Here is a 57,671-nt window from a genome sequence, read left to right as displayed (position 1 = left end):
CGGGTCGGAGACCTCGGGGGCGATGTCCTCGAGGAACTGCGCGGCCTCGGCCTCGGAACCGTCGAGCTCCTCCAGCACAGCCTCCCGCACCTCGGCGTTCGCAGGAAGCCCCCGGTCGGTCAGGTTCGCCAGCCCGGACGTCTCGGAGTTCACGAAGAAGTCGATGAACTCCTGGACCTCCTCCGGATGGTCGGTCTCGGCGCTGCCGGAGAGGAACATCGAGGCGCGGTGCCACATGCCGTTGTCGGCGGCGCTGCCGGCGGGACTCGGATACCGCAGCAGCTCCAGATCGCCCGCAGCATGCTCGACGACGGTGGGGTACAGGTTCGACCAGCCGTAGATCAGGCCGACTCCGCCAGTCGCGATGAGCGACTGCTCCACCCCGGCGCTGCGGTCCTCCTCGATGACCGAGGCCTCCGGGAAGGTGCCGTCCTGCGCCAACTGATCGAGATGCTCGAAGTAGGAGACCAGATCATCGGAGCTCATCGCGAGAGCTCCGGCGTCGTCGGTGACCCCCGCACCGTGCTGCCGCAACCACACCTGGAGCCCGGCCACCGGTTCGAAGGGCGCCATCGACCCGTGCGCCTCATCGCCGGAACCGGCGACCTCCTGCGTCACCTGCGCATAATCGTCCCACGTCCAGGTCGTGTCGTCCGGAAGCTCGACGCCGGCCCGGTCGAAGACCGACGTGTTGGCGATCATCGCCACGGAGGCGAACCCGGTGGGAATGCCGTACTGCCCGCCGTCGGACCGCCCCTGCTCGAGCAGCATGTCTCCGATCTGCTCGGTCTCGACCTCGGTGATGTCCATCAGCGCCCCACGTTCGGCGTATTCGCGCAGGTAGGCCAGGTCCATCTGGATGATGTCCGCGGCGTCGCCGCCGGCGGTCTGGGTCGCGAGCTTGTCCCAGTAGCCCTGGAAGTCTCCATACTCGCCCTCGATGGTGATGTTCGGATGCTCCTCCTCGAAAGCGGCGATGACCTCTTCAGTGTTGGCGGTGCGCTGGTCGGAGCCCCACCAGGAGAACCGCAGCGTGACATCCCCGCCCTCTCCGGCGGCGTCTCCGCCTCCCCCGCAGGCAGTCAGCGCGATGCCGGCGACGGTCAGCAGTCCGGCGGTCCGAACTGCGACTCTATAGTGATTCCTCGTGCTCATTCCCATCATCCTCTCCGTCGAGCGGGTTCGAGTGAACGTTCACTTTCCGCCCTCCGGCGCGGTACCGGCTCGGAAACGTGATGCTTCCAGCGGGCGGCGAATCGTTTCACCTACAGCCTCATGTGCCCTGGGTCACATGTCAAGCGACGTGACTGACCGACTGGAGACGACGGGCGAACCTCCCCTGCCGAACCGCCCCGCCCGACGGCCGCGAGGCATGCAGCGGTGCGTCGTTGCCAATACTGTGTCTCACACACTACAGTGCGAGTCATGAGCCATGCCGACGTCACGTTCAGCGTGCACCTCCAGGAGCTCCGCCGCGGCACGATCGTGCTGGGCTGCCTGCGTCTGCTGGACAGACCCGACTACGGCTATCGCCTGCTGGAGCAGCTGCAGCAGCACGGCCTCGCCGTGGACGGCAACACCCTCTACCCCCTGCTGAGGCGCCTGGAGAAGCAGGGGTTCCTGACGAGCGAATGGCAGGCCGCCGACCCCAGGCCCCGGAAGTTCTACCGCACGAGCGAAGCCGGCGAGGAGCTCGCGGAGGCCCTCGAGGCCGACTGGCGACGACTCACCGCCGCCGTCGATTCACTGACCGAGGAGAGCTGACATGACCACCTGGACGAACCGCTATCTGGCCGCGGTCATGCGCGCAGTGCCCGAACAGACGCGCGACGACCTCGACGCCGAGCTCCGATCGACCATCGACGACGCCGTCGCGGCCCGCACGGACGGCGGTGAGCCGCAGGAGGACGCCGAGCGCGCAGTCCTGACCGAACTCGGCCATCCCGAGCGTCTGGCCGCCGCATCGGTCGACCGCCCGCTGCATCTTCTGGGGCCCTCGGTGTATCTCGACTGGCGCCGCGTGCTGCGCATGCTCCTGATGCTGGTGCTTCCCCTCGCCGCGATCGGCACCGCACTGGTGCGCATCCTCGCCGGAGCCTCCGCCGGAGAGGTCCTCGGCGGCACCCTCGCCACGACGATCACCCTCGGCATGCACCTGCTGGTCTGGACGACGCTGCTCTTCGTCGTCATCGAACGCACCGGCCGGGGACCGGACAGGTCCGACTGGTCGCTGGAGGCCCTTCCCGAACCCCGTCCGGACGGCGGCGGGCGGTCGGACCTCATCGCCACGCTGATCTTCCTGGCGACCGTGGTCGGCGCCGCCGTCTGGGACCGCTTCGTCGGCTTCGTCCAGATCGACGGCGCCCCTCTGCCGCTGCTCTCTCCGGAGCTGTGGCCGGTGTGGATCCTGCTGCCTCCAGCCGTCCTCGCCGCGGCGGCATTCGCCGTCGCCCTGCACCGGGCGCCCGGCTGGACCCGCTCCCTGGCGGCGGCGAACACGCTGCTGTCCGTGCTCGTCGCCGGCGCCGTCCTGGCGCTGCTCGCCGGCGGGTCGCTGCTCAACGCCGAAGCCTTCGAGCTCCTCGCCGAGGACGAGGACTCGGTGCGCACGACGGTCGTCGTCGGATCGGCGCTGGGAACGGTCGTGATCTCCGGCTGGAGCATCCTCGACGGATGGCGGAAGGCTCGGAGCCGCACCGGGCGATGACACCGGCACGACGTCGGCGCAGCTCCGAAGCAGGGACGGTCGCGGGGTGTGGCAGGCTGTCCCACGGGCCCATGACCACACCACCAGCGAAGGACAGGCACTGATGGACGAACTGCGCATCGCCCTCGGCTCCGACGTCTCCGGCCACCCCCTGAAGTCGAGCATCGTGGAGATGCTCCGGGAGCAGACGACGGCGGAGGTCACGGACGTCGGCGTCGACAGCCCGGAGGACGCGGGGATGGACCACGCCGACGCGGCGACCCGGGTCGCCCGGCTCGTCGCGGAGGGGACCGCCGATCGCGGCCTCCTCTTCTGCGGCAACGGACTCGGCGTGGCCATCGCCGCCAACTCTGTCGACGGCGTCTCCGCCGTCACCGCCCACGACGTCTTCTCCGTGCGCACCTCCCTCTCCCGGAATCGGGCGCAGGTGCTCTGCATGGGGGCCGAGGTGATCGGCGCCGGAGCCGCAGCCGAACTGGTGAGGGACTGGCTCGCCGAGCCGATGCCGGCACCGGCGGACTGAGTCCCGGCGGGTACGGCCGTCCGGCCCGCGCTCACCCCTGCAGCTCGCCCTCCATCTCGGCGTGCATCGCCTCGGCCGCCTCGGCCGGCGCCTGGCGCCCGAAGAGCACCTCGTCCTGGTAGCGGTAGAGGATCTCCTGGAAGGTCGAGCCGCCCATCGCCGGCACCGGCTCGGGCGGGCCGAGCTCGTCCTCGATGTCGGCGATGTACTCCGCCACGGCCTGCTGCGGCCCCTCGAGCTGCTCGGTGATCTGCTCCCGGATCTCGGTGTTCGGCGGGATGCCCCGCTCGGTCATCTCGATCTCCGCGGCCTCCTGCGAGTTCACGAAGAAGTCGATGAACTCCTGCGCCTCCTCGGGATGCTCGGTGTCCGCACTGGCCGAGAGGAACATCGAGGACTTGTACCAGGGTGCGGCCCCGTCCTCACCATCCTCCGGGCTCGGGAAGCGCAGCAGCCGCAGCTCGGTGCCGACCGCTTCGCTCAGCGCCACGGTCTGGTTGGACCACCAGGCGCGCATGGCGACGTCGCCGCTGGTGGTCAGCGAGTCGTCCGGCCCGACGCCGTGATCCTCGGCCAGCGCCGAGGCCGGCGGGGTCGCCCCGGCGTCCAGCATCTCCTGGATATAGGCGAAATATTCCTCGGCGTCGGCGGGCTCGTACCCGAGCTCGCCGTCCTCGGTGCTCAGATGCTTGCCGTGCTGGCGCAGCCAGGTCTGGAACCCGCCGGTCTCGTCGAAGCCGCCCGCGCCCCAGGAGCTGTCGAGATTCTCCGAGAGCTCGACGGCGACGTCCTGGTAGTCCTGCCAGGTCCAGCTGGTGTCATCGGGCATCTCGACGCCGGCCTCGGTGAAGTGATCCGGATTCGCCAGCATCACGAAGGCGTTGATGCCGATGGTGATGCCGTACTGGGCGCCGTCGGACTGCCCGTTCTGCACCACCGACTCGTCCATCTGCGAGACGTCGACGTCGGCCAGATCCAGCAGCGCGCCGCGGTCGGCGTATTCACGCAGGTACAGCTCGTCCATCTGCATGATGTCCGGAGCGTCACCTCCGGCGGTCTGCGTGGCGAGCTGGTCCCAGTAGCCGTCCCAGGGTCCATAGCGACCCTCGATCGTGATGTCCGGGTGCTCCTCCTCGAAGGCTTCGATGATGTCCTCGGTGTTCTGGTGGCGGGTGTCGGAGCCCCACCAGCCGAACTCCAGGGTGACGCCCTCGCCGTCGCCCCCGCCGCCGTCGTCGCCACCGCAGGCGGTGAGCAGCAGCGCCGTCGCCAATCCGGAGGCGGTGAGGATCCTGATGCGGCCGCGGCGGACCGTGCGGGCGGATTCCATGAGAGCTCCCCTCGTCGTGATGCGTGCTCTCATCATGATGTGATTCGTATCACACGTCAATGGAATCGAGAAGCCCGATGGAAACCGCTCTCTGCTCTCTGCGAGTCAGGGCTCATGCCCGATTCGAACCGGACGAGGCGCCCGTCGACGCTGCCGATGCCGCCGATGCCGCCGATGCCCCGCCCTGCACGGGCGAAGGCACTCCCCGGCGCTCGGCCCAGTTCTCCCCATGGAGTGTCAGCCGCCCAGCCCGACTGGACGGGGAATGACGGCGCCCAGTCCCGCCGACAGCCTCAGTCCCGCCGGGTGCTCTCGCGCAGCACCGGCGTGCCCTCGACGACGGTCCAGCGGTCGGCGTCGCCGTTGTGCAGCGTCATCGCCGCGGTCATCCGCCCGATCTCCTCCAGCGGCAGGCGCACCGTGGTGATCGTCGGGCTCTGGTCGGCCAGCGTGGGAATGTCGTCGAAGCCGGCCAGGGCGATGTCCTCGGGCACGCGCAACCCCGCTTCACGCACAGCGGCCAGCGCGCCCAGCGCCATGACGTCGGAGACGCAGAACAGACACAGCGGCCCCGCACCCGGCCCACCGACCGCTCCGGAGCGGATCAGCTCGCTCATCAGGAAGTAGCCGCCGTCGCGGCTGAACGCCCCGTGATGGACCGCCTCCGGCTTCACTCCGGCGGCACGCAGCTTGGAGGTGAACCCCGCAGTGCGCTGGGCGGCGGTGGTCAGCTGCTCCTCGCCGGCGAAGACGACGAACCGCCGATGCCCGAGCTTGAGCAGCTCGCCGGCCAGCGCCGCCGCGGACCCGTCGTTGTCGATGCGCACGCCCCCGGCGTTGCTCAGCGGCTGACCGATCATCGCCACTTTGCCGCCGTTGTCCTGGTAGGTCTCCAGCACCTTCTGCAGCGCGGCGTCGTCGGCCAGGCCGCGGGAGCCGGCCAACATGATCGCGTCGGTGCGATAGGACATGAAGGTGCGCACCGCCTCGACCTCGGCCTCGGCCTCGCGCTCGGTGGAGGCCAGCATCAGCTGGACCCCGGAGCCGGCCAGTCCGCGCTGGGCCCCGCGGGCGATCGAGGAGAAGTACGGGTCGGCGATGTCGTGGACGATCAGTCCGGTGAGCCCGGCGCTGGAACGGGCAAGCGCTTGCGCCTGCGCGTTCGGGAAGTAGCCGAGCTCGTCGGCGGCGGCGCGCACCCGCTCCGCGACGGCCGGATTCGGCCGGCGCGAGGACCCGTTGAGGACACGGGACGCCGTGGACTGCGAGACGCCGGCGGCCTTGGCGACGTCGGCCAGGCGGACTGCCATGGACCAGCTCCTACTGTGACTGTTGACACATACTTCACGGCGAGTCTACCCTGGAAAGCGCATTCCGGCATCATCGCCGCGACGACCGCATACAGATCCACCTGTCAGGAGTCCTGTCACATGTCTGAACCCCGCGTCCTCCGCATCGCCATGAACGGCATCACCGGCCGGATGGGCTATCGCCAGCACCTGCTGCGCTCGATCCTCCCCATCCGCGACCAGGGCGGCATCGAGCTGCCGGACGGCTCCAAGGTCACCGTCGAGCCGATCCTGGTCGGCCGCAACGAGGACAAGATCCGCGAGCTCGCCGCGAAGCACGACGTCGAGCACTTCACCACCGACCTCGACGGCATCATCCGGGACCCCAGCGTGGACATCGTCTTCGACGCCTCGATGACCTCGCTGCGCCACCAGACGCTGTCGGCGGCGATCGCGGCCGGCAAGCACCTGTTCACGGAGAAGCCCACCGCCGAGACCCTCGACGGCGCCGTCGACCTCGCGCAGAAGGCCTCGGCCGCCGGGGTCACCGCCGGAGTCGTCCACGACAAGCTCTACCTGCCGGGCCTGATCAAGCTGCGTCGACTGGTCGACGAAGGCTTCTTCGGCCGGATCCTCTCGCTGCGCGGCGAGTTCGGCTACTGGGTCTTCGAGGGCGAGCACCAGGAGGCCCAGCGGCCGTCGTGGAACTACCGTCTGGCCGACGGCGGCTCGATGACCACCGACATGTACTGCCACTGGAACTACGTGCTCGAGGGCATCGTCGGGAAGGTCAAGTCGGTCACCTCGCGCACCGCCACCCACATCCCGCAGCGCTGGGACGAGAAGGGCGAGCGCTACGACGCCGACGCCGACGACGCCGCCTACGGCATCTTCGACCTGGAGACCCCCGACGGCGACGACGTGGTCGGCCAGATCAACTCCTCCTGGGCGGTGCGCGTCTACCGCGACGAGCTCGTCGAGTTCCAGATCGACGGCACGCACGGCTCGGCGGTCGCCGGCCTGCAGAAGTGCGTCGCCCAGCAGCGCGCCCACACTCCCAAGCCGGTGTGGAACCCCGACCTGCCGGTGACCGAGTCCTTCCGCGACCAGTGGATGGAGGTCCCGGACAACGCCACCTTCGACAACGGCTTCAAGGCCCAGTGGGAGGAGTTCCTGGCCGACGTCGTCGCCGGCCGCGAGCACCGCTTCGGCCTGCTCTCCGCCGCCCGCGGCGTGCAGCTGGCCGAGCTGGGCCTGCAGTCCGCCGCCGAACGCCGCACCGTCGACATCCCGGAGATCACCCTGTGAGCACCACGAGCACCGACACCAGCACCACCACCAGCACCCGGCTGCCCACGCTGACCCTGCCGACGCCCGAGGGCGGCACGGTCGAACACACGATGACCGGCCAGACCGATCCGCGCGTCGGCGCATTCACCCGGCCGAGCGAGCCGCTGAGATCGCGGGTGGTCTACGCCGCCGCCCACGTGGTCCCGCGCATGGACGCCGAGAACGTCCCGGGCGCCCCGGCGGCGCCGGACTGGGAGGCCACGCTGGCCTACCGCCACGAGCTGTGGTCCTACGGCCTGGGCGTCGCCGACGCGATGGACACCGCCCAGCGCGGCATGGGCCTGGACTGGGCGGCGACGAAGGAGCTGATCCGCCGCTCGGCCGCCGAGGCCGCCCGCGTCGTCGAGTCCGGGGCATACCCGGCGCTCGCCGGCAGATCCGTGCGCGACCTGATCGCCTGCGGCGCCGGCACCGACCAGCTGGACCCCGCCGACGTCGAGCCCGGCGCGGCCGGCCTGGACGCCGTCCGGTCGGCCTACCGCGAGCAGCTGGAGGTCGTCCAGGGCTCCGGGGCCAAGACCATCCTGATGGCCTCGCGCGCCCTCGCGAAGGTCGCCTCCGGCCCGCAGGACTACCTCGCCGTCTACGGGGAGCTGCTCGCCGAGGCCGAGCAGCCGGTCATCCTGCACTGGCTCGGCCCGATGTTCGACCCGGCGCTGGCCGGCTACTGGGGCTCCGACGACGTCGCCGCGGCCACGGAGACGTTCCTCGAGCTGATCGAGTCGAACCCCGCGAAGGTCGACGGCGTGAAGGTCTCGCTGCTCGACGCCGAGCACGAGAAGCGGCTGCGCGCCCGGCTGCCGGAGGGCGTGCGCCTCTACACCGGCGACGACTTCAACTACCCGGAGCTCATCGACGGCGAGGAGCAGGGCGCCGACGGCTGGCAGCAGTCCGACGCGCTGCTGGGCATCTTCGCCGCGATCTACCCGGCGGCCTCCACCGCGATCCAGGCCTACGACGCCGGCGACGCCGCCCGCGGCCGAGCGATCCTGGACTCCACCCGGGAGCTGGGTCGGCACATCTTCGCCCACCCGACGATCTACTACAAGACCGGGGTGGCGTTCCTGTCCTGGCTCAACGGCCACCAGAGCGGCTTCCAGCTGGTCGGCGGGCTGCACGCCGGCCGCTCGCTGCCGCATCTGGCCCGGATCTTCGTCCTCGCCGACGCCGCCGGACTGCTCACCGACCCGCAGCTGGCCGCCGAGCGCATGCGCGCCGCGCTGATCGTCGGCGGCGTCGACCCCGACGGCGGATCGAGCGCCGGCGGCACCGGTGCGGAAGGAGGCGCCCGATGAGCTTCGAGCTCTCGCTGAACACCGGGACCACCCCGCGGCTCTCGCTGCGCGAGGCCGTCGAGGCCGTCGCCGCCGCCGGGCTGGAGCACATCGGCCCGTGGCGACACCTGCTGGCCGACGCCGGCGGGGCCGAGGCCTCGGCGAAGATCATCGCCGAGGCCGGGCTGAGCGCGACCACGCTCTGCCGCGGCGGCTTCCTCACCCCGTCCGAGCCCGCCCAGCGGGCCGAGGCGCTGGAGTCGAACCGTGCCGCGATCCGCGAGGCGGCGACGATCGGCGCGAACGAGCTGATCATGGTCGTCGGCGGACTGCCCTCGGCCGCACATCTGCTCGGCGGCTCCGGCGACCGGTCGGACAAGTCCGTCGTCGACGCCAGAGCCCGGATGGCCGAGGGCATCGCCGAGCTGGTCCCGTACGCCGCCGAACACGGAGTCCGGCTGGTGCTCGAACCGCTGCACCCGATGTACGCCGCCGACCGCGCGGTGCTCTCCACCCTCGGCGAGGCGCTGGACATCGCCGGCGAGCATCCGGCCGAGACGGTCGGCGTCGTCGTCGACACCTTCCACGTGTGGTGGGACCCGCAGCTGGGCGAGCAGATCGCCCGCGCCGGCCGCGAGGGGCGCATCGCCAGCTACCAGGTCTGCGACTTCAACCTGCCCATCGCCTCCGATGCGCTGAAGTCCCGCGGCATGATGGGCGACGGGCACGTCGACTTCGCCACGATCAGCCGCTGGGTCTCCGAAGCCGGCTACACCGGTCCGGTGGAGGTCGAGATCTTCAATGAGGAGATCAACGCCCAGGACGCGGCCGCCACGCTGGAGACCATGACGGCCCGCTACGGCGAGCTCGTGCTGCCGGCGCTGCGGGCCGCGGCGCCGACGCCGGCGTCCTGAGCCGCCCGCCGAAGCCCGCGAGACCGCCGAGAGCCCGCCCGCGGGCATCGAGTGGCCGCTCCTGACGACATTCTTCCGTCCCGCGCCCGCCGCAGGGCCGGAGATCTCGTCAGGAGCGGCCACTCGATCCATCCGCAGACCGATCCAGCCGCATTCCGAGGAGAGAGATGACCGACGACGCCCCCGACGACCCCCGCACCCCGACCTCCGTGCTGCTGGTGGGACTGGACGGCTTCGGCCGCCGCCACCTGGCGAACCTCGAGCGGCTGGCCGCGCTCGGCCGCGCCGAGCTCATCGCCGGCGCCAGCCTGACCGACCCGGGACCGGAGGTCCGCGGGGACATCCCCGTCCACGCCACGCTGACCGAGGCGCGCGAAGCCGGGCACCGCCCCGACGTCGTCATCATCTCCACCCCGATCAACACGCACTTCGACCTCGCCCGCGAGGCGATGGACATGGGCGCCGACGTGCTGCTGGAGAAGCCGCCGACGGCGACGCTCGCCCAGCACCGCGAGCTGCTGGCCCATGCCGAGGCCGCCGGCCGCCGGGTGCAGGTGGGCTTCCAGTCCATCGGCTCCCACGCGCTGGAGGCGATCGAGCAGCTGCTCGCCGCGCCCGAGTCCCCGGGCGGCATCGGTGAGCTGCGCGCCGTCTCGGCCACCGGGCTGTGGCTGCGCCGGCAGGCCTACTACGACCGCGCGCCGTGGGCCGGCCGACGGGTGCTCGACGGCGTCGAAGTCGTCGACGGCGTGGTCACCAATCCGCTGGCCCATGCCGTGCGCACCGCGCTGCACGTCGCCGGAGCGCGGCGGGCCTCCGACGTCGACGACGTCGCCGTCGAGCTGCACCACGCCCACCGGATCGAGGCCGACGACACCTCCATCGTGCGGCTGCGCACTGCCGCAGGGCTTCCGGTGACCGCCGCGCTGACGCTGTGCGCGCCGGAGGAGCAGGAGCAGTACCCCTGGGTGACCGTCCACGGCACCGAGGGGCAGGCGGTGCTCTACTACACCCGCGACGAGCTGGTCATCACGCCGAACCGCGAGGCGCCGCAGAACGCCGACGACGCCGGGGAACCGCGCACCGTCGTCCATGGCCGGACCGACCTGCTGGAGAACCTGCTCGACGTCCGCGACGGGACCGCCGGGGCGCTGCTCTCCCCGCTGGAGGACGCCGACGCGTTCATGCAGGTCCTCGAGGCGGTGCGCACCGCGGAGGCGCCGGCGGCCATCGGCGAGGAGCACCTTCAGCAGGTCGACTCCGGCCCGGAGCGTCATCCGGTCATCCCGCACATCGCCGACTACCTGGCCCGGGCGACGAAGGCGCCGTCGACGTTCTCCTCGCTGGGCGCCCCCTGGGCCGCGCCGCCGGCGACCGACGGCGAGCTGACGATCCGCGACGCCGGCGCCCGCCGGGCCGTGGCCGAGCTGCGCACCGGCGAGGATCTCTCCCCGACCGACTCGCCGCGGCCGTTCCTCGACCGCGTCCGCACCCGCGGCGGCGTCGTCGTCACCGACCAGCAGCCGCTGGACCACACGTGGCATCTGGGCGTCTCCGTGGCCCTGCAGGACGTCGACGGCACGAACTTCTGGGGCGGACGCACCTACACCCGCGACGCCGGCCGGTACATCTGGCGCGCGGACCACGGGCGGATCCGCCCCGCCGAGCAGCGGCTCACCCACGACGTCGCCGCGCTCGACGGCGGCTCCCGGCTGCACCAGCGGCTGGACTGGATCGATGACCGCGGCGCGGCGCTGCTGGTCGAGGAGCGGTCGGTCACAGCGGCCGGTCTCGGCTCCGCCGGCGCCGCCGGCCCCGACGTCCCCGACAGCTGGGCGCTGGACGTGTCCTTCGCGCTGACCCCTGCGGTCGACCGGACGGTGATGCTGGGCAGCCCGGGCTCCAACGGACGCGTCGGCGGCGGCTACGGAGGCTTCTTCTGGCGGCTGCCGGCCGTCGAGGACGCCGCCATCTGCACCGCCGAGGCCGAGGGCGAGGAGGGGGTGCACGGCAGCGTCACCGACTGGCTGATGTACTCGGGCCGCTTCGGCTCGGTGCACGGCGGCGGCGAGGCCACCCTCGTGCTGGCCTCGACCGACGCCGACCCGTGGTTCGTGCGCTGCTCGGGCTACCCCGGAGTCGGGATGTCGCTCGCCTGGGACGCGCCGGTGGCCGCCGAGCCCGGCCGGCAGGTCGCACGCCGGGTGCGCGTCGCCGTCGTCGACGGCCGACTGGACCGTGACCAGGCCGCCGCCCTCGGCGAGCGGCTGATCGACGAGCCGGCGACCGTGCCGGCGGAGGAGCGAGCATGACGCAGCAGCCCCCACAGATGTCCCCTACCGCGGAGCTGGCCGCCAAGCACCGCCGGCTGGCCGGCGTGCTCGACGAGATCGGCGCCGACGGACTGGTGCTCTCCTCCGAGGGCGCGCTCTCCTGGCTGCTGGTCGGCGCCCGAGTGCACATCAGTCTGGCCGGCGCGCCGATCCTGCGTGCCCTGGTGACTCGCGAGGGCGTGGAGATCGGAGTGTTCTCCAACGAGGCCGCCCGCATCCGCGAGGAGGAGCTGGCCCCGCTGGCCGACGCGCTGGACGACGGCACCGTCACCCTGCACCCGATCGCCTGGCACGCCGACGTCGACGCCGTCGCCTCCTGGTTCCCGGCCGCGGCGGACTGGACGCTGGTCGACGAGGGCTCCGCCGCCCTGCCGCTGCGCGCGGCCCGGGCGAGCCTGCTGGCCCCGGAGATCGAGCGCTACCGGACGCTCTGCCGCGAGTCCGCCGAGGTGCTCACCGACGTGCTGTCGACGGCGACGCCGCAGACCTCCGAGTTCGAACTCGCCGCCGAGCTGGGCGGTCGGCTGACCGCCCGCGGCGCCGAGCCGGTGGTGCTGCTGGCCCAGGGCGCCGACCGGGCCGTGCACCGGCATCCGCTGCCGACGTCGGGCCCACTGGGTCGCCGGGCCATGGCTGTGGTCTGCGCCCGGCGCGGCGGGCTGATCGCCGACGTCACCCGGTGGGTGGGCTTCGGCGACCCGGTCGAGGGCGAGGACGCGCTGGATGCCGCGATCCTCGACGTCGAGGCCGACATCTTCGCCGCGCTGCGCCCCGGCGTCGCGCTGGTCGACGTGCTGGAGACGATCCGCCGGGCCTATCCCGCTCGCGGCTTCGACCCCGAGGAGTGGACCCAGCACCACCAGGGCGGAGCCGCCGGCTACCAGGGCCGCGACCCGCGCGTCGCGCCCGGAGTGCCGGACGTGCTGCACCCCGACCAGGCCTTCGCCTTCAACCCGACCGGCTTCGACGCGCGGCGGGTTCTCGGCGCGAAGGTCGAGGACACAGTGCTGATGCGTCAGGATGGAGACGTCGAGGTCCTCAGCCTCGACCCGCGCTGGCCGAGCATCGAGGTCGCCGGACGCGACCGGCCGGCGACGCTGCGGCGCTGAGCGCCGCCGTCGGATCTCGATTAGGCTGAACGTGACAAGTACCACTCGACCAAGGAGAGTCCCCATGTCAGCACCGATCATCGTCGGCGTGGACGGCAGCGAGACCGCCCGAAAGGCGGCCGAGCAGGCGCTCGAGCTGGCCCGTGCGCTGGGCGCCGAGCTCAAGGTGATCTCGGCCTACAGCCAGGACCGCAGCGAGACCATCCAGAGCGGGTCCGACAAGTGGGTCGTCTCCGACGCCGACAACGCGCTGCACACCGCCGAGAAGGTCGTCGCCTCGCTGGACGCCGACGGCGTGACGGTCACCCCGGGCGCGGAGTTCGGCCGGCCGGCCGAGGCGCTGCTGGCCGCCGCGGAGAAGAACGACGCGCAGATGATAGTCGTCGGCAACCAGCGCATCCGCGGCATGGGCCGCGTGCTGGGCAGCATCGCCACCTCGGTGGCGCACAACGCCGACTGCGACGTGCACATCGCCAACACCTACACGGCCTGAGGCCGCGGGGCGGGCTCGACGTCGGCCCCCGCACTCCCCCGCTTCCCGACTCCCGGATGACTCCGCGGGACGGGTGGGAATGAGCGCTCATTCCCACCCGTCCCGCGGAGTCATCGTCGTGCGGGGCGGCGGTCGGTCGTCGGCCGCTCAGTCGTCGACGGGCACTGTCACGGCGACCGTCTCGGAGGCCGTCTCGCCGGCGTCGTTGCTCGCCACCACCTGGACCGCGTGCTCGCCGGGGCCGACGTCGCCGGCCTGGAGCTTCACGTCCTGGTCCTTCGGCGTGCGGTCCTCGACCTGCGCCGTCGCCCGCTGCTCGCCGTCGACGACGAGTGCGAACCGGGTGCCGTTGACCTCGCCCTCGGCGATGGTCGCCTCCACCCGCAGCTTGCCGACCTCGGCATCCTCGACGTCGATCGCGACCGGGCCCGGTGCGGGCTCGCCGGTGCCGGGGACCTCCTCGAACTCCGGAGCCTCGGCGGTGTAGTCCAGGGCGGGAGCCTCAGGCTGCTCCATGCCCTCGCCGAGGAAGTAGGAGGTGTGCGGCGGCTGGTTGTAGGCGGTGTTCTGCCAGGCGACCGACAGCCGGTACTGCGAGTCGGACATCGGCGTGCGCAGTCGATGCTCGGTGGGGATCACCGTGGTGGCGATGCGCAGCGCCGTCGAGTCCTCGGTGCGGGTGACGATCTCCTCGCGCCAGTCGCCCAACAGGTCGGCCTGCACCGCGACGTTGCCCTTGGTGCCGTTGTTGCTCAGCGTCCCCTCGGCCCGATAGAGCTCCTCCTCGGCCTCCTCCTCGTAGTTCCACGTCGAGATGGTCGGCACGCCCGTGCCGGACTCGGCGTCGTAGTCGTGGTCGGTGATCTCGCGCAGCAGATCACCGTCCCACCAGGTGAGGAAGTTCGCCGCGGGGATGGTCTCGGAGATCAGCTCGCCGGAGGCGGACATCAGCTGCCCGGTGCGCGAGTCCCAGGAGGCGTCGCCGCCGACGGCCCAGCCCTCGGCGCCGGGGTGGCGCGGGTCGATGTCGCCCATGGCCGCCCGACCGGTGTCGACCTCGGCCGGGATGTCCCAGAGGATCTCACCGGTGGCGGCGTCGCGCAGCGTCGCGCCGCGTCCTCCGGAGGCGCCGATGTCCTCGTGGGCGGAGAAGACCTCCTGGCCCGGTCGCGAGGGGTCGAAGTCGGAGACATGCTGGGCGTCGCCGTGACCGAGGCCGGTGTTGTACAGCGGCGTGCCGTCGTCGTCGAGGGTCATCGAGCCGTAGACGATCTCGTCCCTGCCGTCGCCGTCGACGTCGTTGACCGAGAGGCTGTGGTTGCCCTGGCCTTCATACTCGTCGCCGGCCTCGTCGCTGTCGAAGACCCAGCGCGAACTCAGCTCCTCGCCGTCGAAGTCCACCGCCCAGACCACGGCGCGGGTGTAGTAGCCGCGGGCGAAGACCGCGCTCGGCGACTGCCCGTCCAGATACGCGGTGCCGGCCAGGAAGCGGTCGACGCGGTTGCCGTAGGTGTCGCCCCAGTTCGCCAGGTCCCCGCGCGGCGGGACGTAGTCGACCGTGTCGACGGCCGCACCGGTCTCGCCGTCGAAGACCGTCAGGTACTCGGGCCCCTCCAAGATGCGGCCCTCGGAGTTGCGATGGTCGGCCTCCGGGTCGCCGATCACCTCGCCGGCGCCGTCGACGGTCCCGTCGGCGGTCTTGGTCATGACCTCGGAGCGGCCGTCGCCGTCATAGTCGAAGACCTGGAACTGCGTGTAGTGCGCGCCGGCGCGGATGTTCTTCCCCAGGTCGATGCGCCAGAGCTGCGTGCCGTCCTGCTCGTAGGCGTCGAGCATGACGCTGCCGGTGTGGCCGCTGTGCGCGTTGTCCTTGGCGTTGGTCGGGTACCACTTGACGATGTACTCATACTCGCCATCACCATCGACGTCGCCGACGGAGGTGTCGTTGGCGGTGTAGCTGTAGTCCACGCCGTCCGGCGTGGTGCCGCCCTGGGGCTTCTGCAGCGGAATGTCCTGCGTCTGGCCGTCCCAGGCGTCGAACCCCTCGGTGGCCCAGCGCTCGACGCCGTCGACGACGGTGCTCACCCGATAGGTCGCCCCGGCGGAGCCGTCGGGGTCCTGCAGGCTGGTCGTCCCGTCGAGCGGCTCCTCGGTGACCCGCTCGCCGTCGCGGTAGACATGGAAGGCCAGGTCCTGCGGGTCGTCGCCGAGCAGCCGCCAGCCGACGTGCACGCCGTCGCCGGAGGTCGCGGCGACCGGTGCCCGGTCGATCCGCTCGGCCTGACGGGCGAGACCGGAGGCCTCCGACGACGCCCCGCCGGCATCGCCGGAACCCTCCGGGGCGGCAGCCGCTCCCCCGGCGGCGCCGAGGAGCAGACTGCCGGCCGCCACGGCCGAGACTCCGGCCTTCAGCGGTGAACTGAAACGATTCACCATTGATCGTTCCTCTCCGAATATCGAGAACAGATACGAGTGAGCCGCCGCTCGACGACCCATGGAGAACGTAAGCTGAATCACATGTAACGATCAATAGTCTGAGCATGCCGTCTGAGCATCGCCGCCCGTGGATGACTCCGCGGCACGTGTGGGAAAGCGCGCATATTCCCACACGTGCCGCGGAGTCATCGCTGGTCGGGGCGTGCCCGCGAAAGGCCTCGAGGCTCAGTCCAGCCGGGTGATCTCCACCCCGTTGAGCCAGCCGTCGGCCTCGACCGTCAGCTGACCGTCCTGGACCTCCACCGGCTGCAGCACGCGGCTGCTCGTGGAGCCGCGGCCGGCGTTCGCCGCACCGAAGTCCTCGCCCTCCACGGCGACGTCGAGCCGGGCGGTGCCGATCATGTCACCCCAGATCACCCGCACGGCGTAGGTCCCGTCGGGGACATCGACGGCGAAGGGCGTCTCCACACTCGGCAGCAGGAAGTCCCGCGCCAGATCCGACGGCGCCGGGTCGAAGTCCGCGCCGCGGTCCCGGCCGTCGGGCTCGCCGGCGAGGAAGCCGTGGCCGCGCTCGGCGGTGTACGCCGTGGTCCCCTCCACCGGCGTGAAGCCGTCCATCGTCGGCCCGCCGGAGAGCTGGAGATCGAAGGAGTGCAGCGGCGCCCGCGTGGCGACGGTCAGCACCTCCGAGGCCTCCGAGGCGTCGCGGGCGTTCACAGCGACCACGCGCAGGTCGTAGGAGGCGTCCTGCTCCAGCCCGGAGACCTCCGCGCGCTGCTCGGTGGAAGTGGTGGCCAGCGACCAGGCGTCCTCGCCGGCAGAGGAGCGTTTCATCTGCACCCGATGGGTGTCGGCGTCGTCGCCGGAGGCCCAGTGCAGCGTCAGCCCGGAGGCCGAGACGCCCTCGGCCCGCAGGTCGCTCGGCGCCGCGGGCACCTCGGCCGGCGGCTCGACGTCGACGACGTGCTCGGCCAGCGGGACGTCCAGCGCCGCGGTGTCCTCGGCGACCAGCCGTGCCATCCGGATCGCACCGTACTCCTGGAAGTGGGTGTCGTCCTGCGTGCCGTCGGGACGGTTCGGATAGATCCCGGCCGGCACCCAGAGGAAGACGGACTTCGCCTCCTCAGGGCCGATCTCGTCCAGGTACGCGCGGCTGGAGGCCGCGAGGTCCACCAGCGGCGTGCCGGTCTCCTCGGCCAGCGCCGTCGCCTGCTCGACGTACTCGGGGAAGGAGACGTTGAACGCGCCGGTGGCGGGATCGAAGTCCCGCCGCGAGACGGGAGTGACCAGGATCGGCGTGGCCCCGCGCTGCCGAGCGCCCTCCACATAGGTGCGCAGATAGTTGCGGTAGTCGGCCGGGGCGGCGTACCGATCGTCGACGCCGTAGGTGTTGTCGTTATGGCCGAACTGCACGTAGAGCGTGTCACCGGGCCGGATCTGGCGCAGCACGGCGTCCAGCCGCCCCTGGCTGATGAAGTTCTTCGACGAGCGCCCGCCGATGGCGTGGTTGTCGACGACGACGCCGTCGTCGAGGAACCGGCCGAGCATCTGTCCCCAGCCGGCCTGGGGCGCATACGCGTCGGCATAGGTCTGCACGGTGGAGTCGCCGGTGATGTAGGCCGTCGGCGTCTCCGCGGCCTCGCGCTCGTGGTGGGCGGTGATCGTCACGGCCGAGATCGTCGCCGCCTCGCCGGAGAACTCCAGGTTCAGCTGGCCGTCGACGAGCGCGACGTCGAAGGAGAGCTCCCGCGTCTCGCCGGCGGCGAGCCGGGCCGGCTCGACCTTCTGCATCTGCTCGGCGGTGACCGCCAGATCCGTGGGCGCCTCCGGATCGCCGGCGGCGACTGTGACGGTGTAGTCGCCGGCGGGGATGTCGGCGACCAGCTCGGTGTCGCCGACGGTGATCAGATCTCCGTGCAGCGGGTCCTGGCCGCGATGGACGGGCGTCACCTCCTCGAGGTCGACGAAGCCGACGCGGTGCTGTGCGGTGTAGGGCGCCCCGGGGCGCAGGGCGACTGCACCCTCGGCGCCGCGGCCGGGTCCGAGGTCCAGGGTCAGGCTGCCGTCCTCCGGGAACGTCGGCTCCGGCACCGAGTCGCCGGCGAGCCGCCCGACGGCGGCCGCCGAGGGTCCCGAGAGCCCCTCGGCGCCGACGGCGCGCGCCCGGTAGTAGTGCACCGCCGTGGTGTCGACGTCGTCGTCGGTCGCGAAGACCTCGCGGGCTCCGGTGCGCGCGACCTCGACGTAGTCGCCGTCGGCGCTGTCGGCCCGCAGCAGCACGTAGCCCTGCGCACCGGAGACCTCGTCCCAGCGGATGTCCAGGCGCCCGGGCTCGGCGTGGGCGACGCGCACCGACTCCGGAGCGGCGAGCGCGCCCGTCGACTGGGATGCGGCCTCCGAGGCCGTGGCGGCCCCGCCTGAGCTCGTCGTGCCGGTCGCTGCTCCCCCGGCGGAGCCCAGCACGAGGCCGGCCGCCGCGAGCGTCGAGGCCCCGGCGATCACGGATGATCTGAAACGATCCACCATCGAACGTTCCCCTCCTGATGTCGTGATCATCGATGGACGGGTCGCCGAACGACGACCCATGGAGAACGTAAGGTGAATCACATGTAACGATCAACTCCCAGCGGCATGCTCTCTTCGCATCGCGCAAGACACGATGACTCCGTGGAACGTGCGGGAATGCGCGCACTTTCCCATACTTTCCACGGAGTCATCGCCCTGGGAGCATCGCCCCGGGCGAGTCATCGCCCCCGCGCCCGACCCTCAGTGCGCGAGCTCGGTGCGCCAGGAGCGCTTGGGCTCCCAGCCGAGCACGCGGCGGGCCTTCTCGATGGAGAACGCCGTCGCGTCTCCGGAGAGACCTCCGGCCAGATGCGCCAGGTCCGGGAAGTGCTCCGGGACCAGCTCGGCCAGCGGTCGGCGCGCCAGCGCATCGGCCGCCCCCACGAAGAACACCGAGCCGTTCTCCACGGCGTCGCTGCGCTCCAGGGCGGCGAGCAGGAAGTCGGTGACGTCGCGGGCGTCGACGTAGTTGAACAGCGCCACCGCGGAGAGCGCCGGGTCGTCCAGCCGCTCGCGGACGGTGTGGCCCTGCTGCGTGGGGGCGCCCTCCCACTCCTCGGGCGCGATCACGTAGCAGGGCCGGAAGCTCATGAACTTCACCGCGTCGGTCTGCTGGGCGAACATCGCCGCGACCTGCTCGGCGACGTGCTTGCTCAGCCCGTAGGCGTGCCACGGCTGCGGAGGCACGTCCTCGTCCAGCGGCAGCCGCGGCGGGACCCAGCCGACCGGCGAGCCGTAGCCCATGATCGACGGGCTCGAGGCGATGATCACGGTCTTCGCCCCGGAGCCGACCGCCGCGGCGGTGACGTTCTGCGCGATCCCCGCATTGGTCTTCAGGATCACGTCCTCCGGCGCGACGAACGGCACGGCGATGGCCGCCAGCGAGATCACCGCCGTCGGGGAGACCTCGGCGAAGAGCTCGGCGGTCGCCTCGGCGTCGAGCAGGTCGACGGCCCGGTGGTCGACGCCGTCGACCGGCTGCTCGGGCAGGTCGCGGTCGATGCTGATGATCTCGTGCTCCGTGGCGGCGAAGCCGGCGACGACGCTGCGTCCCAGTCGTCCGGAGCCTCCGGTGATGATGATGCGTTCAGCCAACAGATGCCTCCTGCAGTGGGCGGATCAGGGGTCATGGACGAGGGACCTGCGCCGAGCGGCCGACGACGGCGCGGCGGTCAGCTCGCGGCGGCCGCCGTCGCCGCGGCACCCAGCCCCAGCTCGACGTCGGCCACCTGCACCGGCGCGCCGGCGGCCAGCGAGGCGTTGCCGCAGACGCCGACGGCGATCGCCTCGATGCCGTCGCCCAGCCCGGCGGGGCGGTGGTACGGATCCTCGCCGGGTCCGGTGAAGATGTCGGCCAGCAGCAGCCGGTCGCCGCCGCCGTGGGCGCCTTCGCCCTGGACGATCTCGATCTCCTCGGCCTCGCCCCAGTGGCGCTGCAGCACCAGCCGCTCGCCCTTGGCGCGGACCGCGGAGGAGCGGCCGTCCTCGGCCACCGAGGGGTCCACCGGCGAGCCGCCGGAGGCCGGCAGCACCGCGGCCCGCTCGACGACCTCCAGCTCCAGCCGCCCCTCGGTGCCGTTGATCGCGACCCGATATCCCTCCCAGGGGCTGTGGGCGTTGAGCGAATAGTTCAGCACCGGGCCGCCGGCGTAGTCGACGATCAGCGCGAGGTTGTCCTCGATGGTGATGCCCCCGCCGAAGACGTCCTGGTCGCGCCGGTAGCCGTCGTGGTGCTCGTTCTCCAGGTAGAGCGCCCGCAGCGTCTCGTCGGTGCGCAGATCCAGGGCGAAGGGATCAGACGCCGAGTCCTCGCGGGTGCCGCGCTCGGCCGGGCTGATCCCGCGGGCGGCGGCGTTCTCCGCGCCGTAGAACTTCAGCCCGCCGGAGGCGTAGACCCTCTGCGGGGAGTCGTCGAGCCACCAGTTGACCAGGTCGAAGTGGTGGGAGGCCTTGTGGATCAGCAGCCCGCCGGAGTTCTCCTTCACCCGGTGCCAGCGACGGAAATAGTCGGCCCCGTGGACGGTGTCCAGCACCCACGTGAAGTCGATCGAGGTCACCGTGCCGATCCGCCCCTCCTGGACGGCGGCCTTCAGCGCGGTGTTCCGCGGCGAGTAGCGATAGTTGAAGGTCACGGTGACGTCCCGGCCGGTCTCATGGACGGTGCGGGCGATCCGCGCGCTGGACTCGGCGTCGATGGTCAGCGGCTTCTCCACCACGACGTCGGCGCCGGCGGTCAGCGATTCGACGATGTAGTCGGCGTGGGTGAAGTCGGGGCTGGTGATGATCACCCGGTCGATGCTCCGCGCCTGCACGACGGCGGTCAGCTCCCCCGGGTCGAAGGTCCCGACCTCGGCGCCGTGCTCGGCGGCGATCCGCCCCCGATGATGCTCGGCGCGGCCGGGGTTGGAGTCGGCGACGGCCACCAGCTCGGCGACGTCGGCGTGGGCGCCGAGGATGGCGTCGACGTACATCGCGCAGCGGCTGCCCGTGCCGACGATGACGTACCGGGTGCGGGTGTTCTGGTTGCTCACGGGTGAGCCAGCTCCTTCGGGATGCGGATGGGGGGGGGGGAAGACCGGGCCCGGCGAGGCCGCGGGCGCCGGGGCGGCCGCGGGATGGGGCGGAATGCAGGGTCCTCCCAGCAGTCTGCTCGTGACGACAGGGAATGAGAAGAGCTCTTCTGATGTGTTCCACGCATCGTGCGGTGGCCCGAGGGCATCCCCGCCGCCCTCACGGCGACGACGGCGCCCCGCCCGCCGGTGCGGGTGCGGGACGCCGTCGTCGTCCGTGCTGCGAGCGGACGGACCGACCGCCGATCACCGGATGCGGATCACTTGATGCCGGTGGTGGCCATGCCCTTGATGAGGAACCGCTGACCGAACAGGAAGATCAGGAACAGCGGCAGGATGGAGACGATCGACATCGCGAACATCGCACCCCAGTTGGACTCGCCGGTCGAGTCCAGGAAGGACTGCAGGGCCAGCGGCACGGTGTACACGTCCGGCGAGGTCAGGAAGATCAGCTGGCTGAAGAAGTCGTTCCACGTCCACATGAACGTGAAGATCGCCGTCGTCGCCAGCGCCGGGACCATCAGCGGCAGGATGACCTGGATGAAGATCCGGATATGGCCGGCGCCGTCGATGCGGGCCGCCTCGTCCAGGTCCTTCGGGATGCCGCGGATGAACTGCACCATCAGGAAGACGAAGAACGCGTCGGTGGCCAGGATCTTCGGCACGATCAGCGGCAGGAAGGTGTTCACCCAGCCGAGGTTCGAGAACAGGATGTACTGCGGGATGATCACCACGTGCACCGGCAGCATGATGGTCAGCAGCATCAGCGCGAACATCGGCTTCTTGAACCGGAAATCCAGCCGGGCGAAGGCGTAGGCCGCCATCGAGCAGGAGATCAGATTCGCCAGGATGGAGCCGAAGACGACCACCGCCGAGTTCCACAGGAAGTGGCTGAACGGGTGGCTCAGCGCGTTCCAGCCCTCGATGTAGTTGCCGAACTCCAGCGAGGTCAGCAGCAGCCCGGACTCGCGGAAGATCAGCTCGTCGGGGCGCAGCGAGGAGACCAGCATCCACAGCAGCGGATAGATCATCCCCAGCGAGGCGACCACCAGCAGCACGTGCTTGATGATCGAGCGGGTGGCGCGGCCGGCGGCCGTCGTCGACTTCATCGGCGAGTGATCCTCGCCGGCGCCGGTGGACTGGGCGAGCGCGGCGGTGTTGGCGCTCATGTCCTCCTCGCGGCGCCGAGCGCCGCCGGAGGGGGCGGAAGTGGTCTGCAGAGAATCAGTCATCGTAGTGCACCCAATACTTGGACAGCCAGAAGTTGATGGCGGTGAGCGAGGCGATGATCAGCACCAGGACCCAGGCCATCGCTGAGGCGTAGCCCATGTCGAAGCCCTTGAAGCCCTGCTGGTACAGATACAGCGTGAAGAACAGCGTGGAGTCCGCCGGACCGCCGGTTCCGTTGGAGACCACGTAGGCCTGCGTGAAGTTCTGGAAGGCGCCGATGAGCTGCAGGACCAGGTTGAAGAAGATGATCGGGGTCAGCAGCGGGATCGTGATGGTGAAGAACTGCTTGAATCGGCTGGCGCCGTCGATGCTGGCGGCCTCGTAGAACATCTCCGGGATCTGCCGCAGCCCGGCCAGGAAGATGACCATCGGCGCGCCGAACGTCCAGACGTGCAGGATGATCAGCGTGCTCAGCGCGGTGTCCGGGCTGGACACCCAGCCCTGGCCCTCGATGCCGAAGCTGCCCAGGATCTGATTGATCAGACCGCCGTGGCCGAAGATCTGGCGCCACAGCACCGCGATGGCCACCGAGGAGCCGAGCATCGACGGCAGGTAGAAGACCGAACGGTAGAAGGCCAGACCGCGCATGCCGCGGTCGAGCAGCATGGCCACCGCCAGCGAGACCGCCAGCTGCAGCGGCACGCCGACGAAGACGTAGGTGAAGGTCACCTCGATCGCCTTGTGCAGCCGATCGTCGCCGATCATCCGGGTGATGTTCTCCATCCCGGCCCACTCGGGCGGCTGCAGCAGGTTGTAGTCGGTGAAGGCCAGGTACAGCGAGGCCAGCATCGGGAACAGCGTGATCCCGAAGAGACCCAGCGTCCAGGGCAGCAGGAACAGGTGGCCGGCCTTGTTCTCCTTATGCCGACGCTTGCCGCCCTTTCCGGTCTTCTTGAGCTGATTGAGTTCGGCGACGACGCTCATGGCGCCACCTCCCCGGCTCCGACGCGCCGAGGCGCCTGCGAGCGGTCCTGGTGGGACAGCATGGCCCCCTCCTCCGTGGTCTCCGGTGGTATTCCCGCGGCTGGCAATCGCTTTCCAGCCGTCACTGCCTCGACGGTAAGCCGGGCCACAGTGTGAGGTCAAGCACACCGAGCGGTGCAGACCCGCCGGTGCGCGGCGATCGGGGCGCTTCGCCGGAAGCCCGGGGCACATCGGCGGCGAAACATCCGCATGATCACGGGGATCGCGGGTTGAATCGTTTTGAGTATCATTCTGTGATGCTGTTCGTGGATCATTCCATTCTTTCGAGAGCGTGGACTGCATCACAGAGCGGCACTAGAGTCGAGGACACCGATCCCGACCGCGAGGAGCCTCACCGATGGACCACGCCGCGGACCACGCCGCGCCCGCCGTGACGCGGGTCGAGCTGCTGCTCGCCGCCATGCCCTTCAGCGCCGGACGCCGCGTGCAGGGCGAAGAGACCGTCGACGAGTACAACGCCTCCTCGCAGTCCTTCACCCGCATGGAGGCACTGATGGTCCGCGTCACCGACGCCTCCGGGGCCGTCGGCTGGGGCGAGGCCTTCGGCCACCGGGTCAATCCCGCCTCCTGGGCGGCGCTGGAGCATCTGGTCGCCCCATTCCTGCTCGGCCGCCCCGCGGACCCGGAGGCGGTCCGCCGAGACTCGGAATACGCGTTCCACGCCTTCGGCCGCACCGGCCCGGTGCACTACGCGATCTCGGCGATCGACACCGCGCTCTGGGACCTGGCGGCACAGCGCGCCGGCGTCCCGCTGCGGCGCCTGCTGGACCCGCGGGCCGGCGACGTCGTCGACTGCTACGCCTCGCTGGTCCACTACGGCGAGGACCCCGCGGAGGTCGCCCACCACGTCTCGCGCGCCCAGCAGGCCGGCTACCGGGCCTTCAAGCTGCACGAGTCCACGCCGGAGGCCGTCGGCGCCGCCCGCGAGCAGGCCGGGACGGAGGCGGCGCTGATGACCGATGTGAACTGCCGCTGGGACGAGGCCGGCGCCGACGCGGCGCTGCGCGCCCTGGCCGTCCACGATCTGCGCTGGCTCGAGGAACCGATCTTCCCGCCCGACGACACCCCGACCATGGCGCGGCTCAACGCCCGGCACGGCCGCGTCTCCGCCGGCGAGAACGCCTCCGGGGTCGCCGGCATGGTCGAGCAGATGCGCGCCGGGGCCGTGGAGGTCGCCCAGCCGAGCGTGGGCAAGATCGGCGGGATCTCGGCGATGCGCGAGGTTCTGGCCGCCGGAGCCGCGCTCGGCGTGGAGATCGCTCCCCACACCTTCTACTGCGGCCCGGCCTTGAACGCCACGGCTCAGCTCATCGCCGGCCTGCTGCCGGACGCTCAGCTGGAGGTCCCCTTCCTGCAGTGGCCGCAGACGTTGCACGCCCTGCACGGCGCCGGCCCGTCGATCACCCTGGATGAGACCCCGGGGCTGGGCTTCGTCCCGGACGAACAGGTCCTGCAGGAGCACCTGCTGGCCTCCGCCGTCATCGAGTGAGCATCGTTCCGGAGGTGCGCCGCGCGTGCCGGTCGCAGCGCCGACCTGCGGCGACGACGCCGGCTCGCATAGAGTGCTGTCCATGACCGAGGTCACAGACTCCACGCGCACCCCGCAGGGCCGCGGACTCCGCATCGCCTGCGTCCCCGACAGCTTCAAAGGCTCGGCGACCGCCGCCGAAGCCGCCGCCGCGCTGGCGCACGGGGCCGAGCAGGTCTTCGCCGGCGCAGAGATCGTCACCCTGCCCTTCGCCGACGGCGGCGAGGGCACGCTGGAGGCGCTGCTGGACGCCTGGGGCCAGCAGGCCGAGGAGGTCGCCGTCGTCGACGCGCTCGGCCGTCCGACCGTCGGACTGGCGGGCCGGTCGGCGGACGGACGCACCGCAGTGCTGGAGGCCGCGCAGGCCAACGGTCTGCCGCAGGTCTCCGACGTCGCCCCGCAGCCGCGGCGCGCCGACACCCGCGGGGTCGGGGTGCTGGCCGCGCATCTGCTCGACTCCGGCGCGGAGGAGATCCTGGTCTGCCTGGGCGGCTCGGCGACCACCGACGGCGGCACCGGCCTGCTCCGCGCACTGGGGGTGCAGTTTCTCGACGCCGACGGCGCGGAGGTCGCCGAGGGCGGGCAGGGCCTGGCCGACATCGCCCGGATCGAGACCGCAGGACTGCATCCGCGGGCGAGGCAGGTGCGCTGGAGGCTGGCCGTCGACGTGGACAATCCGCTGGTCGGCCCGCGCGGCGCGGCGGCGGTCTTCGGCCCGCAGAAGGGCGCGGACGCCGACGACGTCGCCGCGCTGGACGCCGGGCTGGAGCGGCTGGCCGAGGTCCTCGCCGCGACGGTCGGGGCCGACGCCGCCGCGCTGCGCGAGCACCCCGGATTCGGGGCCGCCGGCGGGATCCCGGTCGCCCTGGCGGCGCTGCTCGACGCCGAGGTGGTGCCGGGCTCGCAGATGGTCGCCGAGGCGCTGGACCTGGCCGGCACCCTGACCGGATCCGACGTCGTGCTCACCGGCGAGGGGTCGCTGGACTCGCAGTCGCTGGGCGGCAAGGTGGTCGCCGCCGTGCGCGATCACGCGCCGGAGGGAGCGGCCGTCGTCGTGGTGGCCGGAGCGGTGGGACTCTCCGCCGCCGAGTGCCGCGAGGCGGGACTGACCGCCGCGCTGTCGATCGCGCCGTCGGCGGCGAGCCTGGAGCAGCTGCAGGACCGGGCTCCGGAGCTCATCGAGCAGACCGCGGCTCAGGCGTGCGCGCTGCTGGGGCATCGGCCGCGCGGCTGAGGAGCCAGGTCACCGCCGACTGCACATCGGGCCCCTCCGACGAACGACGGTGACGTCGCCCGTCGGAGAAGGGCCCGACATGCCTTCCTCGTCAGCGAGCTGATCAGGTGAGCTGAGCGATCAGCTGTCCCACCAGAGCCTCCTGGCTCTGCTCGCTGGTGTCGAGGGTGATGTCCGCGTTCCGCGGAGCCTCGTAGGGGGCGCTGATCCCGGTGAAGTTCTCCAGGTGTCCCTCGCGGGCCTGCTTGTAGAGGCCCTTCGGATCACGCCGCTCGCAGACCTCCAACGGGGTGTCGACGAAGATCTCGACGAAGTCGCCGTCGTCGAAGAGCTCGCGGGCGGCGTCGCGGTCCCGGCGGTACGGCGAGACGAAGGCGGTCATCACGATGACGCCGGCCTCGGCGAAGAGCCGGGCGACCTCGGCGACGCGGCGGATGTTCTCCTCGCGGTCGGTCTCGGACATGCCCAGGTCCTTGCTGAGCCCCTGACGCACATTGTCGCCGTCCAGGATCATCGTGTGGTGCCCGCGCCGCTGCAGCTCGGCCTCCAATGCATTGGCCAGCGTGGACTTGCCGGATCCGGAGAGACCGGTGAACCAGATGCAGCGGCCGGAATGGCCGTTGGTCTGTTCGCGCATCTGCCGCGTGACGGCGGTGCGGTGCCAGACCACCTGGGCCTTGGACTCGTGCTGCCGGTACTCGTACGGCGAGTCCTGGGAGACGACCTCACGGATCATGCCGGCGCCGACTGTGACGTTGGTCAGTCGGTCGATGATGATGAAGCTGCCGGTGCCGGGGTTGCCGCGGTACAGGTCCATCGGGACCTCGCCGGTGAGCTCCACCTGGCACCGGGCGATGGCGTTGAGCTCCATCGCGTCGGCGTCCTGGTGGTCCAGCGTGTTGACGTCCACCTGGTATTCGATGGACTCCACGGTCCCGGAGATCTCCTGGGTGGCGAGCTTGAAGTCGTAGAGCTTGCCCGGCTGCATCGTGTGCTCGTGCATCCAGACGATGTCGGCGGCGAAGGTGTTCGAGGAGGCGACGTCGTCCTCGGCCGCCACCATCCAGTCGCCGCGGGAGATGTCGATCTCGTCGGTCAGGGTGACCGTGATGGCGTCGCCGGGGAAGGCGGCCTCGAGGTCGCCGTCCCAGGTGACGATCCGGTCCACCGTCGAGATCTTGCCCGACGGCGCGGTCTTGACCTGCTGACCGGGCTTCAGGATGCCGGAGGTCAGCGTCCCGGAGTAGCCGCGGAAATCGAGGTTCGGCCGGTTGACGTACTGCACCGGCAGTCGCAGGTCCTCGAGGTTCTGGTCCTCGATGATCTCCACGGTCTCCAGATGCTTCAGCAGCGGGGTGCCCTCGAACCACGGGGTGTTCTCGCTCGGATTGACGACGTTGTCGCCCTCCAGCGCGGAGATCGGCACGAAGGTGATGTCCTCGGCGTGCAGGTTGGTGGCGAACTCCCGGTAGTCGGCGACGATCTGGTCGAATCGCTCCCGGGAGAAGTCCACGAGGTCCATCTTGTTCACCGCGACGACCAGGTGGTCGATGCCCAGCAGATCGCAGATGTAGCTGTGGCGGCGGGTCTGGGTCACCACGCCGTGCCGGGCGTCCACCAGGATGACCGCCAGCGAGGCGGTGGAGGCGCCGGTGGCCATGTTCCGGGTGTACTGCTCGTGCCCGGGCGTGTCGGCGATGATGAACTTGCGCTTGTCGGTGGAGAAGTAGCGGTACGCGACATCGATGGTGATGCCCTGCTCCCGCTCCGACTGCAGCCCGTCGACGAGCAGCGCCAGGTCGACCCGGTCGCCCTGGGTGCCCGAGCTCTTCGACGCGGCGGTGACCGCGGCGAGCTGGTCCTCGTAGATCATCTGCGAGTCGTGCAGCAGGCGCCCGATGAGGGTGGACTTGCCGTCGTCGACGCTGCCGCAGGTGATGAACCGCAGGAGATCCTTGTTCTCATGCTCGGCGAGGTAGGCTTCGATGTCCTCGGCGATCAGTGGGGACTGGTGCGACATTTAGAAATAACCCTCTCGCTTCTTCTTCTCCATCGAGCCGGACTGGTCGTGATCGATGGCCCGTCCCGACCGCTCGGAGGTGGTGGTCAGCAGCATCTCCTGGATGATCTCCGGCAGCGTCTGCGCGTGGGACTCCACCGCACCGGTCAGCGGGTAGCAGCCCAGCGTGCGGAAGCGCACCCACTTCTCCTCGGGAACCTCGCCCGGCTCCAGCGGCATGCGCTCGTCGTCGACCATGATGTCGATGCCGTCGCGCTCCACGATCGGCCGCGGCGCCGAGTAGTACAGCGGCACGATCGGGATGTCCTCGAGGTAGATGTACTGCCAGATGTCGAGCTCGGTCCAGTTGCTCAGCGGGAACGCACGGATCGACTCGCCCTTGGTGAGCTTGGCGTTGTAGATGTTCCACAGCTCGGGGCGCTGGCTCTTCGGGTCCCAGCGGTGGTATTTGTCGCGGAAGGAGAAGACCCGCTCCTTGGCCCGCGAGGCCTCCTCGTCGCGGCGCGCGCCGCCGAAGGCGGCGTCGAAGCCGTGCAGCGACAGCGCCTGCTTCAGCGCCTGAGTCTTCATGACGTCGGTGTGCTTGGCGGAGCCGTGGTCGAAGGGGTTGATGCCGGCCCGGCGCCCCTCCTCGTTGGTGTGGGTGATCAGCTCCATCCCCACCTCGGCGGCCATCCGGTCCCGGAACTCGATCATCTCCCGGAACTTCCACGTGGTGTCGATGTGCATCAGCGGGAAGGGCGGCGTGCCGGGGTAGAACGCCTTCCTCGCCAGATGCAGCATCACCGAGGAGTCCTTGCCGATGCTGTAGAGCATCACCGGGTTGGCGAACTCGGCCACCACTTCCCGGATGATGTGGATGGACTCGGCCTCGAGCTGCTTCAGATGCGTCCGGCGCTCGGGCGTGACCGGCGTCTCTGCAGTGGTCGCTGTCATTTTCCCTACCTTAGCTGTTCTCCGGTGCGATGCTCAGTGTGCCGGCGAGCGCGTCCTCCCAGACGCGGCCCCGCGCCGAGGCGGCGACGAAGCTCGGGTTGAGCACCGATTCCTGCTGGTTGCAGCGCAGCGGCTCCAGCGTGTCCGCGCGGAGCACCTCGCCGCCGGCGGCGGTCACCACCGCCTGCGCCGCGGCCGTGTCCCATTCCGAGGTCGGCGCCAGCCGCGGGTAGAGGTCCGCCTCGCCCTCGGCCACCAGGCAGAGCTTCAGCGAGGACCCCATCGAGACCCGTTCATGCTCGGGCAGCCGGGCCACGAAGGCCTCGAACTCCTCCGAGCCGTGCGAGCGCGACCCCACGATCTTCCAGGGACCGTCGCCCGGGCCGGGCAGCGGCCGCACGGCGATCGGAGTCGGCGCGGCATCCTCGCCGCCGTCGAGCCGCACCGAGCCCTGACCGGCCTGGCCGATCCAGGTCTGGGACAGCACCGGGGCATGGACGATGCCGAAGACCGGCTCGCCGTCCTCGACGAGCGCGACGTTGAGGGTGAACTCGCCGTTCTTCCTGATGAACTCCTTGGTCCCGTCCAGCGGGTCGATCAGCCAGTAGCGCGACCAGCCGCGGCGCTCCTCCCACGGGACGTCGCCCGACTCCTCCGAGAGGACCGGGACGTCCGGGGTCACCTCCCCCACGAGCGCGATCAGCGCCCGATGGGCGGCCAGGTCGGCCTGGGTGAGCGGCGAGGCGTCGTCCTTGTACTCGACGTCGACGTCCTCCTCATAGATCTCCAGGACGCGACGTCCGGCCTCGTGCACGCCTGCGATCAGGCGGCGGCGGGTCGCGTCGTCGATGAACGCCATGCGGTCGGATCCTCCAGTGCGGTCGGTCAGGGGCGGTCAGACATCGTCGTGGACGGGCGTGGACGGGTATGGACGAGCGTGGATGGTCGCAGGTGGTCGCGGACGGTCAGAACGTCCAGACCATCGGCACCAGGCCGACGACCACGATACCTGTGAGCAGGCTCATCGGGGCGCCGATCCGGACATAGTCGGTGAACCGGTACCCGCCGGGGCCCAGCACCATGAGGTTCGTCTGGTAGCCCAGCGGCGTCATGAAGCTGGCCGAGGCGGCGAACATGATGGCGATGACGAACGGCATGAAGCTGACGTCCAGCTGCTCGGCCACGGCGACGCCGATGGGGAACATGAGCACGGCCGCCGCGTTGTTGGTGATCATCTCGGTGAAGATGACCGTCAGGGCGTAGACGATGAGCAGCGCCAGCCACGGCGAGCCCGCGTCGGCGAGCAGCAGCCATTCGGCGATCTGCTGGGCGGCGCCGGTCTGCGTCATCGCCGCCCCCAGGGCGAAGGCGGCGGCGATGACGATGAGGACGGTCAGGTCGATCGCGCGCCGGGCCTTGCCGATGGGCACGCAGCGGGTGGCCAGCAGCAGGGCCGCCATGAGTGCGGCCTCGAGGATGGAGACCAGACCCGTGGCGCTGGCGGTGACCATCGCCGCGAGGATGCCCAGCGCCAGCGGGGCCTTCCGGAAGTTCGGCGGCGCCGCGTCGTTCAGCGCGCTGACCAGCAGGAAGTCTTTGCGGTGCCGGTACTGGCCGACGAAGTCGTCGCCGGCCTCCATCAGCAGCGTGTCGCCGACCTGGAAGGAGATGTCGCCGAGCTTGCCCGTGAGCCGCTCGCCGCCGCGGGAGACGGAGAGCACCACGGCCTGATAGCGCGAGCGGAATCGCGACTCGCGGATCGTGCGGCCCAGCGCCGGGAAGTCCGGGCCGACGATGGCCTCGACGATCCTCCGACGGGAATGGCGGATGTCGAGCTTGTGGATGTCGCCCTCCGCCGGGGCCAGCCCCTGGATCCTGCGGAGTTCATGCGCGCAGTCGGGCGCTCCGATGAAGACCAGGGCATCGCCCTCGTACAGGGTCATGTCCGGCGAGACGGCGGCGATCAGCTCGCCGTCGCGATGGACCTCGGTGAGATAGCCGTGATTGAGGTGACGCAGCCCGGCGGCGGTGATCGTCCGGCCCACCAGCGGGCCGCCCGGCTCGACGAGGGCCTCGACGGCGTACTCGCGGGCGGCCTCCAGCTGTTCGAACGCCCCCTGCCGATCCGGCAGCAGCCGGTTCGCGCAGAAGAAGAGGTACGTCGCCCCCACCAGGACCAGCGGCACGCCGACCCAGGCCATGTCGAACATCGCCAGCTGGACGTCCTGCTGGGCATCCAGCATCCCGGCGACCACCAGATTGGTGCTGGTGCCGATGAGCGTGCAGGTGCCGCCGACGATGCCCGCGTAGCTCAGCGGGATCATCAGCTTCGACGGAGCGATCCTCAGGCGGCCCGCCCACTCCTGCACGGCGGGGATGAACATGGCCACCACGGCCGTGTTGTTCATGAAGGCGCTCATCGCCGCCGTCGGCCCGAGGAGCCGCAGCTGGGCGGCGCGCATGCCGGCGGGGTGGCCGAGGATCCTGCGCGCCATCCACTGGATCGCTCCGGACTCTTTGAGGCCGGCGGCGACGATGTACAGCGTCGCGATGGTCAGCACGCCGGTGTTGCTGAACCCTGCCAGCGCGTCCTGCGGCGAGAGGATGCCGGATACCACGAGGAACGTCACCGCGGTCATGAGGACCACGTCCGGGGCCAGTCGGGTGGCAGCCAGCGCGGCGAGGACTCCGACCACCGTCAACAGGGCCAGAACGGCTTCGAGCGACATCGGGCGACGATTCCTTCAGGTCACGGTGAGAACGGCATCACGCTACCAGCACCGGCGGCGAGGACCCCTTGCGGGAGACCGCCGGATGCGCAGGCCGAGGAGCTTCCGCTCCCGCCGTCGCGCCGCACCGCAGGTCGCCGCCGCACGGACCGGCGACGGCCGCCGGGAATCCTCCTCGTCGCGTCAGGGGCGGGCGCCGAGGAACCAGGCGTCGAGCATGCGGCGCATCCGGCCGCCGCAGCGGCGTCGCTCGTCCGGCAGCATCCGGGACAGCGCGAGCGCAAGCATGAAGATGCCGTCGATGAAGTCCTCGACCTCGACGTCGGGATGCAGCACCTTCCCGTCCCGGGCGGCGACGTCGGCGGCGATCGCCTGCAGACGGTCGGCGAGGACCCGAGTGCGCTCGGCCTCCTCCGGCTGCGAGATCAGGTCGATGACGACGGCGGCCTCGACGGCCTCGTCCATCACTTCGTCCATGAAGGTGGTGTAGGGCGTCTCGGAGGCGGAGACGGCGGCGGCCAGCCGCTCGACATTCTGTGAGAAGACGGCGACCGCCAGATCCGTGCGGTCGGAGAAGTGGCGATAGAGGCTCCCCTGTCCGACGCCGGCGCGACGAGCGATGCGCGTCAGCGGCACGCGCGCGCCGTGATCGCGGAATTCGACCCGTGCGGCGTCGATGATCGCCGCACGGTTCCGCGGGCCGGCCGCCGGACCGTGATTGGGTCGAGGAGCTTCTGACCTGGGAGTCGTCAGTTCACGCGTGGGGTGAGGCACAGTCCGAGGCTACCGCACACATCACATGGGACACACCCGTCCGGTTCCGGTGGGCTGATCGTGTCGGAGCGGTCGGCTCAGGACCCGCATGTCACGCACCGTCACGCGCCGCTCGGCGCATCACCCGCGCGCGGCGTGCTGCTCGATCCAGGCGGTCAGCGCCTCCATGTAGTGCCCCGCCCGACGGCGCAGCTGCTCGGCACCGGCGGCCCCCTCGGCGAAGGTCTCCTCGGTGACCTGGACGGTCATCTGCGGCGTGCCCATCAGCGGCACCCCGAGCTGCGGCAGCATTCCGCGCAGCTGCGTCTGCGAGCTCAGCGTGCCGAAGCGGCTCGGCGAGGCACCCGCGATCCCCATCGGCACACCGGAGAGCACCCCCTGCTTCGGCGGACGCGTGAGGATGTCGATCGCGTTCTTCACCGGAGCCGGCACGCCCTTGTTGTGCTCCGGGCTGACCAGCAGCAGCCCGTCGACGGCGGCGACCTGCTCCTTGAACGCGGTCATCTCTGCGGGGAAGTCCTCGTCGAGGTGGCGGTCGTAGAGCGGCAGCGGTCGCAGGTCGATCTCGCTGGTCTCGGCGCGCTCGGGCGCCTCGCCGACCAGCACCTCGGCGAGCTGACGATTGAGCGAGTCCTCGGCGAAGCTGCCGATGAGGTAACCGATGCGGGTCATGGTGCTCCTTCGATCTGCGGGACCGTGCGCGCCCAGACTACCGGCGTCCTCGGGCGGGCCGGAGGACGCGTCGAAGCGCGCCGAGCGGAGGCCGTCAGCCCTGCTGGCCGGGCAGGGTGCCGTAGCTGTTGGCGTATCGCTTCCCCGGCTTGGGGCGGGTGAACTTCAGCCCGGCCCAGACGTCGTCGATGCGCAGGCAGGTGCTCTCGACCATGGAGAGCTCATAGCCGACGGCGATGACGGTCTTCATCGTCAGGTCAGTGTCGAGACGACCGCCCTTGGGCCAGGAGACCCAGAGCATCCCACCCGGACGCAGGTGGTCCCGCCCAGCGCCGAAGCGCGCCCCCATATCCTCCCGGCGCGTCACGAAGAGGTGGACATAGTCGAACTCGCCCCGCAGCTCGGGATCCACGTCGATCTCCGGCAGCTCCATGGCCGCCACTGCCGAGGCGGGGGCTCCCGCGATATAGGCTCGTGCTCCACGAGCGATCCCCATCTTCTGCGCCACAGTCCGGCGCGACGTCGTCGTGGTCATGTGTCTGAGTCTGACCGACCACGCGGACGGATCCGGTCCGCAACCGGAATCGCGGTGCCGTCGGGGCACCGACACTCGCTCCGGCTCAGCCGCGCGGGCGCATGCGCACGCCGGGCAGCTCCGGCGCCGGCAGCGGAGCCTCCTGGCCGGGCGGGAAGTCGCCGAACTGCGGGAACGCGCGGCCGTCGGCGTAGGCGGACCCGGCGAGCGCGTCGCGCAGCGCCCCGTGGACCGGCTCGCCCAGGGCGACGCCGCCGTCGGCTCCGTCGCGGCCGCCGTCGTCGGCGACGCCGAGCGTGCCCGGCGCCCGCCGCAGCGGCGAGCCCTCCTCCGGGGCCTCGAAGCCCATCTCGGCCTGGTACGCGGCGCGATAGGCGGCGATCTCCTCATGCGAGCGGCCGACGAAGTTCCACCACATCACGATCTGCTCGCCCAGCGGCTCGCCGCCGAGCAGCAGCGCGATGACCGGCTCCTCCCCGGCGGTGATCCGCAGCCGCTCGCGGCCGACGTCGACGACGGCCAGGTGGTCGGCGGCGACGTCGACGCCGTCGAGGGCCACTGCGCCGGAGACGTGCAGCAGCGCATGCTCATGCTCGGCCGGGACCTCGATCTCCAGCTCCGCGCCGGGCTCCAGGCGCAGCTCGGCGCCGGTGAGCGGGACGGGAGTCGGCACCGGCGAGCGCACGCCGAGCAGCTCGCCGAGGAAGACCGTCGCCCGCCACCCGTCGCCGGAGGCGACCTCCGCCGGCCGGGAGTCCAGTCGCGGCGTCGTGAAGCGGTGCTCCTCGGGCAGCGCGTACCAGAGCTGGGCGCCGTGCAGGGTGGTGGTGTCGACGCTGGAGTACTCCGAGTGGGTGATGCCGCGGCCGGCGGTCATCAGCGCGACCTCGCCGGGCCGGACGGTGGCCCAGTTGCCAGCGGAGTCGATGTGGTCGATGCGACCGGAGAAGAGCCAGGAGACGGTGGCCAGGCCGGTGTGCGGATGGCGCGGGACGCGCATCGGCGTGGAGACGGAGAGGTCGTCGGGACCGTAGAAGTCCAGGAAGCACCAGGCGCCGACCAGCGACCGGGCGCGCTGCGGCAGCGTGCGACGCACGGTCATCGCCCTCGGGCCGCCGAGCGGGACGTCGCGCGGCTCGAGCAGCTCGACGCCGGCGGCGGTGCGGGTGACGCCGTCGCGCAGCCCGGAGGCGGAGCGGTCCTCGACGGACGCGGGGTCGGCCGGGGCGTCCGGGGCGCCGGGCGGCGGCGTCGGATCCTGCGGCCCGTTGACGCAGACCTGCTCGGCGGGACGCGGTTCCGTGTTGCTCATGCTGACCTCCGACGTCGGCGTCGTGCCTGGTGCGGCCAGCCTAGCGGAGAGCCCCCGCCAGCACTGAGCGGCCACTTCTGACGACGAATCGCCCGGCTAGAACGATTCATCCCCCGCAGAAGCCGTCAGGGATGGCCACTCAGTACAGGGCGGAGAGACATCGGGAAGGACTGGTCACCACTGGGTCGTCCAGAGGAGCTCGACGACGATCGCGGTCGCCATCTGGCTCGCGATCAGCGGTCGGTGCCAGTGCACGGGCAGCATCGCCGGCAGGATCAGGACCCAGAGGGTGAACGGCAACCAGATCCGCTCGACCTCCCCCTTGCTCATCCCGGAGAGCGTGGCCAGCAGGATCGCCGCCAGCCCCGCGCAGCCCAGCACTGCGACCACGAACCGCTCCCCACTCGTGCGCCGGCGCAGCTCGGCGACGGCGCGGGGGAACGAGGCCCACGTCGCCAGGCCCACAGTGAAGGTCCAGACGCCCAGATTGGCCCACACCCAGTACCCGTAGGGCCGCTCGGTCTGGATGCCGTCGTAGTAGCGCGTGACCAGCACCGGGTAGGCCTCCCACCAGCTGAAACCGGCCAGCGAGAACGCCCCGGCGACCAACAGCGCGGCGCCCGCGGTCCAGGGGAGTGCCCACCACCGCCGGCCCAGGAACAGCACCGCGAGAGCCAGGACACCCAACAGCACCAGCCCGTAGGACAGATGGACGCAGAGACCGAGCACCAGCCCGGCCGCGACGCCGCACCCCACCAGGCGCATGCGACCTCCGGCCGTGGCGGCGAGCGCCAGGAGCGCCAGCCCCCAGGCGCCCGCCGCTGCGAAGAGCGCATCGCCCGAGACGCCCATCCAGATCCACGACGGCGCCGCCACCAGCCAGGGCGCGGCGCGCCGGGCCATCCGTTCGGAGCCCAGCGTCCGCAGGGTGAGCAGGACCGCGACCACCGCCGTGCAGCCCAGGCTCATCACGATGATCCCGGCGACGTAGGGATCCTGGATGCCCAGCCGGTCCAGCAGGATGAAGAACATCGTCGCCGCCGGGGGGTGTCCGGCGATGTGGACGGGCCAGTTGTCCGTCGCGTGCAGCGGGATGCGGTCGATGAATCCGGAGAGGAACTCCGGGACGGAGGAGACCTCCTTGGCGCCCACGAAGTACTCGCTGTCCCGCCCGAAGACCTTGCCGAGGCTCTCGGCGCCGCCGACGTGTCCCAACGAGGCCGTCCACAGCCACGACCCGGCGAACGTCAGCAGCAGGAACGGGGCCCAGGCCAGCCGACGGCTGACGCGCCCCCAGCACAGGAGTCCGAGGACCGCCACCCCCACCGGCGGCAGCAGGGTGGCCGTCAGCTCCGGCTCCCACGCCGCCTTCAACGGGGTCCAGTCGTCGAACACCGCTTTGCCCGTCGCGACGTCCGTCCCCGATGCCCGCGGCCAGATGATGGCGGCGGCGACCAGTGCGACACCTGCGAGGACGCTGGACACAGCCTTGATCCCGGTCAGGCGCGCCGACTGCGGTGCGGGGTCAGCCATCACCACATGCTACCCCGCTGATAACATCAGTCCATGGACGGCCCGATGACGGATCCTCCGACGTGCGATGTGATCGTTCCCTGCCGGAACGAGGCCCCCGCACTGCCCGCCGTGCTGGCCCGCGTGCCGGAGGGCATGGACGTGATCGTCGTGGACAACGGGTCGACCGACGACACCGCCGAGGTCGCCCGGGGCCTGGGCGCCTCCGTGGTGCACGAGGGCGTCCCCGGCTACGGCGCCGCGGTCCATGCCGGAGTCCTCGCGGCCGCGGCGCCGCTGGTCGCCGTGATCGACGGCGACGGGTCCATGGATCCGACCGAACTCGCCGCGCTGGCCGCGGTCGTCTCCCGCGGCGACGCCACCATGGCGGTGGGACGGCGGAGGCCCGCCGGGCGCGGCGTCTGGCCCTGGCATGCCCGCGCGGGGACCGCCATGCTGGCCTGGCTGATCCGCCGGCGCAGCGGCTTCGGGATCCACGATCTGGCTCCCCTGCGGGTCTGCCGGCGCGAGGACCTGCTCGCCCTGGAGATCGCCGACCGACGATTCGGCTATCCGCTGGAGCTGATGATCCGGGCCGCCCGCGCCGGCTGGACCGTCCATGAGCAGGACATCGCCTATTCCCGGCGGGCCCGCGGCACCCGGTCCAAGGTGTCCGGATCGGTCAGGGGCACCGCCCGGGTGCTCGTCGACTTCGCCAAGGTGCTGTCATGAGCGACGACCCGACTCTGCTGGTGGTCGCCCGGGCTCCCGCCCCGGGGCGGGCCAAGTCCCGGCTGGGCGCCACGGTCGGCCACGGGGCCGCGGCCCGGCTGGCCGCCGCGGCCCTGCTCGACACCCTCGAGACCGCCGAGGCCCTCGGCTGGCCGCTGGTCGTCGCGATGACCGGCGAGCTGGGGGACGCCGACCGCACCGAGGAGATCGCCGCCGTCTGCGCCCGGCACCGGATCGTCGCGCAGCGCGGCGAGGACTTCGCCTCCCGGCTGATCGCGGCCCACCACGACGCCGACGCCGGCCGCGGAGTGGTCCAGATCGGCATGGACACGCCGCAGGTCTCCGTCGACGACCTGCGGCGGGCCGCCGCCCCCTTGGAGGACCACGACGCCGCCCTGGGACCCGCCGAGGACGGCGGCTGGTGGGTGCTGGGGGTCCGGGAGCCGGGATGGACGCGATGCCTGACGGAGGTGACCATGTCGCGACCGGACACCGGGACGCAGACCGCAGCCGCCCTGGAACGCTCCGGCGCGCGCGTCGGCCGCGTCCCGACCCTCGCCGACGTCGACACCTGGACCGACGCCCTCGCCGTGGCCGCCCTGCGGCCCGGCGGACGCTTCGCCGCCGAGGTCTCCCGCACGCCTGGCCACGAGCAGGCAGGACCGCGCCCATGACCGATCTGATGAACATGCAGCCACTGACCGCCTGGGACGCGGTGCTCTCCGGACACGACTGTGAAGTGATCGGGTCCGACGGCACGGCGATCCCCATGGACGTCCAGCGATGGATGTGCGCCCCCGACGCGGCCGACCACGCCCTCTTCGTGGACTGGTGCACCGGTCCCGCGCTGGACGTCGGCTGCGGGGTCGGCCGGGTGACGCAGGCTTTGAAGGGCCGCGGCATCCGGGCCCTGGGGATCGACATCTCCCGGGCGGCGATCAGGCTGGCCGGAGAGCGGGGCGCCGATGCCGTGCGCCAGGACATCTTCGACGACGTCCCCTCGGAGGGGACCTGGCGGGAGGCGCTGCTGGTCGACGGCAACATCGGCATCGGCGGCGACCCGGTCCGGCTGCTCCGGCGTCTCCGTCGGCTGATGAGCTCCGACGGCTCTGCTCTGGTCGAGATCGAGGGGCCGGGCACCGGCGTCGTCCACGACACCGTCAGGCTGCGCGTGCAGGGACGACTCACCGAGGCCTTCGCCTGGACCTGGGTGGGCGCGGACGCCGTCGCCGACGTCGCCGCCTCCGCCGGATTCCAGGAGTGCGAGATCCACCGGTTCCAGGGGCGGCACATGGCACGGTTGAGGCGAGGAACGGTCTCATGATTCTCCGGAAAGCGGAGGACACGGGGAGAGCGAGAGGGCGGGACGACGACGCACGGGCACGACGCGGTGCCCGGAAGAGTGCATGGAGAGAGGTGAGACGATGAGCACATCGCCGGACATCGCCGTCATCGGGGGATCCGGGTTCTACACGTTCCTGGAGGATCCGCAGGAGATCGACGTGGAGACGCCCTTCGGCGCACCGTCGGCCTCCATCGCGGTGGGCACCGTGGCCTCCGGGGCGGAGCGTCGCACCGTGGCGTTCCTGCCGCGCCATGGGCGGCACCACGAGTTCCCCGCCCATCGGGTGAACTACCGCGCGAACCTGTGGGCGCTGCGCAGCTTGGGAGTGCGCCAGGTGCTCGCACCGTGCGCGGTCGGCGGGCTCCACGACAGACTCGGCCCGGGGTCGCTGGTGGTCCCGGACCAGCTGGTGGACCGGACCAGCCGCCGCGAGCAGACCTACTTCCACGAGGGTGCCTGCCACGTCTCCTTCGCCGACCCCTACTGCCCCCGGCTGCGCGCGGCACTGCTGGAGGGATCGGCGGACGGGCCGCCCTATGGCGCCGAGCCGCCCGTCGACGGAGGAACCATGGTGGTGATCGACGGCCCGCGGTTCTCCACGCGCGCGGAGTCGCAGTGGTACGCGAGGCAGGGTTGGGACCTGGTGAACATGACCGGGCAGCCCGAGGCGACGCTGGCCCGGGAGCTGGAACTGTGCTATGCGGCGGCAGCCCTGGTGACCGACCTGGACGCCGGCATCGACGCCGAGCGTGCGGTGGACCAGGAGCAGGTCTTCCGGGTGTTCGCCGAGCACACCGACATGCTGAAGCAGCGGCTGCACACGGTGGTCTCCGCCCTCGCCGCAGAGCGGAACTGCGACTGCTCCGAGGCGCTGGCGGGCATGAACCCGCCGCTGGAGCTGCCATGAAGGTGCTGCTGACGGGTGCCGCCGGTTTCATCGGAGGCCATATCGCACAGGTGGCGAGGGAGGCCGGCCACGAGGTCGTCGGCGTCGACGCGCTGCTGCCGCAGGCCCACGGCGAGGGTTCGACGACCCCTGACGGCGTCGTCGCCGGGGACGTCCGCGACCCGGACCTGCTGGATCGACTGCTGCCGACAGTGGACCTGGTGTGTCACCAGGCCGCCACCGTGGGCAACGGCGTCGACGCCCAGGACCTGCCCGGATATGCGGCGCACAACGATCTCGGCACGGCGACCCTGTTGGCGGCGATGGCCCGCGCCGGCACGAAGCAGCTGGTGCTGGCGTCGTCGGTGGTGGTCTACGGCGAGGGGCGGTACACCTGCGCCCGCGACGGCGACGTGCCGCCGGCGCCGCGGCGGGAGGACGACCTGGCGCGGGGACTCTTCGACCCGCGGTGCCCACGCTGCGGCGACGGCGTCGAGCCGAGACCGGTCGCGGAGGACGCGCCCTTCGCCCCGCGGTCCGGCTACGCCGCCTCGAAGATCGCGCAGGAGCACTATGCCGCCTCCTGGTGCACGCTGGAGTCCGCCCGCGCGATCGCGCTGAGGTACCACAACGCCTACGGCCCCGGCATGCCGGCGGACACCCCCTACTCCGGCGTGGCCGCCATCTTCCGTTCGGCGCTCGAGCACGGGAAGCCGCCGCGGGTCCTCGAGGACGGGGAGCAGCGGCGCGACTTCGTCCACGTGGCCGACATCGCCCGGGCCAACCTCGCCGCGATCGAGGCGGTCGGCTCCCGACCGGTCGGGGTCAGCGCCTACAACGTCTGCTCCGGGCGCCCCTGCACCATCGGTGACATGGCCCGCCGGCTCGCCGCCGTGATGGGCGGGCCGGAGCCGGTGATCACCGGCGAGCACCGGGCTTTCGACGTCCGGCATGTGACCGCTTCGCCGGAGGCCGCCCGGGCGGAGCTGGGATTCGAGGCCACCGTCGACCCGCACGAGGGCATCGCCGAGCTGGCGACGGCGCCGCTGCGGCACCGGTGACGGCCCGCGCCGGCTCACAGCCCCTGCCAGCTCGGCTTCGAGGCGTAGGCCTGCCGGTAGTAGTCGGCCAGCTGCAGCCGCGAGGCCGCGCCCTCGTCGAGCAGCACGGTCGCGTGCGGGTGCAGCTGCATCACCGAGGCCGGCCACAGCGCGGAGACCGGGCCCTCGACCAGCTGGTGGACCGCCTCGGCCTTGTGCCGGCCGGTGGCGAGCAGCACCAGGTGCCGCGCGTCGCCGATCGTGCCCAGCCCCTGGGTCAGACAGTGCAGCGGGACCTGGTCGACGTCGTCGTCGAAGAACCGGGCGTTGTCCTGCCGGGTCTGCTCGGTCAGCGACTTGATCCGCGTCCGCGAGGCCAGCGAGGAGCCGGGCTCGTTGAAGCCGATATGCCCGTCGGTGCCGATGCCCAGCAGCTGCAGGTCGACTCCCCCGGCGTCCGCGATGGCCTGCTCGAACGCCGCGCAGGCGGCCGGCAGATCCCCGGCGAGCCCGTCGGGACCGTGGACCTGGTCGGCGGGCCAGGCCACCCGGTCCGCGATCTCCGCGGAGATCACGTTGCGGTAGCGCTGCGGGTGGTCGGCGGGCAGACCGACGTACTCGTCGAGCATGAAGCCCTGCGCCCGCGCGAAGGACAGGCCCTCCTCCGCGTGGCGGCGGGCCAGCTCGTCATAGACGGCCAGCGGGCTCGACCCGGTGGCCAGCCCCAGCGTCGTCTCCGGCTCCGCGCGCAGCAGCTCCTCCACGGCGTCGGCGGCCAGTCGGGCCAGCTCCTCGGCCGGAGCGATCACGACCTCCATCACCCATCACGTCCTCTCGTCTCGTCCCGGACTGGTCTCCGGTTCAGCATGGTCAGCTTCTCGCGCCCCGTGAGGAGTCGCGAAGGTCCCCGGGCCGCGGCGTGTCGACGACGTCGGCCAGCACCTCCAGCACGTGCCGGTAGTCCCGGCCCGTCGCCCGGGTCATCGCGATCTCGCAGGCGCGATTGCAGGAGGCGTGCTCGACGGCGTCGAGGGTGGCCACCTCGGCGGCCTCGGCGGCGGTGGCCGACGCCGTCAGCTCCGGGTGCAGCATCCCGCGGTCGCCGGCGAATCCGCAGCAGCCCCAGTCGACGGGGATGTGCACCTGCGCGGCGGCGGCCTCGGCGACGGCGCGCAGGTCGGCGTCGAGCCCGGCCCGATGCGCCGAACAGGTCGGGTGCACCGTCAGCGACTCCACCCGGGCGCCCGGTGCGATATCCAGCCGCGGCAGCACGCGCTCGGCGACCAGCCGCAGCGCGTCGACGACGGCGCCGGCCCGCGGATCCCCAGCACGCTCGGCGGTCTCCATGATCCCCGCGACGCCCTCGGTGCAGGAGCTCGCGTCGACGACGACCGGCACCTGCTGAGGATCGCGGCCGTCTCCGGCGACGACCCGCTCCCGAGCCGCGGCCACCGCGTCGAGGACTCTCTCGGCCATGGCGTCATGGCCGGCGGTGAAGCCCTTCGAGGACCACGGGGTGCCGCAGCACAGCCCGTCGAGCCCCTCGGGGACCACCAGGTTCAGCCCTCCGGCCGCACACAGCCGGGCGACCGCGCTCTGCACTCCGGCGGACCCCTCCGCCGGGGCGAACATCGCCCCCTGGCAGCTGGGCAGGAAGACCGCGGCGACCTCTCCCGATTCCGGACCGCCCAGAGCTCCGCCCGAGGCCCCGGCCGGCACGCCGGTCCCGCCCGGCGTCGCACTGCGCCGTCTCCCGCCGGCGGGCAGATCCTCGCTCCACTGCGGCACCGTCTCCGCGCCCAGCAGCGACCGGGCGAGAGCATTCGGTCCGGTCACCGTCGCCGACGGCACGGCGGCGGCGACGTCGAGACCGCGGCCGGCCGCCGTCGTCGCCGCGCCCCAGTGATCGGCGGCGGTGCGCCAGGCCCGCCGTTCCACGGGCCCCCGGGACTCGGCGCGCAGCCGCTTGACCAGCGCGCCGGTGTCGATGTTCACCGGGCAGGCGGTGGCGCACATGCCGTCGGCGGCGCAGGTGTCGATGCTGTCGTAGGCCTGCTGCTGATCCAGCTCCGCGGCGAGCTCCTCGTCGCCGTCGGCCAGCGCCCGCTCCCGGGCCCGGCGCACCACGATGCGCTGCCGCGGCGTCAGCGTGAGGTCCCGGCTGGGGCAGACCGGCTCGCAGTAGCCGCACTCCACGCAGCGGTCGACCTCCTCGTCGACGCGGTCGACGGGTTTGAGGTCATGGACATGGGCGCGGGCGTCCTCGGTGAGCACGACTCCGGGATTGAGGATGCCCGCGGGGTCGAAGGCGTCCTTGATCGCGTGCAGCACCGCCACCAGCGTCGGCGAGTACTGCCGGTCGATGAACGGCGCCATCGCCCGACCGGTGCCGTGCTCGGCCTTCAGGTTGCCGCCGCGGCGCAGGATCAGCTCGACCAGATCCTCGGTGAAGGCCTCCAGCCGAGCGACGGCGGCAGGGTCCTCGGTGTCCTCGGTGAGCATGAAGTGCAGGTTGCCGTCCTTGGCGTGGCCGAAGATCACCGGGTCGGCGTAGTCGTGGGCGGCGAGCAGCTCGGCCAGCTCGCCGCAGGTCTCGGCCAGCTGCTCGACCGGCACGACGACGTCCTCCAGCAGCGCCATGGTCCCGGGGGGCCGGGCCCCGGCGACGGCGGCATAGAGGCCCTTGCGCACGCCCCACAGCGCCGCGCGCCGCGCCGGATCGCCGGTCAGGTCGGCCTCCGGATCCACCGGCCGGGTGGTCTCCAGTCCGGCGAGCACGTCGGAGGCGGCCGCGACGCGCGCGGCGAGGTCGGCGGCGTCGTCGCCGCGGTACTCCACCAGCAGTCCGGCGTGCTGGTCGACCTCGAGCGCGGTGATCTCCGCCGGAGCGTCGTCGCCGCGGCGGGCGACCTGCAGCGAGGTCGCGTCCATCAGTTCCAGAGCGGCCGCACCGGTGCTCACCAGCGCCGGCAACGCGCGGGCGGCGGCGTCGACGGAGTCGAAGACCAGCAGCCCGGTGGCCGCACGGGGCTGCACCGGCACAGTGCGGAAGACGGCCTCGGCGACGAAGCCCAGCGTGCCCTCCGAACCGATGATCAGCCGGGAGAGCAGCTGCACCGGCGAGTCGACCTCGCAGAAGGCGTCCAGGGCGTAGCCCATGGTGTTCTTCATCGCGAAGCGCTCACGAATCTCGGCGACGGCGTCCGCATCGGCGCGGACGGCGTCGCGCAGCCGCTCCAGAGTAGCCGCCAGCTGCGGCTCGGCGGCGCGCAGCTGCTCCTCGGCGTCGTCCGCGGCGGTGTCGACGACGGTTCCGGAGGCGAGCACCACGGTCATCGACTCCAGCGTGCGGACGGTGTTGTGCTCGACGCCGGCGGCCATCCCCGACGAGTTGTTCGCGATGATCCCGCCGACGGTGCAGGCGGCCTCGCTGGCCGGATCCGGGCCCAGCGCGCGACCATGCCGGACGAGTCGGGCGTTGACCGCCCGCAGCGTGACGCCGGGCTGCACGCGCACCCGCGCGCCGTCGTCGAGGACCTCGATCCCGCGGAAGCCGCGGCGGGTGTCCAGCAGGACCCCGTCGCCGCAGGCCTGTCCGGAGAGGCTGGTGCCGCCGGCGCGGAAGGTCACCGGAGTGCGATGGTCGGCGGCGACGGCGAGCGCGGCGGCCACCGCCTCGGCGTCCTCGGCGACGGCGGCCAGCTGCGGGATGAGCAGGTAGTGCGAGGCGTCGTGGGCGCGGGCATGGCGGTCGATGGCGCGGCCGAGGACCTGATCGGCGCCCAGCGCGGCGGCGAGATCGGCCGCGAGATCGGCGGCGGGATCGGCGGCGGGATCCGCACCCGCCTGCGGGACGCCGGCGGGGTCGGGGCCAGACGTCGGATCGGCGGTCATGTCCAGAGGAATCCCTCCTGCGGGGCGAGCCCGGAGGCGGCGGCCAGCCGGGCCAGGTGCAGCGCGCCGTCGAGCGGGTCGCCGACGACTTCGGCGATCTCGGTCTCCGGACGACGGGCGGCGATCTCGGTGGTGAATCCGGCGGTCAGCGCTCCGCCGGCGGCGGCGAGCCCTCCGGTGAGCACCGCGCGGGCCGGGTGCTCGGGCGCCAGGGCGGCCAGCGCACTGGCGGCGGCCTCGCGACCGGCGGACTCGACGAGCCGGTGGGCGAGGGCGTCGCCTCCGGCGGCCAGCTCCACGACGTCGGCGGCGAATCCGGCCAGCACGCCGGCACGGTCGTCGCGGGTGTAGAGCTGCGCGGGCCAGTCCGACGGCTCGCCGAGACGCCGTCGTCCGGCGGCGAGCAGCGCGGCGCCGGCCGGGTCGACGCCGTCGTGGGCGCGCAGCGCCTCCTGAAGACCGCGGCGGCCGAGCCAGGCCCCGCCGCCGCGGTCGCCGAGCAGATGACCCCAGCCGTCGACGCGGCGCCAGCCGGCCGGGCAGGCGGCGGAACCAGCGCGCTCCCCCGCCGCGCTCGGCAGCGTGCTGCCGGGATGCCCGACGGCGACCGCGCCGGTGCCCAGCGCCACGATCGCCCCGCCAGCACCGTCGAGGGCGCCCAGGTGGGCGGTGACCGCATCGATGGCCGCGGCCGCCGGCACGCGCAGGCGCTGGGCCATCCGAGCCGGCAGCGCGTCCGGCTCGTCGACCAGCGAGGCCAGCCCGGTGGCTCCCAGCGCGACGCCGCACAGGCGGCCGTCGTCGGCCGCAGGGTCCAGGACCTCCGGCCAGGCCTCGCCCGCCCGCGCCAGCAGCTCGTCGACGACGGCGGGCACGCTGCTGCCGTCGGGGCCGATGCGCACCCTCGGACCGGCCAGCTCGCGGCGGGTGCTTCCGGACGGGGCGCCGGACGAGCCGCCCGACGGCGCGGCCGTCCGGACGTCCAGCGGGGCCAGGGCGATGCGGCTGCCGGTGCCGCCGACGTCCAGGCCGAGGACCAGGTCGCTCACCCGCGGCTCCCCTCGCCGTCGCCGCCGGTCTCTGCCGACCCGTACGCCGCCGCCAGCGCCTCGCGCACAGAGCCGTCGGCCTGCACCAGCAGATTCCGGGCGACGTCCACCTCGACGTCGGCGAGCGTCGTCACCAGTGCGACCTTCAGCTCGCCGTCGGCCCGCTCGAGCACCGCCCGCGCCGGCTCCTCCTGAAGTCCCGTGGCCTCACGGAGGATGCGCACCGTCCGGTCGCGCAGCTTCGCATTGGTGGCGACCACCGAGACCATCAGGTTCTGCCAGGTCCGGCCGATGGCGATCATCAGCGCCGTGGAGAAGCCGTTGAGCACCAGCTTCTGCGCCGTGCCGGCCTTCAGCCGGGTCGAGCCGGTGACCACCTCCGCTCCGGTGTCCAGGGTCAGCACCGTCTCGGCGTGATCGGCCAGCGGAGCCTGCGGGTTGCTGGAGATCAGCACCGTCTCCGCCCCGGCCTCCGCCGCGGCGGCCAGCGCCCCGCCCACGTACGGAGTCGAGCCGCTGGCGGCCAGGCCGATGGCGACGTCGTCGGCGCCGAGCTGCGCGGCGTCCCGGCGTCCGGCCTCCGCCGAGTCCTCGGCGTTCTCCACGGCGTCGACCAGGGCCGCCGAGCCGCCGGCGATGTGGCCGACGACCCGCCCGGGCTCCAGGTTGAAGGTCGGCATCAGCTCGCTGGCGTCCAGCACGCCCAGCCGCCCAGAGGTGCCGGCGCCGAAGTAGTGGACGGTGCCGCCTCGGCGCAGCCGCTCGGCGGCCTTCTCGACCACCGGCGCCAGCTCGGGCAGCACCGCCGCGGCGGCGTCGACGGCGACCCGGTCCTCGGCGTTGAGCAGCTGCAGCACCCCGAGGGTGTCCAGCTCGTCGAGGCCGGCGCTGCGCGGGTTCCGCCGCTCCGTGGGCGGCAACGAGGTGTGGTGCTCGGTCATCGGCGGGGCGCGTCCTCTCGGGTCTCGGCGGTGACGGCGGTCCGCGGCGACGCCGGGTGGCGCAGCGAGAGCAGGCCGCCGACGGCGAAGGTCACGATCACGCCGAGCAGCGGGTACCACTGCCAGGCGACCCAGACCTCGCCGGTCACGTACTTCTCCATGACGAAGAAGTACGCATTGACCGCCACCGCGACGACGAAGGCGATGTTCGCGTCGGCCGCCGTCGCCCGGCGGTTGAGGATGCCGAAGGCGAACGCGCCCAGCAGGCCTCCGTAGGTGATGCCGGCGACGCCGAGGGCCAGGATGACGATGTTCCCCTCGTCGGACTGGAAGATCGTCGCCGGGGCGATGAACGCCAGGCCCCAGCCGATGGTGGCCCAGCGGCCGGCGCGCAGCCCCTGCCGATCGGTCAGCGGCGTCGAACGGAACTTGCCGATGACGTCGGTCACCGTCGAGGAGGACAGCGCGGAGAGCGAGGAGGACAGCGTGGACATCGCCGCGGCCAGGATGCCGGCCAGCAGCAGACCGGAGATGCCCTGCGGCAGGCCCTCGATGATGAAGTGCGGGAAGATCTCGTCGTCGCGGGTCAGACCCATCGACGACGGCGACTGGTGATCGTAGTAGCCCCACAGCGCCAGGCCGACGACCAGGAAGATCGCGAACTGCACGAAGACCACGACGCCGGAGGCGATCAGCGCCTTCTGCGCCTCCCGCTTGCTGCGGCAGGTCAGCAGCCGCTGGACGACCAGCTGGTCGGAGCCGTGGGAGGCCATCGCGAAGATCGCGCCGCCCAGCAGGGAGGTGACGAACGAGCTGTCGGCCGAGACCGGGTTCCCGTCGAAGATGAACATGGTGAACTTGCCGGCGTCGGCGGCCTCGGTGAACCAGCCGCCGCCGGTGGCCGCGGAGACCACGATGATCGAGAGGATGCCGCCGGCCACGTAGAGGCCCATCTGGGCGACGTCGACCCAGACGACGGCCTTGATGCCGCCGATGAAGGTGTAGAGGATCGTCACCACCGCCAGCACCACGATGATGGTGAAGTAGTTGGTGTGGACCCCCATGCCGTCGAGGATGGTCTTCAGCGGGATGGCGGCGGCCAGCACGCGGATGCCGTCGGCCATCAGGCGGGTGAACAGGAAGGTCACCCCGGCGGTGGTCTGGGTGCTGCCGCCGAAGCGCTTGCCCAGATAGGCGTAGGCGGTGACCATCTCGCCGTCGTAGTAGCGCGGCAGCATGAAGAAGGCCACCACGATGCGCCCGATGATGTAGCCCAGCCCGAGCTGCAGGTAGTTGATGTCGCCGAGGTAGCTCATCACCGGGATGCCGATGACGGTCAGGGCGCTGGTCTCGGTGGCGACCACCGAGAGGCAGACCGCCCACCAGGGGAGGTCACGTCCGCCGAGGAAGTAGTCCTTCAGGCCGGACTGGCGTCCGCTGAGCTTGAGGCCCAGCCAGGCGGTCGCGGCCAGATAGGCCACGATCACCACGAGGTCGATGATCTGCATGGCATGTCTCCTTCGTCATGGTGCGAGCGGGTGCGGGGGTCGCGAGTGGTGCGTGCGAGTGGTGCGTGCGGGTGGTGCGTGCGGGTGGTGCGTGCGGCGCGGCTCAGCGCCGCACGGTGAGTCGTCGCGGGGCGGTCTCGAGCGGCGCAGGGAGCTGCAGCGGCCGCGCCCCGGGAGTGAGCCGTCCGGCGAGCGTGGCCCGGCGAGCGCCGGTCAGCGCCGGGGAGACGGCGGGCAGCCCGTGCCAGCTCAGCCAGCCGATCAGCGCCATCAGGCAGGCCTCCTTCGCCCCCTCGGGCAGTCCGAGGGCCTCGTCGGCGGTCTGCACGGAGACGTCCTCGCCCAGCTCGGCGCGCAGCGCGGCCATCAGCGCCGGGTTGCGGGTGCCGCCGCCGGAGGCGACGACGGCGCCGACGCCGCGCGCGGCGCAGGCCTCGGCGACGGTGCGCGCGGTCAGCCGCGTCAGCGTGGCGATGACGTCGTGCTCGTCCAGGCCCGGATGCGCGGCCAGATGCCGGTCGAGGTACTCGGCGTGGAAGAGCTCCTTGCCGGTGGACTTCGGCGGGGCCAGCGCATAGTAGGGCTCGGCGAGCAGGTCCTCGAGCAGCGCGGGCACCACGCGGCCGCGGGCGGCGAGCGCGCCGTCGCGGTCGTAGCCGCGCTCCTCGCCGGTGATGCGCCGGGCCATGACGTCGATGAGCGCGTTCGCCGGGCCGGTGTCGAAGGCCAGCGGTTCAGCCTCCGGGGATATGACGGTGATGTTGGCGATCCCGCCGAGGTTGAGCACCGCCGTGGGCTCGGCGACGTCGGCGAGCAGCATCCGGTCCAGGATCCCGACCAGCGGCGCTCCCTGGCCGCCGGCGGCGACGTCGCGGGCGCGCACGTCGGAGAGCACCGGAGCACCCGTGTGCTCGGCGATCCAGGCCGGCTGCCCCAGCTGCAGCGTGGAGGTCACCGCGCCGTCGTCGACGTCGTGGCGGACCGTCTGACCGGGAGAGACGATCAGCTCCGGCTGGACGCCGGCCTCGGCGGCCAGCGCGGCCACCGCCGCGGCACTGGCCTGACCGAGGCGCGCATCGACGTCGCTGACCAGCGCCAGCGGCACGTCCCGCGGCTCGAGCAGGCGCAGGATGTCCAGGCCGAGGGCGGCGTCGAAGGGCACCTCACGCTCGGCGAGCAGGCGCATCGCCAGCGCGTCGTCGCCTGCTTCCCGGGTGAACTCGACCAGGGCGACGTCGAGTCCGTCGGCGGAGGTGCCCGCCATCAGTCCGGCGATGATCATGACGCCTCCCCCGTGCCGGCGGTCTCGCGCTCCGAGCCCTCGCGCCCGGGGGCGGTGAGCTCGGTGCGGATCTTGTAGCGGTCGCCGCGGTAGACCGAGCGGACGAACTCCACCGGCTCGTCGTCGGCGCTCCACGAGGTGCGCTCGAAGAGCAGCGCCGGCGAATGCACCGGCACGTCGAGGTCGCCGGCCTCCTGGGCGTCGACGACGGTGGGCTCGATGGTCTGGACGCTGCGGGCGACGACGATGCCGCAGCGCTCGCGCAGCAGGTCGTAGAAGGAGTGGTCCTCCAGGTCGGCGGCGGCCAGGTCCGGGACCAGGGCGCGCGGGACGTGCAGCTCCTCCAGGGCGATGGGCTCGTCGTCGGCCAGGCGCAGGCGGGTGACCTGGGCGGCGTCGTCCTGCTCCTCCAGCTTCAGGCGGCTGCGGATGCGTGCGCCGACGGGACCGACGTCGAAGGAGAGCGTCCGGGCGCCGGGGCGCAGCCCGCGGGCGCGCATGTCCTCGCTGAAGGAGCTGGCCATCAGCGCCTGGTCCAGCTTGGGGCCCAGGGCGAAGACGCCGGAGCCGTGGCGGCGGCGGACCGCGCCGCGGGCGACGAGCTCGTCGATGGCGCGGCGCAGGGTCATGCGCGAGACGCCGAGCTCGGCGGCGAGGTCGCGTTCGGGCGGGAGCTGCTCGCCGGAGGCCATCTCCTCGAGACGGTCCAGCAGCTGGTCGCGGACGGCGTGGTACTTGGTCACGCATCTATTGAGACACAGCGCACAGCTGAAATCAAGACCACTGGACTAACTTTTGGTTTCGAGGAGCTCTCGCGGGGCGTGCTGAGCGGTCGGGCCAGGCTCCTCGGGGGCGCTGAGCGGCCGATCCGAGCCGCCCGGCCCACTGAGTGGCCATTCCTGACGGCTTCTGCCCCGGATGGAACGATTCATCCGGGGCAGAAGCCGTCACAAGTGGCCACTCGGTGCGCGCAAGCTCCCTCCGAGACGCGAGAAGGGGGCCGAGCATGATGCTCGGCCCCCTTCAGCAGCGGCGAACGCCTCGGACGAGGTGTCCGATCGCCTCGGTCAAGAATCGCAAGCGATTCTTGCCGCTCGGCTCAATCAGTCGTCCGTGACGACGACCTTGACCTCGATGTTGCCCCGCGTCGCGTTGGAGTAGGGGCACACCTGGTGGGCCTTGTCGGCGAGCTGCTGGGCCTCGTCGTGGGGCAGGTTCGGCACGACGACCTCGAGGGTGACCTCGAGGCCCATGCCGCCGTCGGCCTGCTTGCCGATGCCGACCTTCGCCCCGACCGAGGAGTCGCCCAGCTCGGCCTTCTCCTGGCTGGCGACCAGCTGGAGCGCGCCGTGGAAGCACGCCGCGTAGCCGGCGGCGAACAGCTGCTCGGGGTTGCTGCCCTCGCCGGAGCCGCCCATGGCCTTCGGGGCGGCGAGGTCCAGGTCCACGCGGCCGTCGTCGGTGCGGGTGTGGCCGTTGCGGCCGCCACCCGTGGCGATCGCCTCTGCGGTGTACAGGGTCTCCATAATGCACTCCTCTCGATCGGGGTCGATCCATCGATCAGCACATCACACGGCCCGCCGCTTGGCCAGGCCTTTCTCCCCGTATTCGCTGAGAGCTGTGCGACGTTCATGCCGCGGCTCCGACCGGGACGCGTCCGCCTCGTTTCGCGCCGCCGTCGCCCAGGCGGCAGAATTGTCCGCATGGACACCGATGACGCCGCCTGGCTGTCCCCCGGGGACGCCGCTGAGATCCGCAGCAGCCTCACCGCGCAGTTCGCCGAGGAGTTCGGGCACGGCCCAGCCGGCGTCTGGTTCGCCCCGGGCCGGGCGAACCTCAACGGCGAGCACGTCGACTTCCACGGCGGCCGGTGCCTGCCGATGGCCCTGGCCCACGGGACCTACGTGGCCGCCGCGCCGCGCACCGACGGCATGCTCTACATGCGCACGCTGGAGCCGAGCCTCGACGCCGGCGTCCAGCAGGTCTGCATCAGCGAGGTCACCTCCGGCCCGGACGCCGACGTCCACACCATCACCGATGAGCAGCCCTGCGGCTGGACCAAGTACGTCGGCGGCACGCTCTGGGCGCTGCGCGCGCTCGGCGAGGAGATCGACGAACTCGCCGTGGACGAGAGCTTCGGCGCCGACCTGCTGATCACCTCCACGCTGCCCGTCGGCGGCGGGCTGTCGTCCTCGGCGGCGCTGGAGTGCTCGGCGATGCTCGCCTTCGTCGCGATGGCCACGCCGCTGGGCCGCGCGAACCCCGGCGCCGCGCTGGACGCCGCGCTCACCGACGAGCTGCGCGCCCGGCTGGCCGCGGCCTGCATGCGCGCGGAGGTGGAGATGGTCGGTGCCGGCACCGGCGGGCTCGACCAGACCGTCAGCCTGCGCGGACGGGCCGGGCACCTGCTCTCGCTGGACTGCCGGGACTTCACCGTCGAGCGGCTCCCAGCGACCGGCCTGCTGGCCGATCACCGGTTCGTCGCCGTCGACACCGGTCAGGCGCACTGGCTGGGCGACGGCCAGTTCGACGACCGCCGCGCCGACTCCGAGGCGGCGATGCGCCTGCTCGGGGTCGAGCGGCTGCGCAACCTGCTGCCCGAGCGACCCGGCACCTCCGACGTCGCCGCCGTGCTGTCGCGCTTCGACGAGCGCGCCGGCGACGGCGAGACCCTGCCGTCGCCCGTCGACGGCGCCCCGGCCCGCGACCGCGCCGCCTGCCGGCGTCGGCTGCGGCATGCGCTGACCGAGATGGTCCGCTCCGAGGAGCTGCACGGCTTCCTCTCCGACGAGGAGCTCGACGCCGAGTCCACCGCCATGCTGGTGGGCAACCTGATGACCGCCGGCCACGCGTCGATGCGCGACGAGGCCGAGGTCTCCTTCCCCGCGGCGAACACGATCGTCGAGACCGCGGTGGAGAAGGGCTCCCCCGGAGCCCGGCTGATCGGCGGCGGCTTCGGCGGCTCGGCGCTGCTGCTCTGCCGCGCCGACGACGTCGCGACGATCACCGGAGCCGTCGCCTCCGCCTGCGAGGAGGCCGGCCACCAGACGCCGCGCTTCCTGGAGATCACGCCCTCGGATCCGGCGCGGGCGGTGTGACCGCCGGGGGAACCTGACCGCCTCGCCGAGGCTGAGGCGCGGACCACATGTCTCCGCACAACCCTCTTGTGCTCCATGCCACTGTCTGGAATAGTGAATACAACCTATTCGCCATTACAGGCCGTGCACCCGTCCCAGGAGACCGTCATGTCATCCCAGACCACCACCGACTACGCCGCGCTGATCTCCCGCCTCTCCCTCGATGAGAAGGTCCACCTGCTCACCGGCGAGACCGCCTTCACCCTGCCGGGGAACGGCGGAATCGGCCTGGCCCCGCTGGCCTTCTCCGACGGTCCCACCGGCGTGCGCGGCCTGAAGTTCTTCGGCGGCGACCACGTCGCGCTCTTCCCCAACGCCACCCTGGTCTCCGGCGCCTGGGACGACGACGTCGCCCGGCAGGTCGGCGAGATGCTCTCCGAGGAGGCTCGCCGGCAGGACATCCACGTGGTGCTCGGCCCGACGATCAACCTGCACCGCACCGCGCTGGGCGGCCGGCTCTTCGAGGCCTACTCCGAGGACCCGTACCTGACCGGCCGCACCGCCGTGAACTACGTGCAGGGCCTGCAGGGCGCCGGGACCGCCGCCTGCCTGAAACACCTGGTGGCCAACGAGTCGGAGCAGCTGCGCAACTTCATGGACTCCCGCGTCAGCGAGGAGGCCCTGCGCGAGGTCTACCTGTTGCCCTTCGAGATGGCCGTCGAGGATGCCGGCGCGTGGTCGATGATGGCCGCCTACAACGACGTCAACGGCGTGCCCGCCACGGAGCAGGACGAGGTCCAGAACCGCATCGTGAAGGACGAGTGGGGCTGGGACGGACTGATCATGAGCGACTGGTTCGCCACCAAACGCACCGCCCCGGCGGCGAACGGCGGCCTGGATCTGGTCATGCCGGGCCCGGACGGCCCGTGGGGCGACCACCTGGTCGCCGCCGTCCGCGACGGACAGGTCGCCGAGTCGACCGTCGACGACCACCTCACCCGCCTGCTGCGCCTGGCCGACCGCACCGGCGGCCTGGACACCGGCGCCGGCGTGCGCACCTTCGACGAGACCTTCCCCGCCCCGGACTCCAGCGTGCGGGCCGAGCAGCTGAAGCGGCTCGCCGCCCGCGGCATGGTCGTCGTCAAGAACGACGGCGACGCCCTGCCGCTGAGCGCCGGGTCCGCTGAGGCGCTCACCGCCGAGACGCTGGCCGTCGTCGGCCGCCACGCGCTGAAGACCCAGGACATGGGCGGCGGCTCGGCCCAGGTCAGCGCCCCCTACTACACCTCGGTGGCCGAGGGCGTGGCCGCGACCTTCGGCCCCGACGTCCCGGTACTCGACGGCCCCGCGGTGCGCCGTCGCCCGCTGGAGGCGGACCCGACGCTGCTCACCCACCCGGAGACCGGAGAGACCGGCCTCGAGGTGACCATCACCGACGCCGAGGGCACGGTGCTGAGCCAGTACACCTCCTCGGCGCCCTCCCTCTCGCTCGGCTTCGACGACGACTTCACCGGCACGCCGGCACGGGTCACCCTGCGCGCCCGCTTCGCCCACCCCGGCGGCGCGGTCGACCTCGGCGCCGTCGGCGCGGCCCGCTGGACCCTGCACCACACCGACGCCGCCGGGACCGCGCACCAGGTCGCCGAGCACCTCACGTTCACCGGCATGGACCCGGGCGAGGGCATGCTCTGCCCGCCGGCCTTCGACCGACGGGTGGACCTGGCCGCGGACTCGGTGATCACCGCCGTCGCCGACCTCGAGCCGGTCGACTGGCGGGAGACGCTGCTGCCGCGCACGGAGCTCAACCTCTCCGAGGAGTCGCATCTGCTGGCCATGGGAGCCTTCGGCCGGCTGACGCTGACCGCCTCCACCGCCGGAGCCGGAGACGACGAGCTGATCGACGACGCCGCCGCGGCCGCCGAGCGCGCCGGCACCGCCGTCGTCGTGGTCGGGCTGACCGAGGAGGACGAGACCGAGGCCGCGGACAAGTCCACGCTGGCGCTCCCCGGTCGGCAGGACGACCTGGTGCGCGCCGTCTCCGCGGCCGCGGAGAAGACCGTCGTGGTGGTCAACGCCGCCACTCCGGTGCTCATGCCGTGGCTCGACGACGTCGACGCCGTGCTCATCGCCGGCCTGCCCGGCCAGGAGGGCGGCCACGCGATCGCCGCCGTGCTCTCCGGTGAGCTGGAGCCCACCGGTCGGCTGGTCACCACCTACCCCGCCGCCGACGGCGCCGCTCCGGCCTGGTCCACCACGCCGGGCGACGACCTGGGCCTGGACTACGCCGACGGCACCGCCGTCGGCCACCGCGGCTGGTCCGCCGGCGACGCTGACGCGCCGCTGTTCTGGTTCGGCCATGGACTGGGCTACGGCTCCTGGAAGTACGGCGAGGCCGAGCTGGTGGAGTCCGGCGAGCAGGCCGGCGCGTCCGGGGCGGCCGAGGCGCCCACTGTGCGCGTGCCGGTGACCAACACCTCGAGCCGGGACTCCCGCGAGACGGTGCAGGTCTACTTCCAGCCGGCCGAGGCCGGGCAGCCGGTGCGGCTGGTCGGCTACCAGGGCGTCGACGTCCCCGCGGGGGCCGCCGAGACGGTGGAGGTCGCCTGCGACCGGCGACTCTTCCGCCGCTGGGACGCCGCCTCCGGCGCCTGGGCCCCGCTGGTCGGGGGCGAGCTGCTCGTCGCCCGCGGACTGGGCGACGTGCGGGCGCGGCTGTCCCTGAGCTGAGCCACACGGCCCGACAGCACGCACGGCCCGGGGAGGAGCGTCGGTTCCCTCCCCGGGCCGTCGTCGAGGCCGTCGCCGGGGCCGTCGTCGGACTCCGTCGGCGCGAGGCTGCTCGGATAGAGTGGCCATCCAGTCCGCCCGGCGATCACCTGTCGCCGAAGTTCCCGCCCGCCCAACGATGAGGACCCCGTCCATGGCCGCACGCCGCCCCCGCGCCACCAGCGGCAGGCCGCGCGGCGCCGACTCCGTCCAGCGCCGCGCCGAGATCCTGGACGCCGCCGAGGAGCTCTTCGCCGACCAGGGGTACCGGGGCGTGTCGATGAGCGCGGTGGCTCGGGCCGCGGGGATCAGCCAGACCGGGCTCGTCCACTATTTCGCGACGAAGGACGACCTGCTCGCCGCCGTGCTCGACCGACGGGACGAGCAGGACACCGCCCAGCTGCTCACCACGCCGGAGCAGGGGTGGCGGTTCGTCGAGACGCTGGTCGGCGTCGTACGGCAGAACGAGGAGCGGGAGACGCTGGTCCGCCTCTACACGGCGCTCTCCGGCGAGGCCGTCACACCGGACCACCCGGCCACCCGCTGGCTCCGCCGACACCACCATGACGTGCGGGCCGGCATCGCCGCCGCCGTCGAGCAGGCCGTCGTCGACGGCGAGCTGGTCGCCGAAGCGCCGGCCGACCACATCTCCCGGCTGCTCGTCGCCGCGATGGACGGATTGCAGGTGCAGTGGCTCGTGGACGAATCGAGCTCGTCGATGGCCGAGGACTTCCGCCAGCTGGTCGACGCGCTGCACGCGCAGTGGCGGGCGGGCTGAACGACAGACGACGGAGTGGACCGCCTGTCGGCATCCTCAGCCGACGCCGACGACGCGTCATGCAGTCGGCGAACGACTGCAGGTCGCCCCGCGTCCCGCGCCCGGCGGCTGATCCGACAGGGCCTGATATTGACGGGGATCGCTTCGACCGCTATATCTGGATGCGCGCGGGAGACACCCCCAAATGAACCCGCAGACATGGCATCGTCACCTGCTCCGGGGAGGAAACAGGGATGTCGACGCAGGATGTCGCCGACCTTCTGCTCGAGGGGCATCCCGAGGAGAAGCAGGTCTATCTCGCCGAGAGTGAGAGGTTCTCAGACCAGACGCCTCGGGAACAGCTGCGGTCAGTGCTCTCGGCAGAGAGGGAACCAGGGACCAGCGGCCCGGAGATCTCACCTGCTCCGGTACCCGTGGCGGTCGCCATCGCCGGCGCAGGCAGCAGTACTCTGTACAACTGGCTCGAGGAGAATATGTAGATGGACTCCTCGGGCATCAGACTCCTTCTCACCGCTGGGGCAGCAGCCGTCCTGGCGAGCTGGGCGTTCGACACCTTCAGCTCCGGCATGAGCACCGACAGCACAGTCGTCGCCATCGGGCTGTGCGCGGCGCTCTCGATCGTCTTCGGACTCACCCATCTCATCGACCATCGCTCGGCTCGGAGTCAGGCATCCGGGGCTGACGGAGCGAATCGCCCCGGGTCCGGCGGAGATTCCGATTCCGCCGAAGGATGAGGAGCGTGACAGCACCGGGGAAACACCCTGCCGAGCGGTCCCGCAGCAACACCGGGGCACCCGCTGCTGCTCCTCCCCGGACCCGCTGGTCACCGTGGACTGGGCCGCCTGGGCGACGTCGTGAGCGGCGACAGGATCAGCCGGCGGCCGCGCCGTCGTCGCCGGCGGCCCGTCGATCGACCGGACGGATGCTGGCCAGCGGCAGCCGCCAGCCGCGGACGACGGCGATCAGACGCACGGCGAAGACCAGCAGCGCGACGGCGACGGCGGCCGGGGCGCCGAAGAGGTCCAGCTCGAGCAGAAACACGGTCAGCCCGGCGCCGAAGAAGGTCGGGGTGGCGTAGACGCCGTCGGGGTCGACGATCTGCGGCACCCGGTTGGCGACGACGTCGCGCATCGCCCCGCCGCCGACGGCGGTGGTCACGCCCAGCAGCACCGCGGCGACCGGGTTGAGCCCGGCCGCGTGGGCGATGGTCGCGCCCATCACGCAGAAGGTGGCCAGGCCCAGGGCGTCGAAGACCAGCAGGGTCCGGTGCAGCCGACCCTCGTGGACCAGCCCGACGAGCACGATGAGCACCGCGAGCACGACCGGGACCAGGTACAGCGGCTCGGCGAAGGCGTTGGGCACGCCCTGGTCCAGGAGGAGATCGCGGATGACCCCGCCGCCGAGACCGGTGAGGCTGGCCAGCAGCAGCGATCCGACGACGTCGAAGCCCTTCTGCACCGCCAGCAGCGCCCCGGAGATCGCGAAGGCGAACGTGCCGAGGAGGTCGAAGACGAGGACGGCGAGGTCCAGGGGCATGCTCGGCCTTTCCGGTGGGGCGGGGCGGTCGGGTCGAGGATAGTCGAGCAGGGCTCAGCACGCTGGCCGGCCATCTGCCGTGCGGGGTCCAACCCCTCTGCGAGCGCTCCGGTGATGCGGCAGACCCCGCTCAGCGCTCGCGAGGCATGGTTCCTGGTCAGATCAGGGCGGAGGCCCTGACGCCCGAGTGCAGGGTGCTCTCGGAACGCTCGACGAGTCGACTGCTCGCGCACGTCGTGTGATTCCGCTGATCAGAGTGGGTACTCTGGAGGGGCACCCTCGGCCCCTGCTGGGGTCGAGCTTCGTTGAGGCGACGTCTCAGACGCCCACAGCTCATAAGAGACCTGGTACCCTCGGCCCCTGCTGGGATCGAGCTTCGTTGAGGCGTGCGCCGCGTCGAGCCCAACCACGTGTGGCAGAAAGCCCCTCGGCCCCTGCTGGGGTCGAGCTTCGTTGAGGCGAGCCGGGGGCGAATGCG

At 71.8% G+C, this 57,671-nt stretch carries 47 protein-coding genes (1 of these 47 running past the window's edge); 20 read left to right on the top strand and 27 right to left on the bottom strand.

The annotated features are described in order from the left end of the window. Positions 1-1,155, bottom strand: the 5' portion of a protein-coding gene (locus GU5_RS0112955; RefSeq protein WP_010526001.1) for an ABC transporter substrate-binding protein. Its footprint begins 138 nt before the window's first position; only the first 1,155 of its 1,293 coding nucleotides appear in the window; its start codon is at positions 1,153-1,155; its stop codon lies beyond the left edge, outside the window. Between the two features lie 270 nt (positions 1,156-1,425). Here GU5_RS0112955 and GU5_RS0112950 point away from each other — a divergent pair, with 270 nt between their 5' ends. From GU5_RS0112950 to GU5_RS15695, 3 genes are all read left to right on the top strand, one after another. After that, positions 1,426-1,764: a PadR family transcriptional regulator gene (locus GU5_RS0112950; protein ID WP_010526000.1), complete on the top strand. Its 339-nt coding sequence runs from the start codon at positions 1,426-1,428 to the stop codon at positions 1,762-1,764. 1 nt (position 1,765) lies between these two features. Continuing rightward, positions 1,766-2,707, top strand: coding sequence for a permease prefix domain 1-containing protein (locus GU5_RS0112945; RefSeq protein WP_010525999.1), 942 nt, complete (start codon positions 1,766-1,768; stop codon positions 2,705-2,707). 103 nt (positions 2,708-2,810) lie between these two features. Beyond that, complete coding sequence (locus GU5_RS15695; protein WP_010525998.1) at positions 2,811-3,230, top strand: RpiB/LacA/LacB family sugar-phosphate isomerase; 420 nt, start codon at positions 2,811-2,813, stop codon at positions 3,228-3,230. A 31-nt stretch (positions 3,231-3,261) separates the two neighbouring features. On the opposite strand, the gene GU5_RS0112935 is transcribed toward GU5_RS15695, so the two are convergent. Further along, a complete protein-coding gene (locus GU5_RS0112935) occupies positions 3,262-4,560 on the bottom strand; it encodes an ABC transporter substrate-binding protein (protein WP_010525997.1) in 1,299 nt (432 codons plus the stop codon). A 293-nt stretch (positions 4,561-4,853) separates the two neighbouring features. Next, complete coding sequence (locus GU5_RS0112930; RefSeq protein ID WP_010525996.1) at positions 4,854-5,870, bottom strand: LacI family DNA-binding transcriptional regulator; 1,017 nt, start codon at positions 5,868-5,870, stop codon at positions 4,854-4,856. 120 nt (positions 5,871-5,990) lie between these two features. Here GU5_RS0112930 and GU5_RS0112925 point away from each other — a divergent pair, with 120 nt between their 5' ends. The 6 genes from GU5_RS0112925 to GU5_RS0112900 all read left to right on the top strand — a co-directional run bounded on the left by GU5_RS0112925 (position 5,991) and on the right by GU5_RS0112900 (position 13,322). Continuing rightward, positions 5,991-7,157: a Gfo/Idh/MocA family protein gene (locus GU5_RS0112925; protein WP_010525995.1), complete on the top strand. Its 1,167-nt coding sequence runs from the start codon at positions 5,991-5,993 to the stop codon at positions 7,155-7,157. A gap of 41 nt (positions 7,158-7,198) precedes the next feature. Next, positions 7,199-8,494: a dihydrodipicolinate synthase family protein gene (locus GU5_RS15690; protein ID WP_050806696.1), complete on the top strand. Its 1,296-nt coding sequence runs from the start codon at positions 7,199-7,201 to the stop codon at positions 8,492-8,494. Then, positions 8,491-9,387, top strand: a complete 897-nt coding sequence (locus GU5_RS0112915; protein ID WP_010525993.1) for a sugar phosphate isomerase/epimerase — start codon at positions 8,491-8,493, stop codon at positions 9,385-9,387. The genes GU5_RS15690 and GU5_RS0112915 overlap by 4 nt, the downstream gene beginning before the upstream one ends. Before the next feature lie 167 nt (positions 9,388-9,554). Continuing rightward, positions 9,555-11,699, top strand: a complete 2,145-nt coding sequence (locus GU5_RS0112910) for a DUF6807 family protein (protein ID WP_010525992.1) — start codon at positions 9,555-9,557, stop codon at positions 11,697-11,699. Further along, positions 11,696-12,829 carry a Xaa-Pro peptidase family protein gene (locus tag GU5_RS0112905; protein WP_010525991.1) on the top strand — a complete coding sequence of 378 codons (1,134 nt, stop codon included), beginning with the start codon at positions 11,696-11,698 and terminating at the stop codon, positions 12,827-12,829. Before GU5_RS0112910 ends, GU5_RS0112905 begins: the two co-directional genes overlap by 4 nt. Before the next feature lie 64 nt (positions 12,830-12,893). Beyond that, positions 12,894-13,322: a universal stress protein gene (locus tag GU5_RS0112900; protein WP_010525990.1), complete on the top strand. Its 429-nt coding sequence runs from the start codon at positions 12,894-12,896 to the stop codon at positions 13,320-13,322. Between the two features lie 147 nt (positions 13,323-13,469). On the opposite strand, the gene GU5_RS15685 is transcribed toward GU5_RS0112900, so the two are convergent. From GU5_RS15685 to GU5_RS0112870, 6 genes are all read right to left on the bottom strand, one after another. After that, the gene (locus tag GU5_RS15685) at positions 13,470-15,758 is read right to left on the bottom strand and encodes a rhamnogalacturonan lyase (protein ID WP_010525989.1); all 2,289 of its coding nucleotides are present in this window, start codon (positions 15,756-15,758) and stop codon (positions 13,470-13,472) included. 225 nt (positions 15,759-15,983) lie between these two features. Beyond that, a complete protein-coding gene (locus GU5_RS16525; protein WP_010525988.1) occupies positions 15,984-18,284 on the bottom strand; it encodes an SGNH/GDSL hydrolase family protein in 2,301 nt (766 codons plus the stop codon). A gap of 240 nt (positions 18,285-18,524) precedes the next feature. Beyond that, complete coding sequence (locus tag GU5_RS0112885; protein WP_010525987.1) at positions 18,525-19,418, bottom strand: NAD(P)-dependent oxidoreductase; 894 nt, start codon at positions 19,416-19,418, stop codon at positions 18,525-18,527. A gap of 77 nt (positions 19,419-19,495) precedes the next feature. Next, positions 19,496-20,854, bottom strand: coding sequence for a Gfo/Idh/MocA family protein (locus tag GU5_RS0112880; protein WP_010525986.1), 1,359 nt, complete (start codon positions 20,852-20,854; stop codon positions 19,496-19,498). A 299-nt stretch (positions 20,855-21,153) separates the two neighbouring features. Beyond that, on the bottom strand, positions 21,154-22,002 hold the full coding sequence (locus GU5_RS0112875; RefSeq protein ID WP_237704739.1) for a carbohydrate ABC transporter permease: 849 nt from the start codon (positions 22,000-22,002) through the stop codon (positions 21,154-21,156). 115 nt (positions 22,003-22,117) lie between these two features. Next, a complete protein-coding gene (locus GU5_RS0112870; RefSeq protein WP_010525984.1) occupies positions 22,118-23,047 on the bottom strand; it encodes a carbohydrate ABC transporter permease in 930 nt (309 codons plus the stop codon). Positions 23,048-23,444: 397 nt separating this feature from the next. Here GU5_RS0112870 and GU5_RS0112865 point away from each other — a divergent pair, with 397 nt between their 5' ends. Further along, positions 23,445-24,596: a mandelate racemase/muconate lactonizing enzyme family protein gene (locus GU5_RS0112865; protein ID WP_010525983.1), complete on the top strand. Its 1,152-nt coding sequence runs from the start codon at positions 23,445-23,447 to the stop codon at positions 24,594-24,596. 82 nt (positions 24,597-24,678) lie between these two features. Further along, positions 24,679-25,869 (top strand): glycerate kinase, encoded by a 1,191-nt coding sequence (locus tag GU5_RS0112860; protein WP_050806694.1) that lies wholly within the window; start codon positions 24,679-24,681, stop codon positions 25,867-25,869. A 103-nt stretch (positions 25,870-25,972) separates the two neighbouring features. Here the strand turns inward: GU5_RS0112860 and cysN are convergent, their stop codons facing one another. From cysN to GU5_RS0112815, 9 genes are all read right to left on the bottom strand, one after another. Continuing rightward, a complete protein-coding gene (cysN, locus tag GU5_RS0112855; protein WP_010525981.1) occupies positions 25,973-27,889 on the bottom strand; it encodes a sulfate adenylyltransferase subunit CysN in 1,917 nt (638 codons plus the stop codon). Next, a complete protein-coding gene (gene cysD / locus GU5_RS0112850) occupies positions 27,890-28,825 on the bottom strand; it encodes a sulfate adenylyltransferase subunit CysD (RefSeq protein WP_010525980.1) in 936 nt (311 codons plus the stop codon). 10 nt (positions 28,826-28,835) lie between these two features. After that, a complete protein-coding gene (cysQ, locus tag GU5_RS0112845) occupies positions 28,836-29,684 on the bottom strand; it encodes a 3'(2'),5'-bisphosphate nucleotidase CysQ (protein ID WP_010525979.1) in 849 nt (282 codons plus the stop codon). Positions 29,685-29,790: 106 nt separating this feature from the next. Continuing rightward, positions 29,791-31,554: an SLC13 family permease gene (locus GU5_RS0112840; RefSeq protein WP_010525978.1), complete on the bottom strand. Its 1,764-nt coding sequence runs from the start codon at positions 31,552-31,554 to the stop codon at positions 29,791-29,793. Positions 31,555-31,737: 183 nt separating this feature from the next. Beyond that, entirely contained in the window at positions 31,738-32,328 is a 591-nt protein-coding gene (locus GU5_RS17450) for a TetR/AcrR family transcriptional regulator (protein WP_083830573.1), read from the bottom strand. Positions 32,329-32,448: 120 nt separating this feature from the next. Beyond that, positions 32,449-33,000, bottom strand: a complete 552-nt coding sequence (locus GU5_RS15670) for an NADPH-dependent FMN reductase (protein ID WP_010525976.1) — start codon at positions 32,998-33,000, stop codon at positions 32,449-32,451. A gap of 94 nt (positions 33,001-33,094) precedes the next feature. After that, positions 33,095-33,535: a hypothetical protein gene (locus tag GU5_RS0112825; protein ID WP_029514278.1), complete on the bottom strand. Its 441-nt coding sequence runs from the start codon at positions 33,533-33,535 to the stop codon at positions 33,095-33,097. A gap of 85 nt (positions 33,536-33,620) precedes the next feature. Continuing rightward, the gene (locus GU5_RS0112820; RefSeq protein WP_010525974.1) at positions 33,621-34,847 is read right to left on the bottom strand and encodes a pirin family protein; all 1,227 of its coding nucleotides are present in this window, start codon (positions 34,845-34,847) and stop codon (positions 33,621-33,623) included. Positions 34,848-35,021: 174 nt separating this feature from the next. Further along, the gene (locus GU5_RS0112815) at positions 35,022-36,380 is read right to left on the bottom strand and encodes a hypothetical protein (protein ID WP_139084456.1); all 1,359 of its coding nucleotides are present in this window, start codon (positions 36,378-36,380) and stop codon (positions 35,022-35,024) included. 33 nt (positions 36,381-36,413) lie between these two features. Here GU5_RS0112815 and GU5_RS0112810 point away from each other — a divergent pair, with 33 nt between their 5' ends. The 5 genes from GU5_RS0112810 to GU5_RS0112790 all read left to right on the top strand — a co-directional run bounded on the left by GU5_RS0112810 (position 36,414) and on the right by GU5_RS0112790 (position 40,383). Beyond that, entirely contained in the window at positions 36,414-37,091 is a 678-nt protein-coding gene (locus tag GU5_RS0112810) for a glycosyltransferase family 2 protein (RefSeq protein WP_010525972.1), read from the top strand. Then, positions 37,088-37,765, top strand: a complete 678-nt coding sequence (locus GU5_RS15665; RefSeq protein ID WP_010525971.1) for a DUF2064 domain-containing protein — start codon at positions 37,088-37,090, stop codon at positions 37,763-37,765. Before GU5_RS0112810 ends, GU5_RS15665 begins: the two co-directional genes overlap by 4 nt. Beyond that, entirely contained in the window at positions 37,762-38,415 is a 654-nt protein-coding gene (locus GU5_RS15660; protein WP_010525970.1) for a methyltransferase domain-containing protein, read from the top strand. The genes GU5_RS15665 and GU5_RS15660 overlap by 4 nt, the downstream gene beginning before the upstream one ends. Before the next feature lie 100 nt (positions 38,416-38,515). Further along, positions 38,516-39,343, top strand: coding sequence for an S-methyl-5'-thioadenosine phosphorylase (locus GU5_RS0112795; RefSeq protein WP_010525969.1), 828 nt, complete (start codon positions 38,516-38,518; stop codon positions 39,341-39,343). Further along, positions 39,340-40,383, top strand: a complete 1,044-nt coding sequence (locus GU5_RS0112790) for an NAD(P)-dependent oxidoreductase (RefSeq protein ID WP_010525968.1) — start codon at positions 39,340-39,342, stop codon at positions 40,381-40,383. The genes GU5_RS0112795 and GU5_RS0112790 overlap by 4 nt, the downstream gene beginning before the upstream one ends. Positions 40,384-40,397: 14 nt before the next feature. Here the strand turns inward: GU5_RS0112790 and nagB are convergent, their stop codons facing one another. From nagB to GU5_RS0112750, 8 genes are all read right to left on the bottom strand, one after another. Further along, a complete protein-coding gene (gene nagB, locus GU5_RS0112785) occupies positions 40,398-41,180 on the bottom strand; it encodes a glucosamine-6-phosphate deaminase (RefSeq protein ID WP_010525967.1) in 783 nt (260 codons plus the stop codon). A 52-nt stretch (positions 41,181-41,232) separates the two neighbouring features. Next, the gene (locus tag GU5_RS0112780; RefSeq protein WP_010525966.1) at positions 41,233-44,256 is read right to left on the bottom strand and encodes an FAD-binding and (Fe-S)-binding domain-containing protein; all 3,024 of its coding nucleotides are present in this window, start codon (positions 44,254-44,256) and stop codon (positions 41,233-41,235) included. Further along, positions 44,253-45,305, bottom strand: coding sequence for a BadF/BadG/BcrA/BcrD ATPase family protein (locus GU5_RS0112775; protein ID WP_010525965.1), 1,053 nt, complete (start codon positions 45,303-45,305; stop codon positions 44,253-44,255). Before GU5_RS0112775 ends, GU5_RS0112780 begins: the two co-directional genes overlap by 4 nt. Then, complete coding sequence (murQ, locus tag GU5_RS0112770; RefSeq protein WP_010525964.1) at positions 45,302-46,246, bottom strand: N-acetylmuramic acid 6-phosphate etherase; 945 nt, start codon at positions 46,244-46,246, stop codon at positions 45,302-45,304. Before murQ ends, GU5_RS0112775 begins: the two co-directional genes overlap by 4 nt. Then, entirely contained in the window at positions 46,243-47,754 is a 1,512-nt protein-coding gene (locus GU5_RS0112765; protein WP_010525963.1) for a sodium:solute symporter, read from the bottom strand. The genes murQ and GU5_RS0112765 overlap by 4 nt, the downstream gene beginning before the upstream one ends. A gap of 103 nt (positions 47,755-47,857) precedes the next feature. Beyond that, positions 47,858-49,036, bottom strand: coding sequence for an anhydro-N-acetylmuramic acid kinase (locus GU5_RS0112760; protein WP_010525962.1), 1,179 nt, complete (start codon positions 49,034-49,036; stop codon positions 47,858-47,860). After that, positions 49,033-49,779 carry a GntR family transcriptional regulator gene (locus GU5_RS0112755; RefSeq protein ID WP_010525961.1) on the bottom strand — a complete coding sequence of 249 codons (747 nt, stop codon included), beginning with the start codon at positions 49,777-49,779 and terminating at the stop codon, positions 49,033-49,035. Before GU5_RS0112755 ends, GU5_RS0112760 begins: the two co-directional genes overlap by 4 nt. Positions 49,780-50,139: 360 nt before the next feature. Beyond that, complete coding sequence (locus tag GU5_RS0112750; protein ID WP_010525960.1) at positions 50,140-50,562, bottom strand: organic hydroperoxide resistance protein; 423 nt, start codon at positions 50,560-50,562, stop codon at positions 50,140-50,142. Between the two features lie 177 nt (positions 50,563-50,739). Between GU5_RS0112750 and GU5_RS0112745 the strand changes: the two genes are divergently transcribed. The 4 genes from GU5_RS0112745 to GU5_RS0112730 all read left to right on the top strand — a co-directional run bounded on the left by GU5_RS0112745 (position 50,740) and on the right by GU5_RS0112730 (position 56,136). Then, complete coding sequence (locus tag GU5_RS0112745; protein WP_010525959.1) at positions 50,740-52,134, top strand: galactokinase family protein; 1,395 nt, start codon at positions 50,740-50,742, stop codon at positions 52,132-52,134. Positions 52,135-52,281: 147 nt separating this feature from the next. Continuing rightward, positions 52,282-54,840, top strand: a complete 2,559-nt coding sequence (locus tag GU5_RS0112740; RefSeq protein ID WP_010525958.1) for a glycoside hydrolase family 3 protein — start codon at positions 52,282-52,284, stop codon at positions 54,838-54,840. Between the two features lie 193 nt (positions 54,841-55,033). After that, positions 55,034-55,657: a TetR/AcrR family transcriptional regulator gene (locus GU5_RS0112735; protein ID WP_010525957.1), complete on the top strand. Its 624-nt coding sequence runs from the start codon at positions 55,034-55,036 to the stop codon at positions 55,655-55,657. Positions 55,658-55,890: 233 nt separating this feature from the next. Further along, the gene (locus GU5_RS0112730; RefSeq protein WP_010525956.1) at positions 55,891-56,136 is read left to right on the top strand and encodes a hypothetical protein; all 246 of its coding nucleotides are present in this window, start codon (positions 55,891-55,893) and stop codon (positions 56,134-56,136) included. Positions 56,137-56,527: 391 nt separating this feature from the next. On the opposite strand, the gene GU5_RS0112720 is transcribed toward GU5_RS0112730, so the two are convergent. Then, the gene (locus GU5_RS0112720) at positions 56,528-57,193 is read right to left on the bottom strand and encodes a trimeric intracellular cation channel family protein (RefSeq protein ID WP_010525954.1); all 666 of its coding nucleotides are present in this window, start codon (positions 57,191-57,193) and stop codon (positions 56,528-56,530) included. Positions 57,194-57,671: the final 478 nt, after the last annotated feature.

This window comes from Nesterenkonia sp. F, from assembly GCF_000220985.1.
Lineage (GTDB): Bacteria > Actinomycetota > Actinomycetes > Actinomycetales > Micrococcaceae > Nesterenkonia.
Note: the sequence above shows the minus strand (reverse complement) of the source record. Positions and strands in the feature narration are given on the sequence as shown.

Coding starts and splice junctions, on each gene's coding strand:
- GU5_RS0112765 (WP_010525963.1), bottom strand. CDS start 47,754: ATGCAGATCATCGACCTCGTGGTGATCGTGGCCTATCTGGCCGCGACC.
- GU5_RS0112825 (WP_029514278.1), bottom strand. CDS start 33,535: ATGACCACGACGACGTCGCGCCGGACTGTGGCGCAGAAGATGGGGATC.
- GU5_RS0112810 (WP_010525972.1), top strand. CDS start 36,414: ATGGACGGCCCGATGACGGATCCTCCGACGTGCGATGTGATCGTTCCC.
- GU5_RS0112745 (WP_010525959.1), top strand. CDS start 50,740: ATGGACACCGATGACGCCGCCTGGCTGTCCCCCGGGGACGCCGCTGAG.
- GU5_RS0112730 (WP_010525956.1), top strand. CDS start 55,891: ATGTCGACGCAGGATGTCGCCGACCTTCTGCTCGAGGGGCATCCCGAG.
- GU5_RS0112750 (WP_010525960.1), bottom strand. CDS start 50,562: ATGGAGACCCTGTACACCGCAGAGGCGATCGCCACGGGTGGCGGCCGC.
- GU5_RS0112780 (WP_010525966.1), bottom strand. CDS start 44,256: ATGACCGCCGATCCGACGTCTGGCCCCGACCCCGCCGGCGTCCCGCAG.
- GU5_RS0112905 (WP_010525991.1), top strand. CDS start 11,696: ATGACGCAGCAGCCCCCACAGATGTCCCCTACCGCGGAGCTGGCCGCC.
- GU5_RS0112910 (WP_010525992.1), top strand. CDS start 9,555: ATGACCGACGACGCCCCCGACGACCCCCGCACCCCGACCTCCGTGCTG.
- cysN (WP_010525981.1), bottom strand. CDS start 27,889: ATGTCGCACCAGTCCCCACTGATCGCCGAGGACATCGAAGCCTACCTC.
- GU5_RS15670 (WP_010525976.1), bottom strand. CDS start 33,000: ATGACCCGCATCGGTTACCTCATCGGCAGCTTCGCCGAGGACTCGCTC.
- GU5_RS0112840 (WP_010525978.1), bottom strand. CDS start 31,554: ATGTCGCTCGAAGCCGTTCTGGCCCTGTTGACGGTGGTCGGAGTCCTC.
- GU5_RS0112860 (WP_050806694.1), top strand. CDS start 24,679: ATGACCGAGGTCACAGACTCCACGCGCACCCCGCAGGGCCGCGGACTC.
- GU5_RS0112875 (WP_237704739.1), bottom strand. CDS start 22,002: ATGAAGTCGACGACGGCCGCCGGCCGCGCCACCCGCTCGATCATCAAG.
- cysQ (WP_010525979.1), bottom strand. CDS start 29,684: ATGGCGTTCATCGACGACGCGACCCGCCGCCGCCTGATCGCAGGCGTG.
- GU5_RS15685 (WP_010525989.1), bottom strand. CDS start 15,758: ATGGTGAATCGTTTCAGTTCACCGCTGAAGGCCGGAGTCTCGGCCGTG.
- GU5_RS0112870 (WP_010525984.1), bottom strand. CDS start 23,047: ATGAGCGTCGTCGCCGAACTCAATCAGCTCAAGAAGACCGGAAAGGGC.
- GU5_RS0112815 (WP_139084456.1), bottom strand. CDS start 36,380: ATGGCTGACCCCGCACCGCAGTCGGCGCGCCTGACCGGGATCAAGGCT.
- GU5_RS0112865 (WP_010525983.1), top strand. CDS start 23,445: ATGGACCACGCCGCGGACCACGCCGCGCCCGCCGTGACGCGGGTCGAG.
- GU5_RS0112760 (WP_010525962.1), bottom strand. CDS start 49,036: ATGATCATCGCCGGACTGATGGCGGGCACCTCCGCCGACGGACTCGAC.
- cysD (WP_010525980.1), bottom strand. CDS start 28,825: ATGACAGCGACCACTGCAGAGACGCCGGTCACGCCCGAGCGCCGGACG.
- GU5_RS0112935 (WP_010525997.1), bottom strand. CDS start 4,560: ATGGAATCCGCCCGCACGGTCCGCCGCGGCCGCATCAGGATCCTCACC.
- GU5_RS0112930 (WP_010525996.1), bottom strand. CDS start 5,870: ATGGCAGTCCGCCTGGCCGACGTCGCCAAGGCCGCCGGCGTCTCGCAG.
- GU5_RS0112740 (WP_010525958.1), top strand. CDS start 52,282: ATGTCATCCCAGACCACCACCGACTACGCCGCGCTGATCTCCCGCCTC.
- murQ (WP_010525964.1), bottom strand. CDS start 46,246: ATGACCGAGCACCACACCTCGTTGCCGCCCACGGAGCGGCGGAACCCG.
- GU5_RS16525 (WP_010525988.1), bottom strand. CDS start 18,284: ATGGTGGATCGTTTCAGATCATCCGTGATCGCCGGGGCCTCGACGCTC.
- GU5_RS0112720 (WP_010525954.1), bottom strand. CDS start 57,193: ATGCCCCTGGACCTCGCCGTCCTCGTCTTCGACCTCCTCGGCACGTTC.
- GU5_RS0112915 (WP_010525993.1), top strand. CDS start 8,491: ATGAGCTTCGAGCTCTCGCTGAACACCGGGACCACCCCGCGGCTCTCG.
- GU5_RS15665 (WP_010525971.1), top strand. CDS start 37,088: ATGAGCGACGACCCGACTCTGCTGGTGGTCGCCCGGGCTCCCGCCCCG.
- GU5_RS0112945 (WP_010525999.1), top strand. CDS start 1,766: ATGACCACCTGGACGAACCGCTATCTGGCCGCGGTCATGCGCGCAGTG.
- GU5_RS15695 (WP_010525998.1), top strand. CDS start 2,811: ATGGACGAACTGCGCATCGCCCTCGGCTCCGACGTCTCCGGCCACCCC.
- GU5_RS0112735 (WP_010525957.1), top strand. CDS start 55,034: ATGGCCGCACGCCGCCCCCGCGCCACCAGCGGCAGGCCGCGCGGCGCC.
- GU5_RS15660 (WP_010525970.1), top strand. CDS start 37,762: ATGACCGATCTGATGAACATGCAGCCACTGACCGCCTGGGACGCGGTG.
- GU5_RS0112820 (WP_010525974.1), bottom strand. CDS start 34,847: ATGAGCAACACGGAACCGCGTCCCGCCGAGCAGGTCTGCGTCAACGGG.
- GU5_RS0112900 (WP_010525990.1), top strand. CDS start 12,894: ATGTCAGCACCGATCATCGTCGGCGTGGACGGCAGCGAGACCGCCCGA.
- nagB (WP_010525967.1), bottom strand. CDS start 41,180: ATGGAGGTCGTGATCGCTCCGGCCGAGGAGCTGGCCCGACTGGCCGCC.
- GU5_RS0112950 (WP_010526000.1), top strand. CDS start 1,426: ATGAGCCATGCCGACGTCACGTTCAGCGTGCACCTCCAGGAGCTCCGC.
- GU5_RS0112795 (WP_010525969.1), top strand. CDS start 38,516: ATGAGCACATCGCCGGACATCGCCGTCATCGGGGGATCCGGGTTCTAC.
- GU5_RS0112925 (WP_010525995.1), top strand. CDS start 5,991: ATGTCTGAACCCCGCGTCCTCCGCATCGCCATGAACGGCATCACCGGC.
- GU5_RS0112790 (WP_010525968.1), top strand. CDS start 39,340: ATGAAGGTGCTGCTGACGGGTGCCGCCGGTTTCATCGGAGGCCATATC.